The 57,272-nt window shown below is 73.9% G+C and carries 52 protein-coding genes; 37 read left to right on the top strand and 15 right to left on the bottom strand.

Annotated elements, in window-relative coordinates; all coding sequences use genetic code 11:
- The first annotated feature begins 189 nt into the window (after positions 1 to 189).
- On the top strand, positions 190 to 375 hold the full coding sequence (locus tag KME75_RS00935) for a hypothetical protein (protein ID WP_219412565.1): 186 nt from the start codon (positions 190 to 192) through the stop codon (positions 373 to 375).
- Positions 375 to 743: a MerR family transcriptional regulator gene (locus KME75_RS00930; RefSeq protein WP_219412634.1), complete on the top strand. Its 369-nt coding sequence runs from the start codon at positions 375 to 377 to the stop codon at positions 741 to 743. Before KME75_RS00935 ends, KME75_RS00930 begins: the two co-directional genes overlap by 1 nt.
- Here the strand turns inward: KME75_RS00930 and KME75_RS00925 are convergent.
- Complete coding sequence (locus KME75_RS00925) at positions 724 to 1,851, bottom strand: DegT/DnrJ/EryC1/StrS family aminotransferase (RefSeq protein WP_246631223.1); 1,128 nt, start codon at positions 1,849 to 1,851, stop codon at positions 724 to 726. The genes KME75_RS00930 and KME75_RS00925 overlap by 20 nt on opposite strands.
- 63 nt (positions 1,852 to 1,914) lie before the next feature.
- Here KME75_RS00925 and KME75_RS00920 point away from each other — a divergent pair, with 63 nt between their 5' ends.
- Positions 1,915 to 3,534: an FAD-dependent oxidoreductase gene (locus KME75_RS00920; protein ID WP_219412564.1), complete on the top strand. Its 1,620-nt coding sequence runs from the start codon at positions 1,915 to 1,917 to the stop codon at positions 3,532 to 3,534.
- A 24-nt stretch (positions 3,535 to 3,558) separates the two neighbouring features.
- Positions 3,559 to 5,142 carry a peptide chain release factor 3 gene (locus tag KME75_RS00915; RefSeq protein ID WP_219412563.1) on the top strand — a complete coding sequence of 528 codons (1,584 nt, stop codon included), beginning with the start codon at positions 3,559 to 3,561 and terminating at the stop codon, positions 5,140 to 5,142.
- Positions 5,143 to 5,289: 147 nt separating this feature from the next.
- On the opposite strand, the gene KME75_RS00910 is transcribed toward KME75_RS00915, so the two are convergent.
- Complete coding sequence (locus KME75_RS00910; protein ID WP_219412562.1) at positions 5,290 to 5,643, bottom strand: MarR family winged helix-turn-helix transcriptional regulator; 354 nt, start codon at positions 5,641 to 5,643, stop codon at positions 5,290 to 5,292.
- Between the two features lie 192 nt (positions 5,644 to 5,835).
- Here KME75_RS00910 and KME75_RS00905 point away from each other — a divergent pair, with 192 nt between their 5' ends.
- Complete coding sequence (locus tag KME75_RS00905; RefSeq protein WP_219412561.1) at positions 5,836 to 9,687, top strand: efflux RND transporter permease subunit; 3,852 nt, start codon at positions 5,836 to 5,838, stop codon at positions 9,685 to 9,687.
- Between the two features lie 647 nt (positions 9,688 to 10,334).
- Here the strand turns inward: KME75_RS00905 and KME75_RS00900 are convergent.
- Positions 10,335 to 11,609 carry an ROK family protein gene (locus KME75_RS00900; protein ID WP_219412560.1) on the bottom strand — a complete coding sequence of 425 codons (1,275 nt, stop codon included), beginning with the start codon at positions 11,607 to 11,609 and terminating at the stop codon, positions 10,335 to 10,337.
- 111 nt (positions 11,610 to 11,720) lie between these two features.
- Here KME75_RS00900 and KME75_RS00895 point away from each other — a divergent pair, with 111 nt between their 5' ends.
- The 11 genes from KME75_RS00895 (at position 11,721) to KME75_RS00845 (ending at position 22,955) form a co-directional block, all read left to right on the top strand.
- Positions 11,721 to 13,226: a sugar ABC transporter ATP-binding protein gene (locus KME75_RS00895; protein WP_219412559.1), complete on the top strand. Its 1,506-nt coding sequence runs from the start codon at positions 11,721 to 11,723 to the stop codon at positions 13,224 to 13,226.
- On the top strand, positions 13,223 to 14,260 hold the full coding sequence (locus KME75_RS00890; RefSeq protein ID WP_219412558.1) for an ABC transporter permease: 1,038 nt from the start codon (positions 13,223 to 13,225) through the stop codon (positions 14,258 to 14,260). The genes KME75_RS00895 and KME75_RS00890 overlap by 4 nt, the downstream gene beginning before the upstream one ends.
- Before the next feature lie 44 nt (positions 14,261 to 14,304).
- Positions 14,305 to 15,384 (top strand): substrate-binding domain-containing protein, encoded by a 1,080-nt coding sequence (locus KME75_RS00885; protein ID WP_219412557.1) that lies wholly within the window; start codon positions 14,305 to 14,307, stop codon positions 15,382 to 15,384.
- The gene (locus tag KME75_RS00880) at positions 15,381 to 16,589 is read left to right on the top strand and encodes a Gfo/Idh/MocA family protein (RefSeq protein ID WP_219412556.1); all 1,209 of its coding nucleotides are present in this window, start codon (positions 15,381 to 15,383) and stop codon (positions 16,587 to 16,589) included. The genes KME75_RS00885 and KME75_RS00880 overlap by 4 nt, the downstream gene beginning before the upstream one ends.
- Positions 16,589 to 17,593 carry a sugar phosphate isomerase/epimerase family protein gene (locus KME75_RS00875; RefSeq protein ID WP_219412555.1) on the top strand — a complete coding sequence of 335 codons (1,005 nt, stop codon included), beginning with the start codon at positions 16,589 to 16,591 and terminating at the stop codon, positions 17,591 to 17,593. Before KME75_RS00880 ends, KME75_RS00875 begins: the two co-directional genes overlap by 1 nt.
- Before the next feature lie 77 nt (positions 17,594 to 17,670).
- Positions 17,671 to 18,789 carry a sensor histidine kinase gene (locus KME75_RS00870; protein WP_372452543.1) on the top strand — a complete coding sequence of 373 codons (1,119 nt, stop codon included), beginning with the start codon at positions 17,671 to 17,673 and terminating at the stop codon, positions 18,787 to 18,789.
- The gene (locus tag KME75_RS00865; RefSeq protein WP_219412554.1) at positions 18,786 to 19,574 is read left to right on the top strand and encodes a LytR/AlgR family response regulator transcription factor; all 789 of its coding nucleotides are present in this window, start codon (positions 18,786 to 18,788) and stop codon (positions 19,572 to 19,574) included. Before KME75_RS00870 ends, KME75_RS00865 begins: the two co-directional genes overlap by 4 nt.
- Entirely contained in the window at positions 19,571 to 19,957 is a 387-nt protein-coding gene (locus KME75_RS00860; protein ID WP_219412553.1) for a hypothetical protein, read from the top strand. The genes KME75_RS00865 and KME75_RS00860 overlap by 4 nt, the downstream gene beginning before the upstream one ends.
- Positions 19,954 to 21,627 (top strand): sodium/solute symporter, encoded by a 1,674-nt coding sequence (locus tag KME75_RS00855; protein ID WP_308282477.1) that lies wholly within the window; start codon positions 19,954 to 19,956, stop codon positions 21,625 to 21,627. Before KME75_RS00860 ends, KME75_RS00855 begins: the two co-directional genes overlap by 4 nt.
- Positions 21,628 to 21,657: 30 nt before the next feature.
- Positions 21,658 to 22,650, top strand: a complete 993-nt coding sequence (locus tag KME75_RS00850; RefSeq protein WP_219412552.1) for a sigma-70 family RNA polymerase sigma factor — start codon at positions 21,658 to 21,660, stop codon at positions 22,648 to 22,650.
- Positions 22,650 to 22,955 carry a hypothetical protein gene (locus KME75_RS00845; RefSeq protein ID WP_219412551.1) on the top strand — a complete coding sequence of 102 codons (306 nt, stop codon included), beginning with the start codon at positions 22,650 to 22,652 and terminating at the stop codon, positions 22,953 to 22,955. Before KME75_RS00850 ends, KME75_RS00845 begins: the two co-directional genes overlap by 1 nt.
- 7 nt (positions 22,956 to 22,962) lie before the next feature.
- Here the strand turns inward: KME75_RS00845 and KME75_RS00840 are convergent, their stop codons facing one another.
- The 9 genes from KME75_RS00840 to KME75_RS00800 form a co-directional block, all read right to left on the bottom strand.
- Positions 22,963 to 24,672: a hypothetical protein gene (locus KME75_RS00840; RefSeq protein WP_219412550.1), complete on the bottom strand. Its 1,710-nt coding sequence runs from the start codon at positions 24,670 to 24,672 to the stop codon at positions 22,963 to 22,965.
- 101 nt (positions 24,673 to 24,773) lie between these two features.
- Entirely contained in the window at positions 24,774 to 26,219 is a 1,446-nt protein-coding gene (locus tag KME75_RS00835) for a glycoside hydrolase family 1 protein (protein ID WP_219412549.1), read from the bottom strand.
- A 39-nt stretch (positions 26,220 to 26,258) separates the two neighbouring features.
- Complete coding sequence (locus KME75_RS00830) at positions 26,259 to 27,155, bottom strand: carbohydrate ABC transporter permease (protein ID WP_219412548.1); 897 nt, start codon at positions 27,153 to 27,155, stop codon at positions 26,259 to 26,261.
- Positions 27,152 to 28,141 carry a carbohydrate ABC transporter permease gene (locus KME75_RS00825; protein WP_219412547.1) on the bottom strand — a complete coding sequence of 330 codons (990 nt, stop codon included), beginning with the start codon at positions 28,139 to 28,141 and terminating at the stop codon, positions 27,152 to 27,154. Before KME75_RS00825 ends, KME75_RS00830 begins: the two co-directional genes overlap by 4 nt.
- Positions 28,142 to 28,147: 6 nt before the next feature.
- Entirely contained in the window at positions 28,148 to 29,467 is a 1,320-nt protein-coding gene (locus tag KME75_RS00820) for an extracellular solute-binding protein (RefSeq protein ID WP_219412546.1), read from the bottom strand.
- Positions 29,468 to 29,606: 139 nt separating this feature from the next.
- Positions 29,607 to 30,626 carry a LacI family DNA-binding transcriptional regulator gene (locus tag KME75_RS00815; protein ID WP_219412545.1) on the bottom strand — a complete coding sequence of 340 codons (1,020 nt, stop codon included), beginning with the start codon at positions 30,624 to 30,626 and terminating at the stop codon, positions 29,607 to 29,609.
- Positions 30,627 to 30,839: 213 nt separating this feature from the next.
- On the bottom strand, positions 30,840 to 31,853 hold the full coding sequence (locus KME75_RS00810; RefSeq protein WP_219412544.1) for a LacI family DNA-binding transcriptional regulator: 1,014 nt from the start codon (positions 31,851 to 31,853) through the stop codon (positions 30,840 to 30,842).
- 117 nt (positions 31,854 to 31,970) lie between these two features.
- Complete coding sequence (locus KME75_RS46535) at positions 31,971 to 32,813, bottom strand: AAA family ATPase (protein ID WP_219412543.1); 843 nt, start codon at positions 32,811 to 32,813, stop codon at positions 31,971 to 31,973.
- A 53-nt stretch (positions 32,814 to 32,866) separates the two neighbouring features.
- Entirely contained in the window at positions 32,867 to 33,436 is a 570-nt protein-coding gene (locus KME75_RS00800; RefSeq protein WP_308282475.1) for an MOSC domain-containing protein, read from the bottom strand.
- A 30-nt stretch (positions 33,437 to 33,466) separates the two neighbouring features.
- Between KME75_RS00800 and KME75_RS00795 the strand changes: the two genes are divergently transcribed.
- A complete protein-coding gene (locus KME75_RS00795) occupies positions 33,467 to 34,048 on the top strand; it encodes a P-loop NTPase family protein (RefSeq protein ID WP_219412542.1) in 582 nt (193 codons plus the stop codon).
- Positions 34,049 to 34,123: 75 nt separating this feature from the next.
- Here KME75_RS00795 and KME75_RS00790 read toward each other — a convergent pair whose 3' ends face one another.
- Entirely contained in the window at positions 34,124 to 34,720 is a 597-nt protein-coding gene (locus tag KME75_RS00790; protein ID WP_219412541.1) for a class I SAM-dependent methyltransferase, read from the bottom strand.
- 69 nt (positions 34,721 to 34,789) lie between these two features.
- Between KME75_RS00790 and KME75_RS00785 the strand changes: the two genes are divergently transcribed.
- The 17 genes from KME75_RS00785 (at position 34,790) to KME75_RS00705 (ending at position 51,396) form a co-directional block, all read left to right on the top strand.
- A complete protein-coding gene (locus tag KME75_RS00785; RefSeq protein WP_308282474.1) occupies positions 34,790 to 35,263 on the top strand; it encodes a helix-turn-helix domain-containing protein in 474 nt (157 codons plus the stop codon).
- Between the two features lie 34 nt (positions 35,264 to 35,297).
- Positions 35,298 to 35,735 (top strand): VOC family protein, encoded by a 438-nt coding sequence (locus tag KME75_RS00780; RefSeq protein WP_219412540.1) that lies wholly within the window; start codon positions 35,298 to 35,300, stop codon positions 35,733 to 35,735.
- Entirely contained in the window at positions 35,732 to 36,097 is a 366-nt protein-coding gene (locus KME75_RS00775) for a VOC family protein (RefSeq protein WP_219412539.1), read from the top strand. Before KME75_RS00780 ends, KME75_RS00775 begins: the two co-directional genes overlap by 4 nt.
- A gap of 87 nt (positions 36,098 to 36,184) precedes the next feature.
- Positions 36,185 to 36,763 carry a crossover junction endodeoxyribonuclease RuvC gene (gene ruvC / locus KME75_RS00770; RefSeq protein WP_219412538.1) on the top strand — a complete coding sequence of 193 codons (579 nt, stop codon included), beginning with the start codon at positions 36,185 to 36,187 and terminating at the stop codon, positions 36,761 to 36,763.
- Positions 36,760 to 37,356: a Holliday junction branch migration protein RuvA gene (gene ruvA / locus KME75_RS00765; protein ID WP_219412537.1), complete on the top strand. Its 597-nt coding sequence runs from the start codon at positions 36,760 to 36,762 to the stop codon at positions 37,354 to 37,356. The genes ruvC and ruvA overlap by 4 nt, the downstream gene beginning before the upstream one ends.
- 76 nt (positions 37,357 to 37,432) lie before the next feature.
- Positions 37,433 to 38,461: a Holliday junction branch migration DNA helicase RuvB gene (gene ruvB, locus KME75_RS00760; RefSeq protein ID WP_219412536.1), complete on the top strand. Its 1,029-nt coding sequence runs from the start codon at positions 37,433 to 37,435 to the stop codon at positions 38,459 to 38,461.
- Positions 38,462 to 38,513: 52 nt separating this feature from the next.
- Complete coding sequence (yajC, locus tag KME75_RS00755; protein ID WP_219412535.1) at positions 38,514 to 38,939, top strand: preprotein translocase subunit YajC; 426 nt, start codon at positions 38,514 to 38,516, stop codon at positions 38,937 to 38,939.
- A gap of 51 nt (positions 38,940 to 38,990) precedes the next feature.
- A complete protein-coding gene (gene secD / locus KME75_RS00750; RefSeq protein WP_219412534.1) occupies positions 38,991 to 40,793 on the top strand; it encodes a protein translocase subunit SecD in 1,803 nt (600 codons plus the stop codon).
- A 1-nt stretch (position 40,794) separates the two neighbouring features.
- The gene (secF, locus tag KME75_RS00745) at positions 40,795 to 42,027 is read left to right on the top strand and encodes a protein translocase subunit SecF (protein WP_219412533.1); all 1,233 of its coding nucleotides are present in this window, start codon (positions 40,795 to 40,797) and stop codon (positions 42,025 to 42,027) included.
- The gene (locus tag KME75_RS00740; RefSeq protein ID WP_308282472.1) at positions 42,024 to 42,563 is read left to right on the top strand and encodes an adenine phosphoribosyltransferase; all 540 of its coding nucleotides are present in this window, start codon (positions 42,024 to 42,026) and stop codon (positions 42,561 to 42,563) included. Before secF ends, KME75_RS00740 begins: the two co-directional genes overlap by 4 nt.
- 93 nt (positions 42,564 to 42,656) lie before the next feature.
- Positions 42,657 to 44,978, top strand: coding sequence for a RelA/SpoT family protein (locus KME75_RS00735; protein ID WP_219412532.1), 2,322 nt, complete (start codon positions 42,657 to 42,659; stop codon positions 44,976 to 44,978).
- Positions 44,979 to 45,131: 153 nt separating this feature from the next.
- On the top strand, positions 45,132 to 45,428 hold the full coding sequence (locus KME75_RS00730; protein WP_219412531.1) for a hypothetical protein: 297 nt from the start codon (positions 45,132 to 45,134) through the stop codon (positions 45,426 to 45,428).
- Between the two features lie 428 nt (positions 45,429 to 45,856).
- Positions 45,857 to 46,564, top strand: a complete 708-nt coding sequence (locus tag KME75_RS00725; protein WP_219412530.1) for a hypothetical protein — start codon at positions 45,857 to 45,859, stop codon at positions 46,562 to 46,564.
- A 27-nt stretch (positions 46,565 to 46,591) separates the two neighbouring features.
- A complete protein-coding gene (locus tag KME75_RS00720; protein ID WP_246631233.1) occupies positions 46,592 to 48,220 on the top strand; it encodes a radical SAM protein in 1,629 nt (542 codons plus the stop codon).
- Positions 48,221 to 48,322: 102 nt separating this feature from the next.
- A complete protein-coding gene (locus tag KME75_RS00715) occupies positions 48,323 to 49,681 on the top strand; it encodes a DUF222 domain-containing protein (protein WP_219412528.1) in 1,359 nt (452 codons plus the stop codon).
- Between the two features lie 396 nt (positions 49,682 to 50,077).
- Positions 50,078 to 50,692: a TIGR04282 family arsenosugar biosynthesis glycosyltransferase gene (locus tag KME75_RS00710; RefSeq protein WP_219412527.1), complete on the top strand. Its 615-nt coding sequence runs from the start codon at positions 50,078 to 50,080 to the stop codon at positions 50,690 to 50,692.
- A 20-nt stretch (positions 50,693 to 50,712) separates the two neighbouring features.
- A complete protein-coding gene (locus KME75_RS00705; protein WP_219412526.1) occupies positions 50,713 to 51,396 on the top strand; it encodes a TIGR04283 family arsenosugar biosynthesis glycosyltransferase in 684 nt (227 codons plus the stop codon).
- A gap of 7 nt (positions 51,397 to 51,403) precedes the next feature.
- Here the strand turns inward: KME75_RS00705 and KME75_RS00700 are convergent, their stop codons facing one another.
- Positions 51,404 to 53,032: a carboxylesterase/lipase family protein gene (locus tag KME75_RS00700; RefSeq protein WP_219412525.1), complete on the bottom strand. Its 1,629-nt coding sequence runs from the start codon at positions 53,030 to 53,032 to the stop codon at positions 51,404 to 51,406.
- A gap of 248 nt (positions 53,033 to 53,280) precedes the next feature.
- A complete protein-coding gene (locus KME75_RS00695; RefSeq protein WP_219412524.1) occupies positions 53,281 to 54,114 on the bottom strand; it encodes a peptidylprolyl isomerase in 834 nt (277 codons plus the stop codon).
- 117 nt (positions 54,115 to 54,231) lie between these two features.
- Between KME75_RS00695 and KME75_RS00690 the strand changes: the two genes are divergently transcribed.
- From KME75_RS00690 to hisS, 3 genes are read left to right on the top strand one after another with little or no spacing between them, the layout of a single operon-like run.
- Entirely contained in the window at positions 54,232 to 55,071 is an 840-nt protein-coding gene (locus KME75_RS00690; protein WP_219412523.1) for an NAD(P)H-binding protein, read from the top strand.
- A gap of 31 nt (positions 55,072 to 55,102) precedes the next feature.
- On the top strand, positions 55,103 to 55,792 hold the full coding sequence (locus tag KME75_RS00685) for an MBL fold metallo-hydrolase (RefSeq protein ID WP_219412522.1): 690 nt from the start codon (positions 55,103 to 55,105) through the stop codon (positions 55,790 to 55,792).
- Between the two features lie 5 nt (positions 55,793 to 55,797).
- Positions 55,798 to 57,081, top strand: a complete 1,284-nt coding sequence (gene hisS, locus KME75_RS00680; RefSeq protein WP_219412627.1) for a histidine--tRNA ligase — start codon at positions 55,798 to 55,800, stop codon at positions 57,079 to 57,081.
- The last annotated feature ends 191 nt before the right edge of the window (positions 57,082 to 57,272 follow it).

Here is a 57,272-nt window from a genome sequence, read left to right as displayed (position 1 = left end):
GGCTCGCCGCGCTCGTGCTCCCCACCTTGATCATCTCGATGGACCTGGTCGTGCTGGTCCTGGCGACCCCGGCGCTGACGCCTCGGCGATCTCCGAGACCGGCAGCGAACTCGGCAACGCCCTCGGCATCGCGGTGCTTGGCAGCGTCGGGGTGGCCGTCTACCGCGGTGCGATGGCCGACGCGGCTCCGTGGCCCGGGACACGCTGAGCGGCGCGCTCGCCGCGGCGGCCGAGCTGCCCGCCGACCTCGCGGGGCCGCTGGTCGCGAGCGCCCGGTCGGCCTTCGTCGCGGGTATGCAGCTCACCGCATGGGCCGGGGCGGCCGCCGCCGCCGTCGTCGCCGCCGTGGTGGTCACGGTTAAGCTCAGGCGGTGATGCAGATCGGCGAGGTCGCCGCGCGGGTCGGCCTCTCGCTGCGCACCATCCGCCACTGGGACGAGGTCGGGCTCGTCGTGCCGTCCGAACGCTCGGCGGGCGGGTTCCGGCTCTACACCGAGGCCGACGTGCAGCGCCTCGAGCTGGTCAAGTCGCTCAAGCCGCTCGACTTCAGCCTCGAGCAGATCCGCGAGCTGCTGGCCACGATGGACGCGGCGGAGCGCGGCGACGACACGCCGGCCGTCGCCGCCCGGCTGGCCACGTTCCGGTCCGCCGCCCACGACCGCGTCGAGGTGCTGCGAGCCCAGGTGCAGGGCCTGGAGATGCTGACGCGGGAGCTGCGCCGCCTCACCGGCCCATCGGCCTGATCAGGTAGCGGAACGCGGGTGTCGGCACCTCGGGCGCGAGCTCGACCGCGCAGCTGCGAGCGAGGATCTCCAGCGTGACCGGGCAGCTGCCCGGGCCGTAGTCGACCTCCCGGGCCGCCCAGCCGTGCGGGTTCAGCACCGGGTGGTGGGCGCGCTTGGCCCGCACCGACTGCCAGTTCGTGTAGACGTGGCGGCCGCTGTCGATCAGCCGCCGGGCGCCGCGCAGCTCCCCGAACGCGCGGGCCTGCTCGGGGTCGTCGAACAGCAGGGCCAGCCCGACGGCGTCGGCCGGGTCGTGGTGCGGGCTGACCCGCACGCCGCGCGACCGCACCCGGTCGAGCACCAGCTGCCGGCGGTGGCGCCTGCGCGCGAGCTGGGCGTCGATGCGGGCGAGCTGGGGGCGCAGGATCGCGGCGGACAGCTCGGGCATCCGGTGGTTGACGCCGGGGAAGAGCTCCTCGTTCGCCGTCCAGCCGGGCCGCTCGTAGCTGCCCACGTCGTGGTGCATCCCCGCCCGGGCCGCGATGCGGCGGTCGTTGGTGAGGATCGCGCCGCCCTCGCCGCAGGTGATGTTCTTGTGCTGGTTGAAGCTGAACGCGGCCACGTGCCCGATCGAGCCGACCCGCCTGCCGTGGTGGCGCACGCCGATGGCCTGGCAGGCGTCCTCGATCACGACGAGGTCGTGCTCCGCGGCCACCTTCATGATCGCGTCCATGTCGCAGACCAGGTTGAGCATGTGCACCGGGATCACCGCCCGGGTCCGCGACGTGATCTTGCGGGCGAGGTCGGCGGGGTCCATCGTCAGGCTCTCGTCGATCTCCACGAGCACCGGGACGGCGCCGACCGCCAGCGGGGCGGCGGCCGTCGCGACCCAGGTGAACGCGGGCACGAGCACTTCGTCGCCCGGCCCGATCCCGGCGCCGACGAGCGCGCCGATCAACGCGCTCGTGCCGCTGTTCACCGCCAGGGCGTGCTCGACACCGATGCCGCGGCACAGCTCGGCCTCCAGCCGGGTGGTCTGGGACGTCCCCCGCGCGCCGTAGCGGGCGAGATCGCCCGTGGCCAGTACCTTCATCGCCGCCCTCATCTGCCGGATGCGCGCAGTCATACCGCGCAGTCTGGACGAACCAGGCCAAAGGGGCGGGACCGGCATGCTCTAACCTCGGCCGAAGTGGTGATCGATGCCCGCGGGATCGCGCCGGGTGGCCGGGTCTCGGCGGACGTGTGCGTGATCGGGACGGGACCGGCCGGGGCCACGGTCGCGGCCGAGCTGGCCCGCCGCGGCGTGGACGTCGTGGTGGTCGAGGGCGGCGGGCAGCGGTTCGGGCCCCGCCACGCCGACACCTACCGTGCGGCTGCCGGCGACGCGCACGACCCGCTCGAGGCCGTGCGGCAGAAGCGACTGGGCGGCACCAGCGAGGTGTGGGGCGGGCGGTGCGCCCCGCTCGACGAGCGGGACCTGCGCGGCTGGCCGGTCGGCGCCGACGAGCTCGCGCCCTACTACCGGCGCGCGCAGCGGCACCTGCAGGCGGGGGAGTACGAGTACTCCGCGGCGCGGGCCGGGCTGCCGGCCGGTGCCGTCCGGCCGTCGGAGGAGCTGGACGTCGACGCCACCTGGCGGTGGAGCCCGCCCACGGCGTTCAGCGGCCGCATGCGCGCGCTCGCCCGCGCCGCGAACGTGCGGCTGCTCGTCGAGGCCACCGTCGTACGGCTGGAGCGCGACCCGGTCGGCGGCGCCGTCACCGAGGCGGTCGTCGCGCCGCGACCGGGCGTCGAGATCACGATCGGGGCGAACACGTTCGTGCTCGCCGCGGGGGGTCTGGAGTCGGCGCGGATCCTGCTCGCCTCCGACGGGCAGACGCCCGCCGGGCTCGGCAACGAGCACGACCAGGTCGGGCGGCACTACATGACCCACCCGGTGGGAGAGGTCGGCACGGTCGTGCTGTCCGACGCCGGCCGGGAGCTCGCCCTGGGCTACCGGAAGACGCGCGACGGGGTGTACGCGCGGCGCATGCTCGCGCTCACCGCCGCCGCCCGGGAGCGCCACGGCGTCGGCAACCTCAAGGCCGCGCTGTGGTTCCCGGACCCGATGGACCCCGGGCACGAGGACGGCCTGCTCTCCACGTTCTCGCTCACCTACTACGCCCTCAACCGCGCCAGAATGGGCTTCAAGGCCGCGGGTACGCACGCGCGCTACGCCGACACCTCCGGGCTGCGCCGCCACGTCGGCAACGTGGTGCGCGACTGGCGGCGCGTCGGCCGGTTCGCCGTGTCCTGGGCGGCCCCGCGCGTCACCGGGCGGCGGATCCTGCCCTCGTTCATGCCGCTGGACGCCGCCACCTGCCGCCTGCGCTTCGACGCCGAGCAGTCGCCCGACGCGGCGAACCGCGTCACGCTCGCGCGCGAGCGCGACCACCTCGGCCAACGCCGCCTGCAGGTGCACTACGGGGTGTCGGCGGCCGACCGCGACCGCATCCGGCGCAGCATGGAGCTGATCGGCGCGGAGTTCGCCCGCCTCGGGTACGGCACGGTCGACATGGGCGACGCCGCGCGCATCGACGACATGGCGTTCACCGACGGCACCCACCAGATGGGGCTGCTGCGGATGGGCCACACCCCGCGCGACGGCGTGGTCGACGCCGACTGCCGGGTGCACGGCGCCGCGAACCTCTACGTGGCGGGCAGCGCGATGTTCCCCACCGCAGGGGCGGTCGGGCCGACGCTCACGATCGTCGCGCTGGCCTGCCGCATCGCCGACCGGGTCGCCGGGGAGCGCGCAGCCACCGCGTAGCGCCCGCGTAGACTCGGTGGCCTCATGGCGGACGTAGCAACCGAGGCGCTGCGGCGCCGCACCTTCGCGGTGATCAGCCACCCCGACGCGGGCAAGTCCACTCTCACCGAGGCGCTGGCGCTCTACGCCGAGGTGATCGACCAGGCCGGTGCGGTGCACGGCAAGTCCGGGCGCAAGGGCGTCACGTCGGACTGGATGGAGATGGAGCGCAAGCGCGGCATCTCCATCACCTCGGCGGTGCTGCAGTTCGCCTACCGCGACTGCGTGATCAACCTGCTCGACACCCCCGGCCACGGCGACTTCTCCGAGGACACCTACCGCGTGCTCGCCGCCGTCGACGCCGCGGTGATGCTGCTCGACGCGGCGAAGGGCCTCGAGCCGCAGACGCTCAAGCTGTTCGACGTCTGCCGCACGCGCGGCATCCCGGTGCTGACGTTCGTGAACAAGTGGGACCGGCCCGGCCGGGAGGCCCTGGAGCTGCTCGACGAGGTGGAGCAGACGATCGGGCTGCGGCCGATGCCGATCACCTGGCCGGTCGGGATCGCCGGGGAGCTGCGCGGGCTGATCGAGTGCGGCACGGGGGAGTTCACCCGCTTCTCCCGCACGGCGGGCGGCGCCACGCGCGTGGAGGCCGAGCACGTTGCCGAGGCGGAGATCGCCGCGGCGGAGCCGGAGTTCTGGCCCGCGGCGCAGGACGAGCTGGCGCTGCTGCGCGAGATCGGGGCCGAGTTCGACGAGAAGGACTTCCTCGCCGGCACGGCCACCCCGGTGCTGTTCGGCGCGGCGCTGGTCGGGGTCGGCGTGCGGCGGCTGCTGGACGCGCTGGTCGACCTCGCGCCCGCCCCGGAGCCGCGCAGCGACGACGCCGGTGTGCCGCGGGCGCTGGAGGCGCCGACCTCGGGGCTGGTGTTCAAGGTGCAGGCCGGGATGGACCGCGCCCATCGCGATCGCATGGCGTTCCTGCGCATCTGCTCGGGGCGCTTCGAGCGGGGCATGGTGCTCACCCACGCCGCCACCGGCCGCCCGTTCGCCACGAAGTACGCCCAGGCGGTGTTCGGCCAGCAGCGCACCACGGTGGAGGAGGCCTTTCCCGGCGACATCGTCGGCCTGGTCAACGCCGGCGCGCTGCGACCCGGTGACACGCTCTACGCCGAGGATCCGGTGGCGTTCCCGGCGATCCCCAGCTTCGCGCCCGAGCACTTCGCGGTGGTCCGCAGCGCCGACTCGGGCACGTTCAAGCAGTTCCGCCGCGGCATCGAGCAGCTCGACAGCGAGGGCGTCATCCAGGTGCTCACCTCGGACCTGCGCGGCGACCAGGCCCCGGTGCTCGCCGCGGTCGGGCCGCTGCAGTTCGAGGTCGTCACCGCGCGGCTCGAGTCGGAGTTCCGCGCGCCCGTCACGCTCGAGCCGCTCGGCTACTCCATCACCCGGCGCACCGACGCGGCCGGCGCGGAGCTGCTGGCCGGGCAGAGCGAGGTGGAGGTGCTCACCCGCCGGGCCGACGGCGCGCTGCTCGCGGTGTTCAGCAACAAGTGGCGGATGGAGACCGTCCGGCGCAAGTTCGACGACCTCGTGCTGGAGCCGCTGCCCGCGGGCAGCGAGCGTTAACGACCATGAGATAGGCCTTGACCACGGCCCTCACCAGGCGCATCCTGACCGGCGACGGGCAGGGTGAGCTCGTTGTTGCGCCTCCGAGCGCTGACCTGATACGCCGCATCGACGGCCATTGAGACGCCCTGCCCGTCACCCACGCCCTCACTCAACGCCTTCTTCAGCAGTCTCCTGGTCCTCCACCGCGGCGCGCAGCGCGGCGAGCCCCTGCTCCAGGCCGCGCAGGGCGTCGAGGTCGATGCGGGCGAGCAGCGAGCGGCGCTGCTCCTGGCCCGCGGCCTGGATGCGGTCGATGAGCGCGGTGCCCTCGGCCGACAGCGCGGCGCGGCGCACCCGCCGGTCCTGCGGGTCCTCGCGGCGCTCCACCAGGCCGCGCGCGACGAGCCGGTCGACCAGGCCCGTGACGGTCGCGAGCCCGACGCCGAGCGCCTGCGCCAGGTCGCCCTGGGCGAGTGGCCCGTCCGCCGCGAGGAGGACCAGCACCCGCAGCTGCTGCATGGTCAGCCCGCTCTCCAGCAGCGGGCTCGGCCCCGCCCGGGCGATCCGCCGCTGCAGCTGCGCCTCGTGGTCCTCGATGGCGGCGATCAGTGCCGCGCGCTCGGTGTCGATCGTCGGTCCTCCCCCGCGGCTTTAGCGAAGTCTCAGCTTCAGGCTAAAGGTTCGGGCGGGCCGTAGTATTGACTCGTCCGCATGACCTGGCTCGCCCGCCTCAGCGTGCACAACCGCGCGATCGTCGGACTGGTGACGGTGCTCGTCGTCGCCTTCGGACTGGTCAGCACGACCTCGCTGCGGCAGGAGCTGCTCCCACCGCTCGACCTGCCTGTCGTCAGCGTCGTCACCCCGTACGCCGGCGCGTCGCCCGAGGTGGTCGAGCAGCAGGTCACGATCCCGGTCGAGGACGCGGTCGGGAGCCTCTCGGGGGTCAGCGCCACGCGGTCGACCAGCACCGGCGGGAGCTCGGTGGTGACGCTCGAGGTCGAGTACGGCACCGACCTCGCCGAGTTCTCCACCCAGGCGGACCGGGCGCTGCAGGGCGCGCGGCTCCCCGAGGACGTCACCCCGACCGTCGTCAGCGGCGGGGTCGACGACCTGCCGGTCGTGCAGCTCGCCGTGTCGTCGAACCTCCCGCCCGACCAGCTCGCCGACGTGCTGCGCGACCAGGTGCAGCCGCTGCTCGCCGGGCTGGACGGGGTCGCGGACGTGACGCTGTCCGGCATCCGGGACCCGCGGGTCACCGTCGAGCTCGACGCGGCCGCCGCCGCGGAGCGCGGGGTGTCGCCTTCCGACGTCGCAACGGTGCTGCAGGACAACGGCGTGCGGACCCCGGCCGGGCAGCTCGCGTCGGACACCGACCCGCTGACCGTCGAGATCGGCGGCCCGATCACCTCGGCCGAGCAGCTCGCCGACCTGTACCTCACGCCCGCCCGCGGCGGCGACCCGGTGCGGCTGGGGGACATCGCCACGGTCCGCGCCGAACCCGCCCCCGCGACCGGCGACACCCGCACCGACGGCGCCCCGAGCATCGGGATCGGCATCACCAAGCAGGAGGACGCCAACACCGTCGCCGTCTCGCACGAGGTGGACGAGGCGCTCCCGGAGATCGTCGACCTGCTCGGCGGCGCTGCGCAGGACGCGCAGGCGACCGTGGTGTTCGACCAGGCCCCGTTCATCGAGCAGTCGGTGGAGGACCTCACCACCGAGGGCCTGCTCGGGCTCGTGTTCGCCGTGCTGGTGATCCTCGGGTTCCTGCTCTCGGTGCGCGCGACGCTCGTGACCGCGGTGTCGATCCCGCTGTCGGTGCTCATCGCGATGGGCGCGCTGTACGTCGGCGGCCACACGCTCAACATCCTCACGCTCGGCGCGCTCACCGTGGCGGTCGGGCGGGTCGTGGACGACTCGATCGTCGTCATCGAGAACATCAAGCGGCACATCGGCCTGGGCGGCCCACGGACGGCGGCGATCCTCACCGCGGTGCGCGAGGTGGCCGGGGCGATCACGGCGTCCACGATCACGACGGTGGCGGTGTTCGCGCCGATCGGGCTCGTCGGCGGCCAGGTCGGGGAGCTGTTCCGGCCGTTCGCGGTCACCGTCACCGCGGCGCTGCTGGCCTCGCTGCTGGTGTCGCTGACCGTGGTGCCGGTGCTCGCGTCGCTGGTGCTGCGCCGCCCCGCGCGCCCCGAGAAGGAGTCGGGCGCCGGCCGCATGCAGCGGGGCTATCTGCCCGTGCTGCGGGCGGCGATCGCGCGTCCGGTGCTGTCGCTCGGGGTGGCCGTGGCGATCCTCGCCGGGACGGTCGCGCTGGTGCCGCTGCTGCAGACGAACTTCCTCGGCGACGCCGGTGGCGGCACCCTCGCGGTGCGCCAGGAGCTCGCGCCCGGCACCGCGCTGCCGCAGGCGGACGCCGCGGCGCAGCGCGTGGAGGAGGTGCTCTCCGACACCGAGGGAGTGGCGAGCTACCAGGTGACCGTCGGGTCACCCGGCGGAGCGGCCGGCGGGTTCGGGCCGAGGGCCGGGACGGGCGACACGCGGTTCTCGGTGACGCTGGAGGAGTCGGCCGACGCCACCGCCGTCGCCGACGACCTGCGCGCCCGGCTCGCCGACCTGGGCCCGCCCGCCGAGGTCGGCACGCTCACCGTGCAGGGCGGCGCCGCCGGGTTCGGCAACGACGAGCTCGAGGTCGAGGTCACAGCGCAGGACCCGGACGTGCTCGCGCGGGCCGCCGACCAGGTCCAGCAGGCGGTCGCGGCCATCCCCGGCGCGACGGACGTGCGCAACGACCTCGCCGCGGCACAGGAGAGCGTGGACGTGGCGGTCGACCAGGAGGCGGCCGCCGCGGCCGGGCTGACCGAGGCCGGGATCGGGCGGTCGGTCGCCGCGGCGCTGCGCGGCACGCCGATCGGCACCGTCACCGTCGACGGGGTCGAGCAGGACGTGGTGCTGCGCACCGGCGCCGCCCCGGCCGACCTCGCCGCGCTGGAGGCGCTGCCGCTCGCGGGAGCCGGCGGCCCGACGACGCTGGGCCCGACGACACTGGGTGAGGTCGCGACCGTCACCAGGACGACCACCGCGCCGAGCATCGGCCACATCGACGGCGACCGCAGCGCGTCGATCACCGCCCGCCCGGACGCCGACGACCTCGGCGCGGTGGGTGCCGAGCTGCGCACCGCGCTCGACGAGCTGGACCTGCCCGCGGGCGCCACCGCGGAGATCGGCGGCATCAGCGAGGAGCAGGACGAGGCGTTCGCGCAGCTCGGGCTCGCGCTGCTGGTCGCCATCGCCGTGGTCTACCTGGTCATGGTGGTGACGTTCCGGAGCCTGCTGCAGCCGCTGCTGCTGCTCGTCTCGATCCCGTTCGCCGGCACCGGGGCACTCGGGCTGCTGCTGGTCACCGGCACCCCGCTGGGCGTCGCGGCCCTGATCGGCATGCTGATGCTCGTCGGGATCGTCGTGACGAACGCGATCGTGCTCATCGACCTGGTCAACCAGTACCGGCGGGCCGGGCGCAAGGTCGACGAGGCGGTGGTCGAGGGGGCGGCGCAGCGGCTGCGCCCGATCCTCATGACGGCCGTGGCGACGATCTTCGCGCTGCTGCCGATGGCGTTCGGGATCACCGGCGGGAGCGCGTTCATCTCCCAGCCGCTCGCGATCGTGGTGATCGGCGGGCTGGTCTCGTCGACGCTGCTGACGCTGGTGCTCGTTCCGGTGCTGTACGTGCTGGTGGAGCGGGTGCGCGGGCGGGGGCGCCCGGACGCGGGACCGGCCGTGCCGGCGAGCGCTCCCGAGGCGGTCCCGTCCGGGGCGGGAGTGGACGGCCGGGTCACCGACCGCGGCGGGGTGCCGCTCCCGGGTGCCGTGCTGCTGGTCGTCGACGCCACCGGGGCGCAGGTCGCCACCACCGCCGCCGGCGCCGACGGCCGGTTCCCGGTGGACCTGCCGGGGGCGGGGGAGTACCTGCTGGTGGGCCGGTACGAGGGGCTCGAGCCCACCGCGGAGTGGCTGGTGGCCACGGATGACGCGCGCGTCGGGCACGACATGGTGGTGGAGGGTCCGGCGAGCGTCGAGGGGCGGATCCGGCAGGCCGGCGGGGCCGGCGTCGCCGCGCTCGTGACCGCGGCCGACCGCGCCGGCGCGCCGGTGGCCGGCACCCGGGCCGACGGGGCCGGGCACTACCGGCTCGCCCACGTGCCGGCCGGCGAGCTGCACCTGACGATCGCCCCGCCCGGCGGCGCCGCGGTGACGCAGCGGGTGCAGGTACCGGCGACGGGCGTGCTCCGCCACGACGTCACGCTGCCCCCGACCGGGGTGCTCACCGGCGTCGTCCGCTCCGGGCACGGGGGTGGAGTGGGCGGCGCCGTCGCGACCGTGACCGACGCGGCGGGCACGGTCGTCGCGACCGGCCGGACCGCGGCCGACGGCTCGTTCCGGCTCGCCGGCCTCCCCGAGGGCGCCTACACGGTGACCGCGGTGGTGGGCGGCCCGGCGGCCAGCACCGTCGAGGTGCGCGACGGCGTGATCACGGCCGCGGAGCTGGAGCTGCGCTGAGCGCGTTCCGCGGAGCCGCGCGTGGGGCTGGAAGGTCGCCGTGAGATGACGGTTTCCGCACCCGGCACAGCAGAAATGGCGCTCTCGTGGCGGTCTCGGGTTCGGTGATCGCCGTGAGCGTGCACTTCTCGCGGTTCGGACGACGACAACCGCAACCTGATGGTGATCATGGCCGCCCCGCCGCCGGTCCCGGGGGGAGAACCGGGGCGGGCGCTGGGACGACCCGGAAGATCGCCGCGAGTGGACGGTTTCCGCACCCGGGACGGCAGAAGTGGCGCTCTCGTGGCGTTCTCGGGTTCGGTGATCGCCGCGAGCGTGCATCTTCCGCGGCCCGGACGACGACAACGGCAACCTCACGGCGATCATGCTGCCCGCACCGCCGTCGGGCCCGGGGAGATCCGGGGCGGGCGGCGGGACGACCTGGAAGGTCGCCGCGAGTGGACGGTTTCCGCACCCGGGACGGCAGAAGTGGCGCTCTCGTGGCGTTCTCGGGTTCGGTGATCGGCGCGAGCGTGCACCTTCCGCGGCCCGGACGACGACAACGGCAACCTCACGGCGATCATGCTGCCCGTGCCGCCGTCGGGCCCGGGGAGGTCCGGCCCCGACAGGGCGGGCGCCACACCCCGCACGACCGCGGCGCGGACAGGTCAGGGGCATGTCCCGAGCGCCCGGGCGCCGAGCGGGGCCCCGGGCGAGCGGTCGGCGCCGAGGACGGTGCCGATCTCCTCGGCCGACAACACCCGCTCGATCCCGAGCACGATCGCGCCCGCGAGGCCGGCGTACTCCCCGAGCGTGCTGGCGGCGAGCACGAGGTTGCGGGTGGCCAGCGGCAGCGCCCGCTGGTAGACGACGCTGCGCACGCCGGCGAGCAGGGCGTCGCTCGCGGCGGTGAGCGAGCCGCCGATCGTCACGCGCGCCGGGTTGTAGAAGTGCACGAGCGTGGCCACCAGCTCGCCGATCAGCCCGGCGGCCTCGCGGACCGCATTCTGGGCGCCCGCGTCGCCCCGGGCGACGAGCGTCTGGAGCTCGCTGATCGTACAGCCGAGCCTGCGGGAGATCGCGCCCGCCGACGCGACCGCCTCGATGCAGCCGACGTTGCCGCACACGCAGGCCTCGTCGGGGGCGCCGCGCACCCGGACGTGCCCGATGTCGCCTGCCGCGCCGTCGGCCCCGTGGTGCAGCACGCCCTCGCGGGTGACCAGGCCGCCGCCGATCCCGGTGCCCACCTTGACGAACAGCAGCGGCGCCTGGTCGGCGGGTACCGCCCTGGCTTCGCCGAGCGCGCGCAGGTTGACGTCGTTCTCGAGCACGACGGGGCAGCCGAAGGCCTCCCGCAGCCGCGCCGACACCGGATACGCGTGCCACCCGGGCATGATCGGCGGACGGACCGGCACGCCGAGGTGGCCGTCGACCGGGCCGGGAAGACCGATCACGACGGCGCGTGCGAGGACGTCGCCGGCGGTGCGCTCCTGCTTGGCCCGATGGTGCAGGGCGGCGAGCCGGGTCTCGATGGTCGCGAGCACCGCGTCCGGCCCGTCGGTGACGTCGAGGGGGGCGTGGGTGTGGGCGAGCACCCGCTGGCTCAGGTCGACCACCGCGAGGTGCGCGCCGCGGGCGCCGACGTCGGCGAGCAGCACGTGCCCGCCGCGGGGGGACAGCGCGAGGCGGTCGGCGGGGCGGCCGCGGCCGACGGTGGGGCGGGTCCCGTCCAGCCGCAGCAGGCCTCTGGCCAGCAGGTCGTCGACGGCGGTGCTCACCGTCGTGCGGGCCAGGCCGGCAGCCGGGACCAGATCGGCCTTGCTCACGGCGGTGCCGGATGCGACCAGTCGGGCCACCGTGCTCAGCGTGATGGCCGAGTCGAGGCGCCCGGAGACCGGGGGCGCGGCGAGCCGCAGCGGCGGCAGCGGCGAGGACGGCAACATCACGGCTCGATTTCGTCAGACAAACAACGCAAAGAGACATTATTCAGTGGTTGTACGGCACTGGTCAAGGCTCCTACGGTTCCCCCGCCGGTCAGCACAGCGAGGTGGGAGATGACAGGAGAAGCACTGCTGACGATGCGCGGCATCGTCAAGCAGTTCCCGGGGGTACGGGCCCTGGACGGGGTCGATCTCGACGTCGCCGCGGGCGAGGTGCATTGCCTGCTCGGCCAGAACGGCGCCGGGAAGTCGACCTTGATCAAGGTGCTGGCGGGAGCGCACCGCCCGGACGCCGGCGAGATCGTGTGGGCGGGCAGGCCCGTCGCATTCGGTTCGCCGCAGGCCGCCGACGCGGCCGGGATCGCCACCATCTACCAGGAGCTGGACCTCGTGCCCGGGCTCTCGGTGGCCGGGAACGTGGTGCTCGGCCACGAGCCGTCGCGGCTGGGCTTCAGCAGGCTGCGCGACGCCGAGGAGACCACCCGGAAGCTGCTGGCGCGCCTCGGGCACCCCGAGATCTCCCCACGCCGGGAGCTCGGCCGGCTGTCGGCGGCGGGTCAGCAGGTGGTGAGCATGGCGCGGGCGCTGGCCCGGGACGCCCGCCTGATCGTCATGGACGAGCCGTCGGCCGTGCTCGACCCGGAGGAGGTGCAGAACCTGTTCCGGGTGATCCGCGAGCTCACCGCCGACGGCGTGGCCGTCGTCTACATCTCCCACCGCCTCGAGGAGATCCGCGAGATCGGCGACCGCGTCACCGTGCTCAAGGACGGAGCCACGGTGGCCCGCAACCTCCCGGCCCGCACGACGCCGACGGCCGAGGTGATCCGCCTGATGACGGGCCGGTCCATCGAGTACGTCTTCCCGGAGCGGCCGCAGGCCCCGGCGGGCGACGTGGTGCTGGAGGTCGAAAGCCTGGCCCGCACGGGCGAGTTCGCCGACGTCTCGTTCACCGTGCGCGCCGGGGAGGTCGTCGGGCTGGCCGGGCTCGTTGGGTCGGGCCGCTCGGAGATCATCGAGACGGTCTACGGAGCCCGCAAGGCGAGCGCAGGGCGGGTCCGGGTGCGCGGCACGGCGCTGCGCGCCGGGTCGGTGCCCGCCGCGGTGCGCGCCGGCATGGGGCTGGCCCCCGAGGAGCGCAAGAGCCAGGGCCTGCTGATGGCCGAGCCGGTGTACCGCAACGTCTCGTTGCCCGCGCTCGCCCGGTTCGCCCGCGGCGGGTTCTTGGGCCGCGAGGCCGACCTGGCGGCGGCGGGTGGGGTCACCGCGCAGCTCGACGTGCGCCCGGCCGACCCGACCCGGCCGGTCCGCACGCTGTCGGGCGGCAACCAGCAGAAGGTGGTGCTGGCCCGCTGGCTGCTGCAGGGCTGCTCGGTGCTGCTGCTGGACGAACCCACCCGCGGCGTCGACGTCGGCGCGCGCAGCGAGATCTACGCGTTGATCCGCGAGCTGGCCGCCCAGGGCGTCGCCGTGGTGCTGGTGTCGAGCGAGGTGCCCGAGGTGCTGGGGCTCGCCGACCGGGTGCTGGTGGTCCGCGAGGGCCGGGTGGTGCACGAGGCGCCGAGCGCCGAACTGGACGAGAGCCGCGTGCTCGACCTGGTGATGGAAGGAAGTGCGGCATGAGTGACCAGGGGGCGACCGTCCCGGTCGACGAGCGGAAGGAGACGGCGCGGCCCGCCCGCCCGCCTACGGCCACCGGGTCGGCGTGGAGTCGGCTGCTCGACAGCGGCGCGGGGCGCAACCTCGGCCTCGTCGCGGTGCTCGTGCTGCTCGGCGTGGTGGGCGTCGCGACCGCGGACACGTTCCTCACCAGCGCGAACCTGCTGACGATCCTCACCTCGGCCTCGATCATCGGGGTGCTCACCGTCGGGGTCACGTTCGTGATCATCGGTGGCGGCATCGACCTGTCGGTCGGCAAGGTGATGGCGCTGGCCTCGGTGTGGGCCACCACCGTGGCCACCCAGTCCTATGGGCCGCTGGTGATGGTGTTCTGCGCGCTCGCCGTCGGCGCGGGCGCCGGGCTGATCAACGGGCTGCTGATCGCCTACGGCCGGATCGTCCCGTTCATCGTCACGCTCGCCATGCTGATCTCCGCGCAGGGCCTGGCCGAGCGCATCTCCGACCGGCGCAGCCAGATCGTCACCAACCCGACGATCGCCGCGATCGCGACGACCCGGCTGTTCGGCATCCCGCTGCTGGTCTACATCTTCGCGGCGGTGGTGGCGGTCGGCTGGGTGGTGCTCAACCGCACCACGTTCGGCCGCCGCACGTTCGCGATCGGCGGCAACCCCGAGGCGGCCAGGCTCGCAGGGCTCGACGTCAAGCGGCACACGATCCTGCTCTACGTCGTCTCCGGCCTGTGCGCCGGCATCGCCGCGATCATGATCGCCTCGCTGACCACCACCGGGTCGAGCACGCACGGCACGCTCTACGAGCTCGACGCGATCGCCGCGGTGATCATCGGCGGCACGCTGCTGTCCGGCGGCCGCGGCACGCTGATCGGCTCGATCCTCGGCGTGCTCGTCTTCACCACGATCACGAACCTGTTCATCCTCAACAACCTGGCAACCGAGGTCCAGAACATCGCCAAGGGCGTGATCATCGTCGTCGCCGTGCTGATCCAGGCCCGCGCCCAGCGCTCGTCGGCCACCGGCTGACCCCCTCTGCCCGTTCGACCTCCCGTTCGACAAAGGAGTCCACGATGTCCGACCACCCCCTCTCCCGCGGGCTGCGCCGCCGGGGATTCCTCACCGCCGCCCTCGGTGTCGGTGCCGGGGCCGCGCTCACCGGGTGCACCAGCAACGCGCCGGTCAACTCCGAGCAGGGGGGCGGCGGGGCGAACGCCGCCGCCGCGCCCGCGGGCGACAACGCCGAGCCCGGCACCCCGGTGACGATCGGCTTCTCGGCGCCGGCCGCCGACCACGGCTGGATCGCGGCGATCGCCAACAACGCCCAGGCGCAGGCCGAGCAGTATCCGGACGTGACGTTCGAGCCGGTCAACCCGACCAACGACATCACCCAGCAGATCGCCGCGGTGCAGACGCTGATCAACCGGCAGGTCGACGCGCTGGTGATCCTGCCCAACGACGGCTCCCAGCTCACCTCGGTGGGCCTGCAGGCGATGGACGCCGGCATCCCGGTGATCAACCTGGACCGGATCTTCGACTCGCCGCTGGCCTACCGCACGTGGATCGGCGGTGACAACTACGGCATGGGCGTGAGCGCGGGCCACTACGTCGGCCGGCGGCTGCAGGAGGCCGGGGTCGCGAACCCGGTCATCGGGGAGATCGCGGGCATCGACAACCTGCCGCTCACCCAACAGCGCAGCCAGGGCTTCACCGACGCGCTGGCCACCTACGGCTTTTCGGTGGGCCCGCGGCAGGCCGCGGACTTCACCGCTGCAGGCGGGCAGCGCGTCGCGGCGAACCTGCTGCAGGCCGCGCCGCAGCTGGACGCGCTGTGGAACCACGACGACGACCAGGGCATCGGCGTGCTCGCCGCGATCAACCAGGCCGGCCGCGACGAGTTCTTCATGGTCGGCGGGGCCGGGTCGGCCAACGCGATGCGCGAGATCCAGGCCGACACCTCGGTGCTCAAGGCGACCGTCACCTACAGCCCGTCGATGGCGTCGTCGGCGGTGTCGCTGGCCCGCCTCGTGGCGCAGGGCCGCGGGATGAGCGACCTGGCGGAGCGGGAGGTTCCGGCCTCGATCACGCTCGCCTCGGCCACGATCACGAAGGACAACGTGGAGAGCTACCTGCCGCTGGGGTTCGAGTCATGACGGCTGTACCCACGCTCGGCGTCGGGATGGTGGGCTACGCCTTCATGGGCGCGGCCCACTCGCAGGCCTGGCGCAGCGCCGCGAGGTTCTTTGACGTCCCGCTGGCCCCGGACATGGCCGTGCTGTGCGGGCGCGACGCCGCCGCGGTCACCGCGGCCGCGGACAAGCTGGGCTGGCGCTCGACCGAGACCGACTGGAAGGCGCTGCTGCGCCGCGACGACGTCGGGCTCGTCGACGTCTGCACGCCGGGCGACACGCATGCCGAGATCGCCATCGCCGCGCTCGAGGCCGGCAAGCACGTGCTGTGCGAGAAGCCGCTCGCGAACTCCGTGGACGAGGCGCGCGCGATGGTCGCCGCCGCGGAGCAGGCGCGGGCCAGGGGCGTGCGCAGCATGGTGGCGTTCAACTACCGGCGGGTGCCCGCGGTGGCGCTGGCGCGCCGGTTGGTGGAGCAGGGCCGGATCGGGCAGGTGCGCCACGTGCGGGCGAGCTACCTGCAGGACTGGATCGTCGACCCGGAGTTCCCGCTGGTCTGGCGACTGCAGAAGGAGAAGGCAGGCTCGGGGGCGCTCGGCGACATCGGCGCGCACATCGTGGACATGGCGCAGTTCGTGACCGGCGACCGGCTGACCAGGGTGTCGGCGCTGACGGAGACGTTCGTGACCGAACGCCCGCTCCCCGCCCGGAACAACGACACGGCGTCGAGCGGGCTGTCGGCGTCCGGGTCGGTCGAGCGCGGGCCGGTGACCGTGGACGACGCGGCGCTGTTCCTCGGCCGGTTCGCCGGCGGCGCCGTCGCGACGTTCGAAGCCACCCGGTTCGCCAACGGCCGCAAGAACGCGATCCGGCTGGAGATCAACGGCAGCACCGGCTCGCTCGCGTTCGACTTCGAGTCGATGAACGAGCTGTCGTTCTTCGACGGCACCGAGGACCCGTCGACGGCCGGCTTCCGGCGGATCCTGGTGACCGAGCCGACGCATCCGTACGTGGACGCGTGGTGGCCGCCGGGGCATCTGCTGGGCTACGAGCACTCGTTCACCCACGAGGTGGTGGACCTGTTGCGTGACCTCGCCGCGGGCACCGACCCAACGCCGTCGTTCGCCGATGGCCTGCAGGTGCAGCTCGTGCTCGACGCCGTGGTGCGCTCGGCGGAGGCCGGCAGCGGGTGGCAGCCGATCCCCTCCGAATCAGCGCAGGAGAAGTGATGGCGCGACCGATCACGCTGTTCACCGGGCAGTGGGCCGACCTCCCGTTCGAGGAGGTGGCCCGGCTGGCCGGCGAGTGGGGCTATGACGGGCTGGAGATCGCCTGCTGGGGCGACCACTTCGACCCGTGGGCGGCGGTGGAGGACGAGAGCTACGTGGCGGGCCGCCGCGAGATCCTCGCCGAGCACGGGCTCGAGGTGTACGCGATCTCCAACCACCTCACCGGTCAGGCCGTGTGCGACGACCCGATCGACGCACGACACGAGGCGATCCTGCCCGCACGCGTGTGGGGCGACGGGGAGCCGGAGGGCGTGCGGCAGCGGGCCGCCGAGGCAATGAAGGTGACGGCGCGAGCCGCGGCGAAGCTCGGCGTGGACACGGTCGTCGGGTTCACCGGGTCGAAGATCTGGAAGACGGTGGCGATGTTCCCGCCGACGCCGCAGTCCATGGTGGACGACGGCTACCGCGACTTCGCCGACCGCTGGAACCCGATCCTCGACGTCTTCGACGAAGTGGGCGTGCGGTTCGCCCACGAGGTGCACCCGAGCGAGATCGCCTACGACTACTGGACCACGGTGGCGGCGCTGGAGGCGGTGGGGCATCGGCCGGCGTTCGGGCTGAACTGGGACCCGAGCCACTTCGTGTGGCAGGACCTCGACCCGGTCGGGTTCCTGTGGGACTTCCGCGACCGGATCTACCACGTCGACTGCAAGGACGCGAAGCGCCAGGTCGGAAACGGGCGCAACGGGCGGATGGGGTCGCACCTGCCGTGGGCCGACCCGCGGCGCGGCTGGGACTTCGTCTCCACCGGCCACGGGGACGTCCCGTGGGAGGCGTGCTTCCGGATGCTCAACACGATCGGCTACGACGGCCCGATCTCGATCGAGTGGGAGGACGCCGGGATGGACCGGCTGGTCGGGGCGCCGGAGGCACTGCAGTTCGTGCAGCGGATGGCGTTCGACCCGCCGTCGGCGGCGTTCGACGCGGCCTTCAGCAGCAACTGATCCAATCGTTGTCGACACCCGCTGGCACCCACCCGCGGTAGTGACTTAACGTCGCCCTGTTCTCGACGGAGGCGGCCATGGTTGCAGTGGATGCGGTGCCCACGCCCGAGGGCGGCACGCCCGACGGCCCGGGGCGCGACGGCAGGGCCCGCCGTGGCTGGCGCCGGGGGCGGCAGGGTGCGGAGGCGATGGGCGCGGTCGCGCTCGCGCGGCGGGCCGCGGCCGACCTGCGCGACGGCATCGGCGGCGCGGGGGCCCCGGCGGCCGCGCGTAACCTGCGCAAGCTCCTCGGGGCGGACGCCGTGGCGTTGGCCGGGCTGCACGGCGAGCTGTCCTGGGCGGGCTACGTCCCGGAGGGGACCGCCGTGGAGGCGCTGATCGAGCGGGCGCTCGACACCGACGCGCGGGCGGCGGGCGACGGCGCGGTCGCCCTGCCCGTCCGGGCCCGCGACGGGCTGGCGGGCGTGCTCGTCGTCGTCGGCGCGGTGTCCGGCTCCGCGGTGCGTGAGGCCGCCGGGTGGGTGGAGGAGGCGCTGGAGCGGGCGCGGCTGGAGCAGTCCGCCGACGTCGCCGAGCAGGCCGAGCTGCGGGCGCTGCGGGCGGAGATCTCCCCGCACTTCGTCTACAACAGCCTCACGGCGATCGCCTCGTTCGTCAGCTCCGATCCGGAGCGCGCGCGCGACCTCATGCTCGACTTCGCCCAGTACACCCGCCACAGCCTCGCCCGGCACGGGGACTACACGACCGTCGCGGGGGAGTTCCAGGCGATCGAGGCCTACCTCGCACTCGCCCGTGCCGTCCTCGGGGAGCGGCTGCGCGTGCAGGTGCGGATCGCCCCGGAGGTCCTGCCCGTCGCCCTGCCGTACCTTGCGCTGCAGCCACTGGTCGAGAACGCCGTCCGGCACGGGGTGGAGCTGCCGGGTTCCAGCGGGCTGGTACAGGTCAGCGGCGAGGCCGACGGGACGGAGTGCGTGATCACGGTGGAGGACGACGGGCCCGGGATGGACCCCGAACACGCTGCCGCGGTGCTGGCCGGACGCGGACGCCCGGGCAGCATGGGGCTGGTGAACGTCGACCGCAGGCTCCGCACGGTGTTCGGCCCGGGCTACGGGCTCGTCATCGAGACCGCCGTCGGCGCGGGCACCCGGGTGCTGCTGCGGCTGCCGCGGTTCCAGCCCGGGGTCGTGGCGTCGTGACGCGCCCAGGGCTGCTCGTGCTGGCGGTGGACGACGTCGCGCCCGCGCTCGAGGAGCTGCGCAGGCTCCTGCTGGAGTCGCCCGACGTGGCCGACGTCGCGGTCGCGGGCGACCCGATCGCCGCGCTGCGGCTGATCCAGGCCAACCCGTTCGACGCGGTGTTCCTCGACATCTCGATGCCCGCGCTGGACGGGATGGAGCTGGCGGCGCTGCTGGCCCGCATGACCGACCCGCCGGTGATCGTGTTCGTCACCGCCTACGAGGAGCACGCGGCGTCGGCGTTCGGGATCGGGGCGGTCGACTACCTGCTCAAGCCGGTGGGGCCCGAACGGCTCGCCGCCGCGCTGGCCCGGGTGCGCCGTTTCGTGGCCTCCACCGCCGAGCCGGAGCGCGCACCGGCGCCCGTCGACGCGCTGGCCGCGGTCCCCGTGGAGCTGGCCGGGCGCACGCGCTTCGTACGGCGCGACGACGTCCGGTTCGTCGAGGCCCACGGCGACTACGTGCGGCTGCACACCCGCGACGGGGCACACCTCGTGCGGATCCCGATCTCGCGGCTGGAGGAGCACTGGCAGCCCGCGGGCTTCAGCCGGGTGCACCGCAGCTACCTGCTCGCCGTGCACGCGGTGCGGGAGCTGCGCAGCGACGTGTCCGGCGGGCTGCTCGCGCACACCGACGTCGGCGACGTCCCGGTGAGCCGCCGGCACGCGCGCGAGCTGCGCGAGCACCTGCTCGAGGCCGCCACCCGCGGGGCGTTCGAGCCGCCGGGGGGCGGGGCGCAGCGATGACCCGGCAGCGCCGCGTCGCCGTCACCAGCCCGCAGACCCGGCTCGCGCGCTCCGGTCGCCGGACCGGGGTCCCGGCTGCCGCGCCCCACCTGGCGCCCGCCGACGCCGAGCGGGCCCGCCGGATCCACCGGCGGCAGCTGCGCCTCGCGCTGGGCGTGCTCGGGCTGCTCGCCCTGCTGCTGCTCGGCCTGCCGCTGCTGCTGGCTGCACTTCCCGAGCTCGACGGCGTGCGGCTGGCCGGGATCCCGGTGTCCTGGCTGGCCGTGGCGGTGCTGCCCTACCCGGTGCTTGCCGGACTCGCCGCGTGGCAGCTGCGCCGTGCCGAGCGGATCGAACGGCCGGGGCGGACCGAACGGGCGGGGCGGCCGGGGGTGGCCGAGTGATCCTCGCGATCGTCCCCGTCCTGCTCGTGACCCTGCTCATCGGCGCGCGAGGCGTCGCCGCGATGCGGTCCACGTCGGACTTCCTCGTGGCGTCCCGGCGGATCTCCCCGACGGTCAACGCCGCCGCGGTGTCCGGGGAGTACCTGTCGGCGGCGTCGTTCCTGGGCATTGCGGGCCTCGTGGTCAAGGACGGTGTGGGCTCGCTCTGGTATGCGGTCGGGTTCACGGCCGGCTACATCGCGATGCTCGCGCTCGTCGCCGCGCCCATGCGGCGCACGGGCGCGCTGACCGTACCGGACTTCGCCGAGGCCCGGCTGGGATCGTCGGCGCTGCGCAAGCTCTCGGCGTGCGTGGTCCTGGTGATCGGCTGCCTGTACCTGGTGCCGCAGTTCACCGCCGCCGGCCAGGTGCTCGGGGTGGTGAGCGGCAGCCCGTACTGGGTGGGAGTGGTGGTCGCCGGCGCCGCGGTGAGCGTCACCCTCGCCCTGGGCGGGATGCGCGCGGCCACCTACGTGCAGGCGTTCCAGTTCGTGCTCAAGCTGGTGCTGTTCATCGTCCCGGCGATCTGGCTGGTGCTGCAGGTGGGGCCGGACACCCGCCGTGCCGCGCTCGAGCCCGTCGAGTTCGACCGGTTCGCCACGGCGACCCCGGTGCAGTTCCGGCTCGACACCGAGTTCAGCGTCGCCGAGCCCACGCCGGTCTCCGTCGGCGGCGGCCCCGAGCAGGTGCTCGCTCCCGGCCGCTACGCCGCCGAGGCCGGGAGCACCTGGCGGTTCGCGGCCGGCACCGCCGTGCCGCAGGTGGGCGGCGGGCACCCGGGCGGGCCGGACTGGGCGCGGCCACTGCTCGACCCGGGCGACTCGGGCTTCCCGGTGCTCGCGACGTGGTCGGTGCTCGTGGCGACGGTGCTGGGCACGATGGGGCTGCCGCACATCCTCATCCGGTTCCACACGAGCGCCGACGGCAGGGGCGCGCGGCGCACCGCGGCGATCACCGTCGGGCTGCTCGGGGTGTTCTACCTGTTCCCCGCGGTGTACGGGGTGCTCGGCGCGGTGCTGCTCCCCGAGCTGTACCTGTCGGGCGGCACCGACACGGTGGTCGTGGAGCTGCCGTCCCAGGTCGACCAGGGGCTCGCGGGGACGATGTTCACCGCGCTGCTCACGGCGGGCGCCTTCGCGGCTTTCCTCGCCACGTCGCTGGGCCTGCTGCTCGCGGTGTCCGGCGCGATCTCGCACGATCTCGTGCCCGGCACGCTGCGGCGGCTGCGGTTCACCCCGCTCGCGGCCGCGTCCGTCGTGGTGCTGCTGGCGCTGCCCGCGGCCCGCCTGGACGTCGGCGTGCTGGTGACCTCGGCCTTCGCGGTGGCCGCTTCCACGTTCTGCCCGCTGCTCGTGCTCGGCATCTGGTGGCGCCGGCTCACCGAGGCCGGGGCGATCACCGGCATGGTCGTCGGCCTGGTCTCCTCGGCGGGCGTGATCGGCATCGACCTGTTCCTCGGCGCACCGCCCGGGATCGCCGCGCTGCTGCTCGGGCAGCCCGCGCTGTGGTCGGTGCCGCTGGCGTTCGCCACGATGGTGGCGGTCTCGCTGCGAGGGAGACCGCCCGCATGGGCGGCGGCGGCGATGCTGCGGCTGCACCTCGACGAGGGGCAGGCCGGCGTGCGGCGATGAGTTTCCGCCCGCGCGGGTGTCTCAACCGGTATGAGCAGCGTGGGGACGGACACGGTCGCGGCGGCGGTGGCGGGCGACGAGTCGGCGTTCGGCCGGATCGTCGAGCGGCACCGGAACGAACTGCAGGTGCACTGCTACCGGATGCTCGGCTCGTTCGCCGAGGCCGAGGACCTGGTGCAGGAGACGTTCCTGCGGGCGTGGCGGCGGCGGGAGACGTACGCGGGGCGGTCCACGTTCCGCGCCTGGCTCTACAAGATCGCCACCAACGCCTGCCTCGACCACCTGGAACGCCATCCCCGGCAGCCGGTTCCGCGGCCCGGGGGGCTCCCGGCCGAGGTGACCTGGCTGCAGCCCTACCCGGACCGCCTGCTCGACCGGGCCGCGCCCGGCGCCGACGAGCCGGACGCGGTCGTCGTGGAACGCGAGACGATCGAGCTGGCCTTCCTCGTCGCCGTCCAGCACCTGCCGCCGCGGCAGCGGGCCGTGCTGATCCTGCGCGACGTACTCGGCTGGCCCGCCGCGGAGACCGCCGACCTACTCGAGGTCACCGTCGCATCGGTGAACAGCGGCCTGCAGCGGGCCCGGGCGACGCTGCGGGAGAAGCTGCCGCCCCGGCGCACCGAGTGGGCCCCGGCCGGTGCGCCGAGCGAGCGGGAGCGCGAGGTGCTGCGGCAGTTCATGGCCGCCTGCGAGCGCGCCGACGTGGCCGCGCTCGGCGCGCTGATGCGGGAGGACGCGCTGTTCACGATGCCGCCGGAGCCGGAGTGGATCCATGGCCGCGACGCGATCATCAGCAGCTGGGCCACGGCGATGGCCGGCCCGGACGCCTGGGGCGACTTCCGGTGCGTGCCCATCTGGACGAACCGGCAGCCCGCCGCCGCGAACTACCTCCGGCGCCGCGGCAACACCCAGTTTCGGGCCGTGACCATCGACGTCCTGCGGATCGAGGACGGCCTCGTCACCGAGGTCGTCACGTTCGGCAGCGAGCTGTTCCCGGCCTTCGGCCTGCCTGCGACACTCTGATGGACGGCGAGGGGCTGTCGTTCCTCGGCAGAAAGCTCGGCTCGTCGTTCGTCACCCGGGTCGTCACCATCGCGCCCGCCGACTCCCGCCCCTACGTCGAGTCCGAGTGGCGCGACGCGCTGGTGGTGGTCGAGTGCGGGGAGGTCGACCTGGAGTGCCGGGCGGGCGGGCACCGGCGGTTCGGGCGCGGAGCCGTGCTGAGCCTGACCGGGCTCGGACTGCGCGCACTGCACAACACCGGGCTGGAACCCGTGGTGCTGGTGGCGGTGTCGCGGCGGGCCGGGGGAGACGGCGAGATCGGCTGAGCGCCGGTCACTCCCCGCCGCGGAGCTTCTCCAGGCCCCTCGTGATGAGGTCGGTCAGCGGACTGATGGGCGAGCGGGGACGGCTCGGTGGGGTTGCGGCCCCGTCCACGTCGTTCTCGTCGGCCCCGGCCCCGGGTCCGGCCCCGGACCCCGCGCTGCCAGAGCTCTCACTGCCGGACTCCGCGGGGCTGGTGTCGTCGACGGAGGTGTCCTGCGCCGGCTCCGGAGCGTCGGAGGGCGGTTCCTGCTCACCGCTGTCGGCGGGTTCGGGCTGCGGCTCGGGTTCGGCCTGCGGCTCGGGTTCGGGCTGCGGCCGTGGGTCCGGCTGCGGCTGAGGGTCCGGCGCCGACTGCGGTTCGCCGCTCTCGGAGGGCGCGGGCTCGGACGGCGACTGCCCGCCGGTCGAGGGCTCCGGCTCGGGCTGCGGCTGCGGTTCGGGTTCGGGCTGCGGTTCGGGTTCGGGCTCCGGTTCGGGCTGCGGCTGCGGTTCGGGCTCGGGCTCGGGCTCGGGCTCGGGCTGTGGTTCGGGCTGCGGCTGCGGCTCGGGGTCGCTCTGCGGCTCGTCCCCGCTGCCGGAAGGGTCGGGTTCGGTCTGCGGGTCGCCGCCCGAGGACGGCTCGCCGTCCCCCGTGGGCTCGCCCTCGGGCTCGGGGCCCTCGCCCGCCGGCTCCGGCTCCGGCTCGCTGGCGGGTGCGGACGGGCCGTCCGGCTCGACGGCCGCCACACCCGGCTGCTGCTCGGGCTCGGACTCGGGAGCCTGTTCGGATCCGGGAGCCGGTTCGAGGGCCGCGGCGACGGGCGGCGGGAGGAACGCGTCGACCGTGGCGGTGGGCGGCGGCGGGAGGAGTGAGAGCGACTCCGGTCCGGCGGCCGGCGGGGGCGTGGCAGCGCGCGCGCGAGGCGCAGGCGGCGTGGCGAGGATGTTCTCGTCCTCGGCGAGCTCGTCGGGCCGGGCGGGCCCGCGCTGGGCGGGCTCGCGCTCCGAGGCGAGCGGGGCGGGGTCGCGGGGCTCGGGCGCGGGCGGGGTGACGGAGTCGAGCTCCGCGCGGAGGCGTTCCTGTTCGCGGGCGAGGTCGTCGTGGCCGTGGTCGGCCCGCACCACCGGCAGGCGGGCGCCCGCGCTCGCGATCGCGAGGGCGGCGTCGTCGCGGCGGCCCTCCCGTAGCGCCGAGCGCGCGGCGTCGAGCCCGGAGGAGACGTCGGCGGCGGCCTCGACCGACCGCGCGTACTCGGCGTAGAGGACCTTCGTGACCGGCCACAGTGCCGTGCCGGGCGTGGCCTCGGACGCCGCATCCATGGTGAGGCCCGTGCCGCCCAGCACCGCCACGACCGCGGCCGCTGCGGCGAGCCGCGCGGCGTAGGGCGTGGGTACGGCCCGGTGCCGCCCGGTGCGGGCGGGCGCCTCGGGCTCGACCGGGTCGGGCGCGGGCAGCGGGGTCGGCCGTGGGTTCGGCGCCGCAACCGGCGCGGGGACGTCCGGGTCGGACTCCACGGGAACAGCGGTTTCGGCGGGGCGGACCTCCGTGACCCACGCCGCCAGTAGGGCCACCAACTCGTCATCGACGGACTCGGCGGACCGCCCGCGGGGGGAACCGGCGGCCGCGAGGCCGGCCGCCAGTTCCTCCACCAGGTCGTCGTCCGCCCGGAGAGCTGCGAGGTCGACCGGATCGTCGGGCTCGAGCCCTTCGTCGAGATCGTCGTCGTCGCCGAGCCGCACCCGGATCCCCCGTTCGCTGACGCCGCTGCCGACCGGCCCGTCACTGACCGTAAGACTACCCGGCCGCCGAGCCCGCCGGGGTCGTCAGGGAAGGAGTCGGATCAGCGGGGGACGGCGTTTCCCTTGATGACGTCCGCGTAGAAGAATGCGCTGTCCTTGAGCGTCCGGACCTGCGTGTCGTAGTCCACGTGGACGATCCCGAAACGCTTTCCGTAGCCCCACGCCCACTCGAAGTTGTCGAGCAGGGACCAGACGTAGTACCCGGTGACGGGCGCGCCCGCCTCGATCGCCTGGTGCACCGCGGCGAGGTGGGTGCGCAGGTACTCGATGCGGCCGAGGTCGGCGACGCGGCCGTCCTCACCCATCACGTCCGGGTACGCCGCGCCGTTCTCGGTGACCATGAGCTCCAGGCCCGGCTTCTCCCGGGCGACGCGCACCAGAAGCTCGGTCATCCCGCGCGGGTCGATGCTCCAGCCCATGTCGGTCTTCGGGCCGTACTGGGTCGGGAACTCGACGTCGTCGCAGGCGATCCACGGGGTGGCGGCCTCGGCGTCACCGTGGCCGTCGGCCGTCTCCTTGGGCCGCTCGCGCGTCCAGTGCCGCACGATGGTGGGGGAGTAGTAGTTGATCCCCAGCGCGTCCAGCGGCGCGGAGATCACGTCGACGTCCCCGGGCCGGATGAACGACCAGTCGGTGACGTCCGCGGTGTCGGCGAGCACGTCGGCCGGGTAGCTGCCGTGCAGGATCGGGTCGAGGAACACCCGGTTCTGGAGCCCGTCCACGCGGCGGGCCGCGTCGGCGTCGGCCTCGGAGCCGGCCTCCGGCCGCACCCACGCCAGGTTGAGCGTGATCGCCACCTTCGACGACGGCGAGGCCTCGCGGATCGCGGCCGCGGCCAGGCCGTGGGCCAGGTTCAGGTGGTGCACCGCGGCGAGCGCGGCGGCGTCCTCCGTGCGGCCGGGGGCGTGCACGCCGCTCGCGTAGCCCAGGTAGGCGCTGCACCACGGCTCGTTGAGCGTGATGAACAGCGGCACGCGGTCGCCCAGTGCCTCGGCGACGACCCGGGCGTACTCGCCGCAGCGCTCGGCCGTGCGCCGGTCCGCCCAGCCGCCCTCGTCCTCGAGGGCCTGTGGGAGGTCCCAGTGGTACAGCGTGACCGACGGGGTGATGCCGTGGGCGAGCAGCTCGTCGACGAGGTCGGAGTAGAACTGCACGCCCTCGGGGTTCACCGGGCCGAGCGCGTCCGCGGTGACCTGCGGGGTGATCCGCGGCCACGACACCGAGAACCGGTACGAGGTGAGCCCGAGCCGCGCCATGAGGGCGACGTCCTCGCGGTAGCGGTGGTAGTGGTCGTCGGCCACGTCCCCGGTGTCCCCGTTGACGACGCGGCCGGGGGTGTGGGAGTAGGTGTCCCAGATGGACGGGGTGCGCCCGCCCTCGGCCGCCGCGCCCTCGATCTGGTAGGCCGCGGTGGCGGAGCCCCACAGGAACCCCGGTGGGAACGTCCACGCATCGGTCGACGGTGCGGCCTGGGTGGTGGTGGTCAAGGTCGTCCTTTCGTTTCCCGAGCGCTCATCTTAAGCGGTTCAGCCCTTGACGGCGCCCGCCATGATGCCGCCCACGATCTGCCGCCCGAGCAGCACGAACACGACCAGCACCGGCAGGGTGCCGATGAGCGTGCCCGCCATGATCACGGCGGTGTCCGGCACGTATCCGCTGCCGAGGTTGTTCAGCGCGACCTGCACGGTGGGGTTGGAGGAGTTCAGGGTGATGACGGGCCAGAAGAAGTCGTTCCACGCCGTCATGAAGGTGAGCATCGCGAGCACCGCCGCGCCGGGGCGCGCGATCGGCAGCACCACGCTCCAGAACGTCCGCAGCGAGGTGGCGCCGTCCATCCTCGCGGCCTCCAACAGCTCGTCCGGGAGCGCCTGGATGAGGAACTGCCGCATGAAGAACACGCCGAACGCGGTGACCAGCGACGGCAGGACGACCGAGCTGAGGTCGCCGGCCAGCCCGAGATCGGCCATGATCGAGTACAGCGGTACGACGGCGAGGCTCGGCGGGATCATCATCGTGCCCAGCGTGATCCCGAACAGCACGTTGCGGCCCCTGAAGCGCAGCTTGCCGAACGCGAATCCCGCGAGCGTGCAGAACAGCACGGTGGCGGCGGTGATGATGCTCGACACCACCAGCGAGTTCACCAGCGCAAGGCCGATGTTCTGCTGGTCGATCGCCGTGGCGATGTTGCGGAACAGGTCGGGGCCGGGCAGCAGCGGCGGCGGGAAGACGTTCATCTCCGCCATCGGCCTGCTCGCGGCCACCAGCATGTAGTAGAACGGCGCGATGAACAGCAGCGTCGTGCCCCACAGGATGGTGTAGGTCACCCAGCCCGCACGGTCCTGGCCGCCGCCGGAGTCGCGCTTGGCCTTGAGCACCGGCGGTGCGGCGGGCGCTGCAGCGGTGCGCTCGTCCACGGCGGTCATGAGAGGGCCTCCTCGCCCGCGGGCCTGCGCCTGCTCGCGAGCCACGTGTTGACCAGCACCAGGCCGACGATCAGCACGAACATCACCCACGCGACGGTGGCGGCGCGGCCGAGCTGCCCGTAGTGCCAGCCCTGTTCGTACATGAACAGCCCGATGGTCTGGTACTGGTTCACCGATCCGCCGTTGGGCGTGCCGCCGCCGAAGAGCAGCGGCTCGGCGAACAGCTGGCTGGCGCCGATCGTCGAGATGATGATCGTGAACAGGATCGTGGGGCGCAGGCCCGGGATCGTCACGTGCAGGAACTGGTGCCAGCGGTTCGCACCGTCGATCGCCGCGGCCTCGTAGAGGTCCTTGGAGATCGACTGCATGCCGGCGAGGTAGATGAGGGCGTTGTACCCGGTCCAGTGCCAGATCACGATCACCGAGATGGCGATCTGCGCGGTCCAGTCGCCGTTGCGCCAGTCGATCGGCTCGACGCCGACGAGCCCGAGCAGCCCGTTGATCACACCCTGGTCGCGGCCGAAGATCAGGGCGAAGACCAGCGTGGCGGCGGCCACCGAGGTGGCGTAGGGCATCAGCATCGCGACCCGCAGGAACGTGCGGCCGCGGAGCTTGTAGTTGAGCAGGTGGGCCAGCGCGAGGGCCAGCAGCAGCTGCGGGACGGTCGACAGGACGCCGATCGTGAACGTCTTCCACAGCGCGTTGTAGAAGGAGGGGTTGGTGAACAGCCAGACGAAGTTGTCGAGGCCGTTCCACCGCATCCGGCTGCCGAGCTTGTACTGGTGCAGGCTGATCCACGCCGTGTAGACCAGCGGGAACAGGCCGAAGGCGAAGAAGACCAGGAAGAACGGCGCCACGTAGACATACGGCGCCGACCGGCCCTCCCAGCGGTAGAGGTGGGAGCGCCAGGTCGACCGGGGTGGGGCCCCGGCCCCCGGGGGCGTCGTGCGCTCCCCGGGGGCCGGACGATCGACTTGCAGGGTCATCCGCCGTCAGCCGATCTGGTTCTGGATCTCGGTCACGGCGTTGTTCCAGGCCTCCTCGGGGCTGGTGCCCGCCGTCTCGACCGACAGCAGCGCCTGGACGATGGCCTCCTCCATGGCGCCGTCGTTCGGGCCCATCGTCTGCACCGGCGCGCTCTCGGCGGACTCGGAGAAGATCTGGCCGATCGGGGCGCCGGAGAAGTACTCGTCGGTGGTGGCGGAGACCGACTCGATGGCCTCGGTGCGCGACGGGAAGTTGCCGACCTCGGTGAAGACCTTCGCCTGCTGCTCGGGAGCGGTCAGCCACGCGATGAGCTCGCCGGCCTCCTCCTTGTGCTCGCTGACGGCCGGGATGCCCAGGTAGGAGCCGCCCCAGTTGCCGCCCTCACCGTTGGGCAGCGTGGTGACGTTCCAGAGCCCGGCGCCCGCGTCGCCCGCCTTGCCCTTGATGTAGCCCACCATCCAGGACGGGCAGGCGATCGTGGCGAACGAGCCCGAGGCGAAGCCCTGGTCCCACGCCGGGTCGAGGAACTGCTCGAGCTTCGCGGTGAGGCCGTTCTGCCCGGCCTGCGCGGCCTGGTCGAACGCCGCCCGGATCACCGGGTTGGTGTCGTAGACGGGCTCACCGGAGGCGTCGGAGTAGAGCGTCTCCTCCTGCGAGATGATCGCGTTGAACAGCCCGCCCGCGGAGTCGTGCCACGCCGCGCCCGCGGGCGCGTTGGCCTGGAACTCCCGACCGAGGGCGAGGAAGTCGTCCCAGGTCTGCATCCGGGCGGACAGCTCGGTGGGGTCGGTGGGCAGCCCGGCCGCCTGGAGCAGGTCGGTCCGGTAGCAGATCCCCATCGGGCCGATGTCGGTGCCGAGGCCGAGCACGGCGCCGTCCTCGGTGGTGGCGGCGGCGCTCTTCCACTCGACGTAGCCGTCGAGGGCGTCCGCGGCGGGGGTCTCCCGCAGGTCGGTCCAGAGGTCGGGCTGGTTGGTGGTGACGTCGGCGATGCGCGCCACCTCGATGCCCTGGACGTCGGCCACGCCGCTGCCGGACGCGAGGCGCGTCTGGAGCGCGGGCCAGTAGTTCGTCTCGCCCTGCGTGGACTCGTACCGGATGGTGACGCCGGGGTTCAGCCGCTCGTACTCCTCGAAGAGGCCCACCTCGTCGAAGCCGAACGTGCCGAACAGCGCCACGCTGAGCTCGACCGGGCCGCCCGCCGCCGCGCCGCCGCCTCCCGAGTCGCTGCTGCCCGAGTCGCTGCCGGAGCCGCATGCGGTGAGCAGCAGGCTGCTCGCGGCGACGGCCGCGATCGCGACCGACGTCCTCCGTGGGGTCTGCATTGATCCTCCAAACCGGGTGAGAGAGCGCTCTCACGACGGGAGGAGAGTCCCAGTCCGCCGAGGAAAAGTCCAGAGAGCGCTCTCTCGGCGTGACCGAACCGTGTTGTCATACACCGCTGACGAGGAGAGAACGGCCAGGTCAGGCCGTGTCGCGCAGGACGATCTCGGTGCCCATGACCACCGGTGGCTGCGGCTCACCGCGCTCGATGCCGGCGAGCAGCCGCGTGGCCAGCGCCTCGCCCATCTCGATGATCGGCTGGCGCACGGACGTGATCGAGGGCCGGGCGGACGCGCCCAGCGGGGAGTCGTCGAAGCCGATGACCGCCACGTCCTCGGGCACCCGCCGGCCCGCCTCGATCAGCACCTGCACGGCGCCGATCGCCATCAGGTCGTTGGCGGCGAACACGCCGTCGAGGTCGGGCGAGGCGGCGAGCAGCTCCCGCATCGCCCGCCGCCCGCTGCACACCGAGAAGTCGCCCTCGGCGACGCCGTGGCCGCGCAGGCCGCCGGCGGCGAGCTCGGTCTCGTAGCCCGCCAGCCGGTCGATCGACGGCGTCATGTCCATCGGTCCGCTGATCGTGGCGATCCGCCGGCACCCGCGGCCGATCAGCAGCGTCACCGCCGAGCGCGCGCCACCGACGTTGTCGGCCGAGACGTAGGGCAGGTCGGGAGACAGGAACGGCCGCCCGGCGAGGATCACCGGGATGCCGGCCTGCTGCAGCGACCGGGGGAGAGGGTCGTCCCCGTGCAGCGACACGAAGATCACCCCGTCGAGGTGGCCGCCCCGGGCGAAGCGCTCGAAGCGTTCCCGGTCCTCGGGGGTGGCGAGGATCGTGAACACCAGCTGCACGTCGTGCTCCGCCACCGCCATGTGCGCGCCGCGCAGCACGAGCGAGAAGTAGGGGTCGCCGAAGAAACGCTCCTCGGTCTCGGCCACCACGAAGGCGATCGAGTCGCTGCGCCGCGTCATGAGCGACCGGGCGGCGCGGTTGGTGACGTAGGACAGCTCGGCGGCCGCGCGCAGCACGGCCTCGCGGGCCTGCGCGCCCACGGTGGTGACCCCGGCGAGCACCCGCCCCGCCGTGGCCCGGGAGACCCCGGCCCGCGCCGCGACCTGCTCCAATGTGGGCGCCGCCCGCCCCACCGGTCGTGCTGTCATGTCCACAGCATGACACGCCGTGTCCGTGCCGGTGATCGCTCCGCGAGCTCCGCGCTCGTGTGGATGATCGCTCCGCGAGCTCGGCGCTCGTGTGGATGATCGCTCCGCGAGCTCGGCGCTCGTGTGGATGATCGCTCCGCGAGCTCGGCGCTCGTGTGGATGATCGCTCCGCGAGCTCGGCGCTCGTGTGGATGATCGCTCCGCAAGCTCCGCTCAGGCGCTCTCGCGCAGCACGATCTCCGTGGGCAGTACGACCGGGGGCTGCGGCTCGCCCTGCTTGATGCCCGCCATCAGCCTTCGCCCGAGCTCCTCGCCCATCGCGACGATCGGCTGGCGCACCGTGGTGATCGCCGGGTGGGCCGCGGCGGCGAGGGGGGAGTCGTCGAACCCGACCACGGCGACGTCCCCGGGCACGCTGCGGCCGGCGTCGGCGAGCTCGTGCAGTGCGCCGAGCGCCATGAGGTCGTTGGCGACGAAGACCGCGTCCAGGTCGGGGCTCCTGGCGAGCAGGGCGCGCATGGCCGCGCGGCCGCCCTCCAGGGAGAAGTCGCCGTCGACCGCCCCGCGCGGGCGCAGGCCGTGCTCGCGCACCTGCGCCTCGAATCCCGCGCTGCGGTCGATCGCGGCGGTCATGTCCAGCGGCCCGGTGATCGTCGCGAGCCGCGTGCGTCCCCGGCTCACCAGCAGGTCCACCGCCGAGCGTGCGCCCCCGAGGTTGTCGGTGTCGACGTAGCCGAGCCCGTCGATCGGGGTGAACGGGCGCCCGAGCAGCACCACCGGGACGCCGGCGGCGACCAGCCGCAGCGGCAGCGGGTCGTCGCCGTGCAGCGACAGCAGCATCACCCCGTCGAGGTGGCCGCCGCGGACGAACCGCTCGAAGCGGTCCCGGTCGGCGTCGCGGCCCAGGATGCTGAACACGAGCTGCACGTCGTGCCCCGCGATCCCGTTGTGCGCCCCCCGCAGGACCAGCGCGAAGTGGGGGTCGGAGAAGAACCGCTCCTCCGACTCGCCCACCACGAAGGCGATCGAGTCGCTGCGCCGCGTCATGAGTGAGCGAGCGGCCCGGTTGGTGACGTAGGACAGCTCCTCCGCGGCGCGCAGCACGGCCTCGCGGGCCTGCTCACCGACGGTCGTCGACCCGGCCAGCACCCGCCCCGCGGTGGCCCGCGACACCCCGGCCAGTGCCGCCACCGACTCGAGGGTCGGCGCCCGCCCTGCTCTCACCATGGCCCAAATATGACAGCCCGCACCGCCGCACCGCGCCAGGCCACCGTGCACACCGCGCGGTGACCGTGCACAACGCGCGCGATGTGCACGGCCGCGCCGGGGTGTGCACGGTCGGCGTCAGCGCGGGCCCGAGGGGACGTCCAGCGTCGGGTTGCGGTCGAAGAACCCGACCGGCCGCATCCGGAAGCCGCACGTCTCCACGGACATCACGGGCCAGTCCTCCGGGCGCGGCACGTGGGTCATCCCGAAGGTGTGCCACAGCACGATGTCCTCGCCGTCGATCGGCCGGTCGGCTACTTCTCCGATGTCGACGGACGCGGCGTCGCCGGTGATCCGGGCGGCGAGCTCGCCCGCCTCCGCCCGGGTGAGCCCGGCGAGCGCGACCAGCTCGAACGCCCCGTCCCCGGCGATCTCGCCGAGGAGGCCGGAGAGCGGATGCCGGGCGGGCACCTCGGTGTCGCGGTACGCGCCGAGGAGCAGCAGCGGGGCCCTGGCCAGCGCGGGGACGACGAACCGGAGCAGCGCGAGCGACGCCTCGTCGGCGCGGTGCAGGTCGTCGACGACGATGAGCAACGGCTGCTGCTCCGCCGCGTGCAGCAGCAGATCGGCGGCGGCGGCGAACAGCCGGAACCGGTCGCCGTGGAGGGCGCCTCCGGCCGCACCGTCCAGCAGCGGGGCGAGGACGGCGTCGGTCGGTCCGTCGGCGTGCAGCGCCCGCAGGACCTGCGTCCACGGCCAGTATGCGGGGGCGCCCTCGGTCTCCTGGCAGTGGCCGAGGACGACGCTCATCCCGCGCCTGCCGGCGCGGTCGGCCACCGCGGCGGCGAGCCGGCTCTTGCCGATCCCCGGCTCCCCGGACAGCAGTACCAGGCCGCCCCGGCCGCTCGCGGCGTCGTCCAGCCGGGCGGCCATGGCCGCCAGCTCGGTGGCCCTCCCGACCAGCTCCGACGTCGGCCGCATCGCGCGACGGTAGGCGAGCGGCGGGTCGCGCGACAGCACCGATCGGCCGCAGTTCACCCCGGCACGGCAGGTCCCGGTGCCGCCCGGGCGGGCTCGACCACCCGCAGCACGGCCGGGCCCACGCGCAGCCACCCGTCGTCGAGCGGCGCGCACCGCACCCCGCCCCGACCGCGCATGGCGCGGAACGCACCGGGCGCGAGCACCGCGTCCATCCAGCGGCACGGGTTCGCGGGGCGGTGGGCGCGCAAGCGCACCGGGCCGTCCCCCGAGTCGAGGGCGAAGACGGCGCCCTCGGTGTCGCGGCCGGCGGCGACGCGGTCGACGGGGAACCCGCGGAGCACGACGTTGCGGCGGGTGAGCAGCGGGTCGGGGAGCGCGGCGCGACCGAGCTCGCGGGCGACCTCGTCGAGTGACTCGGCGGCGAACACCGTGACGGCCGCGCGCCGGTGGGCGGGGTGGCCGTAGTAGCGGTCGCCGACCAGCCCGAGCCCGGCCCGGACCTCGACGCGATCCGGGCGCCTGCCGCCGGGATCGGGGGCCGGCCCGTCCTGCGGGCGCCCCGCGTAGACGTGCACCGGGGAGACCAGCAGCCCGACGATCTCGACGGGTACCTCCACATCCACACCGGTGACGCTACCGGCGAGAATGGGGCGGTGATCCCGCTCGGCCCGGCCGACCCGCTGCCGCACCGCCCCCGCCGCGTCCTCGTGGCGGGGTGCTCGGGCTCCGGAAAGACCACGGTCGCGGCGGCGCTGGCCGTGCGCCTGGGCCTGGCGCGCCACGAGCTGGACGCGCTGCACCACGGGCCGAACTGGACGCCGCGCCCGGAGTTCGCCGGCGACGTGGCCGCCTTCGCCGGCTCCGACGAGTGGGTGGCGGAGTGGCAGTACGGCGCGGTGCGGGCGCTGCTGCTGGCGCGGGCCGACCTCCTCGTCTGGCTGGACCTGCCCCGATGGCGGGTGGCGGAGCAACTCGTCCGGCGGACGGTGCGGCGACGGCTGCGCCGGATCGAGCTGTGGAACGGCAACATGGAGCCGCCGCTGTGGACGGTGTTCACCGACCGCGACCACATCCTGCGCTGGGCGTGGACGACCTACCCGCACACCGGGCAACGGGTACGGGCCGTGCTCGCCGCGGCGGACCGCCCGGTCGTGGTGCGGTTGCGCAGCCGCCGGGAGGTGCGTTCGTGGTTCTGTGGACCGGTGAGCGCGGCCGCCCGATCGGCGGCGCCCTGAACCGGCCACCGCTGTCGTCCGGTGCCTCCGGGTGCGCGGAGCCCGGCCGGCCGTCCGGCTCTCTCCGCGCCCTGCTCACCCGGCCGCGACGCCGGCGGGGCGACGGGCGACCAGGACGCGGGCGGGCGGCAGGTTCCGCCACACCGGCGGGCTCGGCGTCACCTGCCCGAAGGCGTCGCGCAGGTCGCGCTCCTGCCGCCGGGCGGGGCCCATCCAGCGCGTGGGCAGCAGCGAGGCCTGGGTGAACGTCCCCGTCGGTGCGAGGGCAGCCGCCACGATCGCCGGGATCGGCGCGGCCGCGTACGCCGCCCACGGGAGCAGGCTCGACACGGCGTCGGCCCGGTCGATCCCGTGCTCGCGCAGCACCTCGGGCAGCCGCGCGGCGTCGGCCCGCACGACGGTGACGCCCGGGTGGCGCGCGGCGAGGCGCTCGGCGAGCAGCGGGTTGAGCTCGATCGCGAGGTGCGCACCGCGGCCGCCGAGGACGCGCTGCAGCGCCTCGGTGACGCGGCCGGTCCCGGCGCCCAGCTCGACGACCACGCCGTCGGCGGGCAACGACGTGAGCAGCGGCGCGATCATGGCGGCGACCAGCGCGTCGGAGCTGGCGGTGACGGTGGCGACGCGGGTGGGCGCGCGCAGGAACTCGCGGAACAGGAGGCGGCCGTCGGACACGGCGTGGACGGTAGGCGTCCGGTGTGGACGGCACGTGAACGGCGGGCGGCGATGGGGGAGGATGCGGATGTGGCCCCGCCCGTCGTGCCCGCGGTGTTCCACCTGCGCCGCGCCCGTGACCTCATCGACCGGCACTTCGCCGAGCCGCTGGACCTTGACGCGATGGCGACGGCGGCCGGCTTCTCCCGCTACCACTTCGCGCGCGGCTTCAAGGAGGCCTACGGCGAGACGCCGGGCCAGTACCTCACCCGCAGGCGGGTGGAGCGCGCGCAGGACCTGCTCCGCTCGGCGAACCTCACCGTCACCGAGATCTGCCACCTTGTCGGGTTCTCGAGCCTCGGGTCGTTCAGCTCGACATTCGCGAGACTCGTCGGCGCCTCGCCCACGGAGTACCGCCGGGTGCACGTGGCGCGCGGGGCGGCGATGGTGCCGGGGTGCTTCGCGATGGCGTGGGGGAGACCCGGCGGCGGCACCGGATCGGGCGGCACCGGATCGGGCGGCACCGCAATCGGGGAGAAGCCGGACGGCGGCACCCCGGCCTAGCGTCGTGGCGCATCCACGAGGGAGGGAGACGATCGTGATCAACCGGATGTCCCATGCCTGCTTCTACGTGCTCGACCAGGAGCGGGCGAAGCAGTTCTACACCGGGAAGCTCGGCTTCGAGGTGCGCAGCGACGTGGCGATGGGCGGGGAGTTCGAGGGCGCGGGGGAGGGCTTCCGCTGGCTCACCGTCGGCCCGCCCGGCCAGCCCGACGTCGAGATCATCCTGGCCGACTGCGGCATGGGCAACGACCCGGAGACCGCGGCGCAGATCCACGCGCTCGTCGCCAAGGGCGCGATGGGCACCGGGGTGATGGCCACCGACGACTGCCAGAAGACCTACGAGGAGCTCAGCGCTCGTGGTGTGGTGTTCACGCAGGAGCCGGCCGCCCGGCCCTACGGCGTCGAGGCGATCTTCCGCGACGACTCCGGCAACTGGTTCAGCCTCACCCAGCACACCGGGTTCACGTCGTGATCAGCCGGATCGCGTCGGCGATCGTCGCGGTGGCCGACCAGGACGTGATGCGCGACTTCTTCGTCGAACGGCTCGGCTTCACGCTGCTCACCGACGCCGAGATGTGGCCGGGAGCGCGGTGGGTGGAGGTCGTCCCGTCCGGCGGCGGCACCGGCCTGGTGCTGTCGGCGGCGAAGGACTTCGGGCGCGATCCCGACCCGCAGTACCCCATGACGTTCGGATGCGCCGACCTCGTGGCCACCGCCGCCGAGCTGCGCGCGGCGGGTGTCGAGGTCACGGACCCGGTCACCGAGCCGTGGGGCAGCTACATCCGGGTGACCGACCCGGAGGGCCGCGCGCTGCTGGTCAACGACAAGGCCTGACGCGACCCGGCGCGCCCCCGCCCCGCCACCCCGGCGCGCCGGTAGCCTGCCCCTCGAACGATTGTTCGCGGACCGAGGGGAAACAGCGTGCGGGTGCTCGGCGTCGACCCGGGGCTCACCCGGTGCGGTCTCGGCGTGGTCGACGGCGGGGGCGGGCGTACGGTCCGGTGTGTGGCCGTCGATGTCGTCCGGACGCCGGCCGACGCGCCGATCGAGGAACGGCTCCTGGCCGTGGGCGCCGTCGTGGAGCGCTGGATCGAGCGGCACCGGCCCGACGTCGTGGCGATCGAGCGGGTGTTCAGCCAGCACAACGTGCGCACGGTGATGGGCACCGCGCAGGCCAGCGGCGTGGTCGCGCTGCTGGCCGCGCGGGCCGGGCTGCCGGTCGCGTTCCACACGCCCAGCGAGGTGAAGGCCGCGGTCACCGGGGAGGGCCGGGCGGCCAAGCAGCAGGTCACCACGATGGTCACGCGGCTGCTCGCGCTCGAGGAAGCGCCGCGGCCCGCCGACGCCGCCGACGCGCTCGCGCTCGCCATCTGCCACTGCTGGCGGGCGCCGATGCTCGACCGGATGGCGAAGGCGCAGGCCCGCTCCGCCGAGCTGGCCCGCGCGCACACGGCCCGGCTGGCCGCGGCGGCCGCGCGCCGGGCGGGGGAGGCGTCGTGATCAGCTCGGTGCGCGGCGAGGTGCTGGAGATCGGGCTCGACCACGCCGTCGTCGAGGTGGGCGGAGTGGGGCTCGCGGTGCAGGCCACCCCGGCCACCCTGGCGGGGCTGCGCCGCGGGGAGCAGGGCAGGCTCGCCACGGCGCTGGTCGTGCGAGAGGAATCGCTCACGCTGTTCGGGTTCGCCGACGCCGACGAGCGCGAGCTGTTCGGGCTGCTGCAGACCGTCAGCGGGATCGGGCCGCGGATCGCGCTGGCCACCCTCGCCGTGCTCGATCCGGACGCGCTGCGCCGTGCGCTCGTCGACGGCGACGTCACCGCGCTCACCCGGGTCCCCGGCATCGGGCGCAAGGGTGCCGAGCGGCTGGTGCTGGAGCTGCGCGACAAGGTCGTCGCGCCCGCGGCCGCCCCGGCCCTGCTGCCGGCCGCCGCGAACGGCAACCCGCGCCGGGACCAGGTGGTGGAAGCGCTGCTGGGCCTGGGCTTCACCGCGAAGCCCGCCGAACAGGCCGTCGACGCGGCGCTGGGCAGCGACGCGGACGCCGACGCGAGCACGCTCCTGCGCAGCGCGCTGTCCCGTCTGGGCCGCAAGTGACGGCACCGGTTCGGAGCCGAACTGCCGTGTGCACCTACCCTGCGGCAGCAGTACGGCTCCGAAGTGCGGAGGGCGCGTGAGTGAGGAACTGGCGGCTGCCGCCGACGTCGAGGACGTGGAGGTCGACGCGTCCCTGCGACCGCGGAACCTCGCCGAGTTCGTGGGGCAGGTCCGCGTACGGGAGCAGCTGTCGCTCGTGCTGGAGGGGGCGCGGCGGCGCGGCGACCCGCCCGACCACATCCTGCTGTCGGGCCCGCCCGGGCTGGGCAAGACGAGCCTCGCGCTCATCGTCGCGGCCGAGATGGGCGCCGCGATCCGGCTGACGTCCGGGCCGGCCCTGGAACGGGCGGGCGACCTGGCCGCGATGCTGTCGAACCTCGAGGCGGGCGACGTCCTGTTCATCGACGAGATCCACCGGATCGCCCGTCCGGCCGAGGAGATGCTCTACCTCGCGATGGAGGACTTCCGGGTCGACGTCGTGGTGGGCAAGGGCCCGGGCGCGACCTCGATCCCGCTCGACATCGTCCCGTTCACGCTGGTGGGGGCCACCACCCGGGCCGGGGCGCTCACCGGCCCGCTGCGCGACCGGTTCGGGTTCACCGCGCACATGGAGTTCTACGAGCCGGCCGAGCTGGAGCTGGTGCTGCGCCGCGCCGCCGTCATCCTCGACGTCGAACTGCGCGCCGACGGGGCCGCGGAGATCGCCGCGCGGTCGCGCGGCACGCCCCGCATCGCCAACCGGCTGCTGCGGCGCGTGCGCGACTTCGCCCAGGTCCGGGCTGACGGGGCCGTCTCCCGGCAGGTCGCCCGCGACGCGCTGGCCGTCTACGACGTCGACGAGCTCGGCCTCGACCGGCTCGACCGGGCGGTGCTCGGCGCGCTCGTACGCTCGTTCGGGGGCGGTCCGGTGGGCGTGTCCACGCTCGCCGTCGCGGTCGGCGAGGAACCGGGTACCGTCGAGGAGGTCTGCGAGCCCTACCTGGTGCGGGCCGGAATGCTGGCACGTACGCCACGGGGCCGGGTGGCCACCGCCGCCGCCTGGTCTCATCTGGGCATCGCTCCGCCGCCGGACGTCACCCCTGGCGGACCTCCCGCGTTGTTCTGACACGGGGGCTGGCAGACTCGGGTGGCTCTCGACGTGCGGAGATACGGAGACCATGGACATCTCGCTGCTGTTCCCACTGCTCATCCTGCTGCTGTTCATCCCGATCTTCCTGTCCGGGCGGCGCCAGCGCCGGCAGATGAAGGACATGCAGGCGATGCAGTCGTCGCTCGACGCCGGTGACGTCGTGATGACCACCTCCGGCCTGCGTGCCACCGTCGTGGACGCCTCGTACGAGGAGACCGTCGACCTCGAGATCGCCGACGGCGTCGTCACCACCTGGGTGCGGGCCGCGGTCCGCGAGAAGGTCAACCCGACCGCGGGCGACGCGGAGCCCACCACCACGGCCACCGCCGACGACGTGGCGACCGGCGCCAGCACCACCACCGGGAGCAGCACCACCACCGGCGCCACCACCGACGACGCCGACCGCCCGTCGCTCACCAAGGACGACTCCGCGAACGGCTCGTCCCGCAACTGACCCCGTCCCGCATCGGCGCGGCGCACGAGAAGAAGGAAGAGACCGACAGCTGTGGCCACCACCCCGGGGCGCATCCGTCCCTGGCGCTATCTCGCGGCGTTCGCCGCCGTCGTCGCGGTGCTGTACTCGCTCGTGTTCTTCACCGGCGACGGTGACCCCACGCCGAAGCTGGGCATCGACCTGCAGGGCGGCACCCGCGTCACGCTGCAGGCGCGCACGGAGACCGGCGCCGAACCTCCCCGCGAGCAGCTCGTGCAGGCGCAGCGGATCATCCAGGAGCGCGTCGACGGCCTGGGCGTCGGTGGCGCCGAGGTGGTGCTCGACGGCAGCAACCTGACGATCACCGTGCCCGGCCAGGAGGGCGACCAGGCCCGCTCGCTCGGGCAGACGGCCCAGCTGCGGTTCCGCGAGGTGATCGGGGGCCCGGTGGCCGCCGCGCCCGCCCCGGCGCCCGAGGGCTCCACCGCGGAGCCCGGTGCTGCGCCGGACCCGGCGGCGCCCGCCGAGCCCACCCAGGCGCCCCCGTCCGACCCGGCGGCCCCGCCCGCCGACCCGGCCGCGCCGCCCGCCGACCCGGCCCAGCCCCAGGGCGCGGGCGACCCGGTCGAGCGCGAGGTGGCGCCCGTGGCCCACACCGCGCCGCTGCAGGACCCGGTGCCACCGCCGACCCCCGAGCCGACCCCGACGCCCGCCCCGGCGTCACCCGCGCCCGGTGCGACCGCCCCGGCCGGACCCGCCGACCCCGAGCTCGCGGCCGCGATCGCGCAGGCGCGGGAGACCCGGCAGAGCAGCGACCCCGCCGTGCAGCAGCAGGCGCTCGCCGCGCTGGACTGCAGCGCTCCCGACCCGCTGCGCGGCTACGCCGACCCGACGCTGCCGCTGGTCACCTGCAACCAGGACGGCACCCTCAAGTACGTCCTCGGCCCCTCGTTCCTCGAGGGCACCGAGATCGACAACGCCATGGCGCAGCAGAACCCGCAGGGAGTGGGCTGGGTCATCAGCCTCGACTTCACCGCCGCGGGTGCCGCCACGTGGGGCGAGTACACCACCAACAACGTCGGCAAGAACGTCGCGTTCGTGCTCGACGGCGAGGTCGTCTCCGCGCCCACGATCAACGGGCCGATCTTCGGTACCACCGAGATCACCGGGCAGTTCAGCCAGGAGGAGGCGCAGGACCTGGCCGGGATCCTGCGGTACGGGTCGCTGCCGCTGTCGTTCGAGGCGTCGGAGGCCCAGACGGTGTCGGCGACGCTCGGGATCGCCTCCCTGCAGGCCGGCCTGATCGCGGGCGGCATCGGCCTGCTGGCCGTGTTCATCTACTGCCTGTTCTACTACCGCGTCCTCGGGGTGCTGACGATCCTGTCGCTGGTGCTTTCCGGCGTGGTCGTCTACGCCGTGCTGGTGCTGCTCGGGCGGTGGATCGGGTTCACCCTCGACCTCGCGGGCGTCGCCGGGTTCATCGTCGCCATCGGCATCACCGCCGACTCGTTCGTCATCTTCTTCGAACGGCTCAAGGACGAGGTCCGGGAGGGCCGCAGCTTCCGCTCCGCGGTGCCGCGGGGCTGGGTGCGGGCGCGGCGCACGATCCTGTCCGCCGACGCCGTGAGCTTCCTCGCCGCCGCCGTGCTGTACCTGCTGGCGGTCGGCCAGGTGAAGGGCTTCGCGTTCACGCTCGGCCTGTCCACGGTGCTCGACCTGGTCGTCGTGTTCCTCGTGACGCACCCGCTGGTGGCGCTCGCGTCGAACTCACGGGTGTTCGGCAGCCCGGCGTTCTCCGGCCTGGGATCGGTGGCACGGCTCGGCGCGGGGCGCAAGCGACCCGCCGCCACGGCCGGCGCAGGGAAGGGAGCCTGACATGGCGGCCACCACCTCCGAGCGGCCCTCCGAGCGCCGCGGCGTGCTCTCCCGGCTCTACACGGGCACGGGCGCGTTCGACATCGTCGGCCGCCGGCGCATGTGGTACCTGGTGTTCACGGCGCTGGTGCTCGTGTGCATCGGGTCGATCGTGTTCCGCGGCTTCAACCTGGGCATCGACTTCACCGGCGGCACGCAGATCCAGTTCCCGGCGGCCACCGCCGGCGCGCCCGCCGAGGTCGAAGCCGTCCGCGGCGTCTACGAGCGGGTCGTCGGCGACGAACCCGCCGCGGTGCAGACGGTCGGCGCGGGTGACGCCGCCTCGGTCCTCATCCGGACCGAGGCGCTGGACCCGGCCGTCCTGATCGAGCTCAAGCAGGCGCTGTTCGACACGTTCCAACCGCTCGGCGCCGAGGGCGTCCCGGCCGTCGACGCCATCAGCGACAGCGCGGTCAGCGGCAGCTGGGGCGGCCAGATCACGCAGCAGGCGCTCATCGCGCTGGCCGTGTTCCTGGTGCTGGTGACGATCTTCCTGGCGTTCTACTTCGAGCGGGCGATGGCCGTCGCCGCGCTCGTGGCGCTGCTGCACGACGTCGTCGTCACGGCCGGGGTGTACTCGATCGTCGGACTCGAGGTCACCCCCGGCACGGTCATCGGCCTGCTGACGATCCTCGGCTTCTCCCTCTACGACACGGTCGTGGTGTTCGACAAGGTCAAGGAGAACACCCGCGGGCTGCTCGGGCTGACCCGGCGCACCTACGCCGAGGCGGCGAACCTCGCGCTCAACCAGACGCTGATGCGCTCGATCAACACGTCCCTGATCGCGGTGCTGCCGGTGATCGGGCTGCTGGTGATCGGGGTGGGGCTGCTCGGCGTCGGCACGCTGGCCGACCTCGCGCTGGTGCAGATGGTCGGCATCATCGCGGGCGTCGTGTCGTCGCTGCTGCTGGCCACCCCGCTGCTGGTGGACCTGAAGCTGCGCGACCCCCGGTTCCGGGAGCAGGCGGCGAAGGTCGCGGCGCGGCGCAAGCGCGCCGCCGCGGCGGCGGCGGGGGAGCCCGAGGGCGACCCCGACCTGCTCGACGACGCGGTGCTCGCCGGCGAGCAGCGCAAGGAGCGGGCCATGGTCGCGGCGGCCGGGGTGCCGGCGCGCCAGGGCAAGGTCGCGGATCGACGGCAGGCGGCCCGCCCGAGCGGCAAGGCGGCCCGGCCGACGGGAAAGCGGCGCCGGTGAAGGTCGACATCAACGCCGAGCCCGAGCTGACGCGGGTCGTCGGGCTGATCCGGGACGTTCCGGACTACCCGTCACCGGGGGTGCTCTTCCGCGACGTCACGCCCGCGCTGGCCGACGCCGAGGCGCTCGCGACGATCAGCACCGAGCTGGCCTCGCTGCCCGGTGACGCCGACGTGGTGGTCGGGGTGGAGGCGCGCGGGTTCCTGCTGGCTGCGGCCGTCGCGATCGTCGCCGGCACCGGGGTGGTGCCGGTCCGCAAGGCCGGGAAGCTGCCGCGGGTGGCCGGCTCACGCACCTACGACCTCGAGTACGGCACGGCCACGCTGGAGCTTCCGGCCGACACGGTCGCGCCCGGGGCGCGCGTGTTCGTGGTGGACGACGTGCTGGCCACCGGGGGCACCGCGGCGGCGGCGTGCGCGCTGCTGGCCGATGCCGGGGCCGACGTCGTCGGCTTCGGGACGCTGCTGGAGCTCACCGGGCTCGGTGGTCGGGAGCGGCTCGGGGCGATCCCGGTGCATGCGCTGCTGACGGCATAGGCCACGGGCGACCCGCCGCGTGGCGCCGGTTGGCGGATCCCTGCGCTGCATCCCCGTCCGCGGGACTATCCTTCTGAAGATGGAGGGCAGGGTATGACCGATGTGCACCAGGCCGCGCCTCCGGTCCCCAGCCCGGAGGGTCCGGCGAAGCCGTCGGCCACCCGCCGGGTGCGCGCACGGATCGCCCGTCGCATGACACCGCAGCGCGTGGCGGTGGTCGCCCCGGTGCTCGAGCCGCTGGCGAGCGTGCACCGGGCACTGCATCCGAAGGCCGACCTCGCGCTGCTCCAGCGGGCCTACGACGTCGCGGAGGCCAAGCACGAGGGCCAGAAGCGCAAGTCGGGCGACCCCTACATCACCCATCCGCTGGCCGTCGCGACGATCCTCGCCGAGCTCGGCATGGACACCACCACGCTGGTGGCGGCGCTGCTGCACGACACCGTGGAGGACACCGACTACTCGCTCGACCGGCTGCGCGCCGACTTCGGCGAGGAGGTCGCGCACCTCGTCGACGGCGTCACGAAGCTCGACAAGGTCGAGCTGGGCAGCGCGGCGGAGGCCGAGACGATCCGCAAGATGGTCGTCGCCATGGCGCGCGACCCGCGGGTGCTCGTCATCAAGCTGTCGGACCGGTTGCACAACATGCGCACGATGCGCTTCCTGCCGCCGGAGAAGCAGGCCAAGAAGGCGCGCGAGACGCTCGAGGTGCTGGCGCCGCTGGCCCACCGGCTCGGCATGGCCACGGTGAAGTGGGAGCTGGAGGATCTCTCCTTTGCGATCCTGCACCCGAAGAAGTACTCCGAGATCGTGCGGCTGGTCGCCACCCGAGCGCCTTCCCGCGACACCTATCTGAAGCAGGTGATCGACGAGGTCACCCAGCAGCTCGACTCGGCGCGGATCGCCGCCACCGTCGAGGGCAGGCCCAAGCACTACTACTCGATCTACCGCAAGATGATCGTCAAGGGTCGCGACTTCGACGACATCCACGACCTGGTGGGTGTCCGCGTGCTCGTCGACGAGGTGCGCGACTGCTATGCGGCGATGGGCATGGTGCACGCACTGTGGCAGCCGATGCCCGGCCGGTTCAAGGACTACATCGCCCAGCCGCGGTTCGGGGTGTACCAGTCGCTGCACACCACGGTGATCGGGCCGGACGGCAAGCCGCTGGAGGTGCAGATCCGCACCCACGAGATGCACCGCACCGCCGAGTACGGCATCGCGGCGCACTGGCGCTACAAGGAGACGCGCGGGGCCAACGGCCCGTCGGCGGGCACCGTCGAGGTCGACGAGATGTCCTGGATGCGCCAGCTGCTCGACTGGCAGCGGGAGGCCGCCGACCCCGGCGACTTCCTGGAGTCGCTGCGGTTCGACCTGGCGTCGCAGGAGATCTTCGTGTTCACGCCCAAGGGCGACGTGGTCACGCTGCCCACCGGGTCCACGCCGGTCGACCTGGCGTACGCCGTGCACACCGAGGTGGGCAACCGCTGCATCGGCTCGCGGGTCAACGGCAGGCTGGTGGCGCTGGAGCGCAAGCTCGAGTCCGGCGACCAGGTGGAGATCTTCACCTCGAAGGCCGAGGGGCAGGGCCCGAGCCGCGACTGGCTCGCGTTCGTCGCATCCCCGCGCGCCAAGACGAAGATCAAGCAGTGGTTCGCGAAGGAGCGCCGCGAGGAGGCCATCGAGGCGGGCAAGGAGGCCATCGCCCGGGAGGCGCGGCGCACGTCGATGCCGCTGCAGCGGCTGGTGTCCACCGACGCGATGGCCGCCCTGTCGCGGGAGCTGCACTTCCCCGACCTGTCGGGCCTCTACGCGGCCGTCGGAGAGGGGCACGCGAGCGCCCGGCACGTCGTGCAACGCCTCGTCGCCCTGCTCGGTGGTGTGGAGCAGGCCGAGGAGGACCTCGCCGAGCGGGCCACCCCGTCCACCGTGCGGCTGCGTCGTACGACGGGCGACGCGGGCGTGGTGGTGCGCGGCGACGACGGCGACGTCGGCGACCTGTACATCAAGCTGGCCCGCTGCTGCACGCCCGTGCCCGGCGACGACATCCTCGGGTTCGTCACCCGCGGCGGCGGCATCAGCGTGCACCGCACCGACTGCACCAACGCCTCCGACCTGCAGGCGCGCGCCGAGCGGCTCGTCGACGTGGCGTGGTCGGTGTCGCCCGGGTCGGTGTTCCTGGTAGCGATCCAGGTGGAGGCGCTCGACCGGCACCGGCTGCTGTCCGACGTCACCAAGGTGCTGGCCGACGAGAAGGTCAACATCCTGTCGGCGTCGGTCACCACGTCGCGTGACCGGGTGGCCGTCTCCCGGTTCAGTTTCGAGATGGGCGACCCGAAGCACCTGGGCCACGTGCTGCGCGCGGTGCGCAACGTGGAGGGCGTCTACGACGTGTACCGGGTGACGTCGGCGAGCTGACGGCACGTTTCCCGGCCCGTGTGCGTGGCACTCGGGCCGTGTGCTGGAGACCGAGCTGACGGTGACCCAGAGCGTCGTCGGGGCGCTCGTCGTCGCGCGCTGGCGCTGGCCGCGCTGCACCTGGCCGCCCCGCGGATCCGGAAGCTACCGCTGGTGCCCGAGCGCGCGACCGGATCGTTCGCGGGCGGCCTCGCGGTGGCCTACGTGTTCCTGCACCTGCTGCCGGAGATCGCGGAGGGCAACGAGGCGATCGGCGAGGCGCTGTCGGACGTGCTGCGGCCGACGCCGCTGCTCGACCTGGGCATCTTCCTCGTCGCGCTGGCCGGCTTCACTGCGTTCTACGGGCTGGAGCGGCTCGCACAGCGCGGCAGCGCGGCCGGGGAACCGACCGCGGGCGTCTACTGGCTGCACCTGGGCTCGTTCATGATCTACAACGCTCTGATCACCTAACACGATGGCGCTGCGGCTGCGCACCGGCATCGCGTTCGCGGTGCTGTTCACCATCGCGATGGGGCTGCACTTCGTCCTCACCGACCGCGGCCTGCAGGAGCACTACCCGCGGCGGTTCGACGTGCGCGGGCGGCTCGCGCTGGCCGGTGCGCTGCTGCTCGGCTGGGTGGCGTCGGCGTTGTTCGCCCCGTCGAGCACGCTCCTGGTCGCGCTGCTCACGGCGCTGCTGGGCGGGTCGATCCTGCTCAACGGTTCAAGGAGGAGATCCCCTCGGGCGGGCGCTCCAGCTTCCCGTGGTTCCTCGGCGGTCTCGTGCTCTACGCGGGGCTGCTCGCGCTCGTCACGGCGCTGGGGGAGTAGTCGCCCGCCCGGGGTGTCGGGGCCGCCCCGTGGGGTAGTTCTTCGAGCAACAGGGACAGGAGATGACGATGAGCACAGGCCCCGATCCCCGGCCCACCGATCCCCGGCCCATGGACCCACCGCCCGCCGACCGGCGCTTCGACGAGACCCGGCCCCTGCAGCGGTCGGAGCCCGTCCCGGCCGAACCGCGGTCGGCCGTCGCCGTGCAGAAGGAACGCTACGGCGGGATCAAGTGGGGCGCCGCGTTCTTCGGCTGGCTGACCGCCACGGGGATGGCGCTGCTGCTCACCGGGATCGTCGCCGCGGCGGGCACCGCGATCGGACTGGCGAACACCACCGGCGGGACCGGGCAGGCGCTGGACCAGGCCGCCAGCGACCCCGCCACCGCCCGGACGGTGGGGATCACCGGCGCGATCGTGCTGCTGGTGATCCTCGTCGTGGCCTACTACTGCGGCGGCTACGTCGCGGGGCGGATGGCCCGGTTCAACGGGGCCAGGCAGGGCGTCGCCGTGTGGGTGTGGGCGATCGTCATCGCGGTCGTCGTCGCGGTGCTCGGGGCCATCGCGGGCGCGCAGTTCGACGTGCTCGCGAACCTCAACGGGCTGCCCCGGCTCCCTATCAACGAGGGGCAGCTGACCACGGGTGGGATCATCGCCGCCGTCGTCGCGCTGGTGGCGAGCCTGCTCGGCGCCGTCCTCGGCGGGCTGGCCGGCATGCGGTTCCACCGCAAGGTCGATCGCGCGGCCACCGCGGACGGCGATGCCGTGTATCCATGACGAGGATCGCGCTCGAACCCCTACGCGCTGCGGGCCTTCCTCTCCCACGCGCGGACCCGCGGTGCCGACCGCCTCGTGTGCCTCGGTGACTTCGGGGCGTACGGGGTCGAGCCCGAGGCCGTCCGGCCGCTCCTGACCGACAACGGCGTCGAGTGCATCGCCGGCAACTACGAGGTGGCGATCGGCAGCGGGCAGACCGACTGCGGGTGCGGCTACATCGACGACGCCGACAACGCGTTCGCCGCGATCGCCTACGACTACACGTTCCGCAACACCTCCGCGGAGTTCGCCGCGTGGATGCGGACGCTGCCGACCGAACGACGCGAGACGATCGACGGCGTCGACGTCCACCTCGTGCACGGCTCGACGCTCGCGGTGAACGACTTCTGGTGGGAGTCGCTCTCGGACGTGCAGCACGCGCTGCGGATCGCCGAGTCCGGCGCCGACGTCATCTGCTGCACGCACTCCGGGCTGCCGTGGATGCGCCGGTTCGGCGACACGCTCGTGGTCAACGTCGGGGTGCTGGGCCGGCCGGCCAACGACGGCGGGCAGCACGTCTGGTACGCGATGCTCGAGGTGACCGACGGGGCGGCGCGCGCGGAGCTGGTGCGCCTGGACTACGACTGGCGGGCACAGGCCGCGTCGATCCGCGCCGCCGGGTTGCCCGAGGCGTTCGCCGAGGCAGTGGAGACCGGGTGGTGGACCACCTGCCTGGAGGTCGTGCCGCCCGCCGAGCGCTCCCGGGGGCGCTACCAGCTCTACAAGTCGGCGCTGCCCGACTTCTCCGGGGCCGAGGTGTCCTGGGGCGACGTGCCCGATCGGCCCGACGACGGGCTGCCCGTGCTGCCCCTGTTCGGCTCGGTGCTGTTCCCCGCGCGGCTCTGGCTCTACACGAACTTCCACTGCAACCTGGCGTGCGACTACTGCTCGGTGGCGTCCTCCCCACAGGCCCGCCGCCGGGAGATCCGGGCGGACCGGTTCCGGGCCCTCGTCGACGAGGCCGTCGCCGAGGGGTTCACGCAGCTCTACGTCACCGGTGGAGAGCCGTTCCTGCGGCCCGGCATCGTCGACGACCTGCTCTACGCCACCGAACGGATCGACGTCGTCTGCCTGACCAACGGCATGCTGTACCAGGGCAGGCGCCGCGACCAGCTGCAGCGCCTCGCCGGGCGCCGGCGGCTGACCCTGCAGACCTCCCTCGACGGCGCCGACCCGCAGCTGCACGACCTGCACCGCGGCCGCGGCTCCTGGGCCAAGGCGATGGACGGGCTGACGACGGCGCTCGCGCTCGGGCTGCCGGTCCGGGTCGGCATGACCGAGACCGCGGAGAACGCCCACCAGGTCGAGCCGCTGCGCGAGCTGCTCGCGGCGAAGGGGGTGCGGGGGAGTGCGTTCGCGGTGCGGCCGCTGGTGAAGCGGGGGCACGCGAGCGACGGCGTCGTCATCGGCGAGGACAACACCGTGCCCGAGCTGACGGTCACGGCCGACGGCTGGCACTGGCACCCCGCGGGAGCCGACCTCGACACCTCCCCGGACTTCCTGCTGGGCGGCCCGGAACTCACCATGGGCGAGGCGAAGCGGCGGGCCGTGGAGCGGTTCCTGACGCTGCGCCAGGGCGACGGGTCGATGCCGCTGGTCTACAACTGCGCGGTGTGAGAGTTCCGCGCCCGTCCACCGTCCGACGCCCCGAGAACGCCGTTCACCGCCGAGGGAGCCGAGAGCAGCCGAACCGCCGCTCAGGACGGTAGAATCAAACGTATGTTCGAAGAGTCGGTCACGGGGTCCCTCGTGGACGACGGCTGTCTCGACGAGTTCGCTTTCCGGGAGCTGCTGGAGTCGTTGCCCGCGGATGTGCTGGATCTGCCCGCGCCGACCGAGGACGGCGGGGTGGAGTGGCAGCCCGGCATGGATGCCGAGCCGGTCGCCGATTTCACGCTGGCGCGGGCGCGGCCGTGTGGGTTGCTGGCGCTCGACGTGGATTCCTCGACCGCCGACCCGGCGGTCATGTCGGATGCGAGCCTGGTCGACGGGATCATCGGGTTCGATCGGTTGGTGGCGTGGGCGCAGGCCCGGCAGGCGCGGTTGCTGGCCGAGTTCGCCCGCCGCCGTCCCGGCGACGCCGGCGACCTCGCCATGGCGGACAAGGCCTCCGGGGTGAGCCGGTACGCCCCCGACGAGATCGGGCTGGCGTTGCATCTCTCCCGCGGCACCGCCAAAGCGCGGCTGTCCGAGGCGGTGCGGCTGGACGCCGAACTGGCCGGTGCGCGGCAGGTGTGGGAGGTCGGGCTGATCGACCAGCCGAAGGTCCGGGCGATCTGCGAGGCCACCCAGTACCTGACGCGGGAGCAGGCCGGCGCCGTGCAGGACCGGGTGCTCGCCCGCGCCCCGAAGCAGACCCTCGCGCAGCTGCGGGCGGCTTTGGCGCGGGCGGTGATCGCCGTCGACCCGCAAGGCGCCAACGACCGGCACCGGGAGGCCCGCAAGGACCGCCGCGTCGTGGTCGGGGACGAGAAGGACGGGATGGCCGCCCTGTGGGCGATGCTGTCCGCCCCGGACGCGCACTCGGCCCATCAGTGGCTGACCAGGCTCGCCCGCGGGATGGGTGCCGGTGACCCGCGGGGGATGGATGCGCGCCGCGCGGACCTGCTGGTTGCGTTGCTGACCGGGCAGATCACCTACGCCCGCCACAGCGTCGACGGCGCCGACCCCGACAGCGCCGACACCACTCAGCCCGAGCAGGCCGCCGGCACGGTGTGGTGCGGTCCGGCGCCTCAGCCCGTGAACCCGGGCAAGCCGCTGGTCCAGATCGTGATGCCGCACTCCACCCTGCTCGGGCGCGACGACCAGCCCTGCGAACTCGTCGGCTACGGCCCGATCGCCGCTGATCTGGCCCGCGAGATCGCTGCCGACAGCGTCTGGCACCGATTGGTCACCCGCTGTCCGGGGCGCTGCTCGACTACGGCCGCAAGGTCTACAAGCCACCCGCCGCGCTGGCCGACTTCGTCCGGGCCCGCGACGTGTATTGCCGGCACCCGAGCTGTCGCCGGAGAGCCCTGGACGCCGAACTCGACCACATCGTGCCGTTCCCGGAAGGCCCCACCGGGGAGAAGAACCTGATGGACGGCTGCCCGCACCACCACAGGACGAAGCACCGACCGGGCTGGCAGGTCCTCGCTCATCCCGACGGCGGCATCGAATGGATCACCCCGACCGGGCACAGCTACTTGAGCGAGCGGCACGACTACCGACCCGAGCCGCTACCGCCGCCTCCGCCGGCCGAACCGGCGCCGCGAAGCGAGGCCGACAGCGATCCGCCACCGTTCTGACCCGATCGGCGGGCAGCTCCAGGCACTGCGGCAGCGGGTCACCGGCGACCGCGCCCCAGTCCGGGGCGGCGGCCAGCATGGCCCACACCACCGTGGCCTCTTGATGATCGCGTTGCCCTAGGGTGCCGCCGTGGTGTTCGCCGCGCACCCGGGAACCGGATCGTCGCCGGGCCCTGGTCTCCTGATCATGGCGAAGGCACCGGTGCCCGGCCGGGCGAAGACGCGCCTGGAGCCGCTGCTGGGTCCGGCGGGCTGCGCACGGCTGCAGGCCGAGCTCATCCGGCACACGGCGGCGACGGCGGAGCGGGCCGCGCCGGGCGCGGTGTTCGTCGCCTGCGCCGGACCGGCCGAGCTCGTGGCCCCGCTGGTGGGGGCCGCGACGCTGTTCCCCCAGTGCGAGGGCGATCTCGGGGAACGGATGGCCGCGGCCGTCGCGCACGTGCACGCGCTGCGCGCCGCGCCGGTCGTGCTGGTCGGCACCGACTGCCCCGTGCTGGGCGAGGAGCACCTCGCGGCGGCCGCGGAAGGGCTCGCGGGAGGCGTCGACGTGGTCTTCGGCCCCGCCCGGGACGGGGGCTACTACCTGGTGGCGCTCGCGACGCCCCGGCCGGCCGCGTTCGCGATCCCGCCGTCCTGCTGGGGCGGCCCCGATATGCTCGCCCGCAGCCTCGACGCGGCCGCCGCGGCCGGGCTCACCGTCGCGCTGATCGGGCCGGAGCACGACCTCGACACCCCCGCCGACGCAGCCGCGCTCGCCGCCGACCCGCGCGTCCCGCGCGCCGTCACCGGGCTCCTGACGTGACTCGGACGACGGTTTCAATCGTGGTCCCGGTGCTCGACGAGGCCGCCGGGATCGAGGCGTGCCTGCTGCGCCTGCGCACGGACTTCCCGGAGTGTGAGCTGGTGGTGGTGGACGGCGGCAGCACCGACGGCACCGCAGCGCTCGCCGCCCGCCATGCCCGCACCGTCACCGCGCCCCGCGGCCGGGGCAGGCAGCTGAACGCCGGCGCCGCGGCGACCTCGGGCGACGTGCTCTGGTTCGTGCACGCCGACTGTGTCGTGCCGCCCGCGGCCCTCGGGGCGCTGCGGGCCGCGCTGGCCGACCCCCGGGTGGTCGGCGGTGGCCTGCGCCTGGCGTTCGACCGCCGCTCGCCGGGGCTGGACTGGCTGCGGGTGACGTCGAACCTGCGGGCGCGCCGGCTGCACCAGGTGTTCGGGGACCAGGCGATGTTCGTCCGGCGGACCGTGTTCGACGCGCTCGGCGGCTTCCCGGAGCTGCCGCTCATGGAGGACTTCGAGATGTCGCGGCGGCTGGCCCGGCGCGGGCGGCTTGCGGTGCTCGACGTCGCCGTCACCGCGTCCGCGCGGCGCATCGCCGCACACGGGCCGTGGCGGATGATCGTGCTGATGCAGTGGCTGAAGCTGCAGTACCTGCTCGGCGTCGACCCGGAGCGGATCCGCCGCCGCTACGAGCGCGGGACCCGGCGGGGGCGCCGGGCCCACTGAGCCGGGCTCAGCCCCAGATGGCGCAGTGGTGGTCGGCGGCGAAGTCGGCGGCGGGCCGCGGGAGCGTCCCCATCCCGGGGCCGGTGATCGTGAGGATCGTGCCGGCGCCGGTCCAGCGCGGCCAGGTGATCTCCACCGGCGCGTTCGCGTCGCCGCTGTTCGGGTCGCCGGTGGCAGCGAAGCGCGCCCACCGGGCCACCATTTCCGCGGCCAGTGCCTGCTGGTCCGGGGTGAGCTCGGGCTGGCCGGGGACGAGGTCGAACAGGTAGGGCATCTCCGCGCCGTGCGTGACGCCGTCGGCGAGGTCGGGCGGCAGCGCGACGAACGGTGACGGCGCGGTGGGATCGGCGAACTCGTAGGCGTACACCGGGGCCCGCTCGCTCAGCCCCGCATAGGTGGGCAGGGCGGGGCAGGCGTAGCCGTGGTCGGTGATCACGTCGGCCCAGGCGCGGCCGGGGGAGCGGTCGATGAGCCGGTAGGCGCGGCCCGCCGCCTCGGTCTGCGCCGGGGCGACGGCGGCGAGCAGCGCGCGGAAGCCGCTGTCGGTGAGCGGCGTGCCCGCCCGGTCGTAGAACGCGGCGGTGAACAGGGTGCCCTCGTCCCGGGTGGTGCCGGCGAGCACCGGGACCGGCCGCAGGTCGCGGTCCACGATCAGGTCCGACGGGCGGCGGGGCAGCGTCGGCGTGCCGGTGGCGGGGCTCCAGTACACCCCGGCCCCAGACACGAGCCGCTCGGCGGGCACCGCGCGCATGCAGGCGAGCTCGGTGGCCGGGTCGGTGCAGCCGAACGCCGCGGCGGCCGTGCGCCCGGCGGCCTGCACCAGCGGCAGCGGCTTCCAGGTGTCACCGCCCGGCCCGGTGCCGGGCCGGATCACGTCGATGATGTTCGCGGCGTTGCACCCACCGCTCTGCATGATCGCGCGGTGGAACAGCCCCACCGCCGTCGGTGACGCGAGCTGGGCGCAGACGCCATCGGCACCCGCCGACTCCCCCGCGATCGTGACACTGCCCGGGTCGCCGCCGAACGCGGCGATGTTGTGCTGTACCCAGGCCAGCGCCGCCTGCTGGTCCATCAGCCCGAACGTGCCCGAGTCGGGCAGCCCGGGCAGGCCGAGGAATCCGAAGATGCCCAGCCGGTAGTTGATCGTGACGACGACCAGTGGGCCGGCCTCGGCGAGCCGGCGCGGGTCGACGTCGCTCCCCGCGCCCGCGCTGAACCCGCCCCCGTGGATCCAGACGAGTACCGGCAGCCGCGAGCTCGGCGTGGTGCCGGCCGGCGCCGTGATGTTCAGCGTCAGGCAGTCCTCGCTGACGCTGCCCGCCGTGGCGTGCGGCGCGTCCGGCGGGGCGGCGAGCTGGGCGCAGCGGTCGCCCGGCTCGGTGGCGTCGCGGGTGCCCGACCAGCCCTGCGGCGGCTGCGGCGCCTGCCAGCGCAGGTCCCCGACGGGCGGCGCGGCATACGGGATGGCCTGGTAGCGCAGGACGTCGCCGTCGGCGACGCCGCGGAGCTCACCCTGCTCGACCGTGACGCGCTCGGCGAGCGGGGGCGCAGCGGGCGGTTCCTCGGGGGTGGAGCAGGAGGCGACCAGCACCGCGCCGACGAGGGCCGCCGCCGGGAGTTCGAGTCGGCGGCGCATGACCCGATGCTGCCATGCCCGAACGGCCGCCCCGGCGGCCCCCACCATGAAGTGAGCACGTGCTCACCCGGTCGAGCGGCATGCGCAACCGGTCGGGTGGAGCTCGTCGCGGACTCGAGCGGTGCGTCGCCGCGGTCGCCCACGTACTCACCCCATCGGGTGCGCTCACCGTCGCGGAGGCGCCGCTCACCCCCGCGCCCCGGAGCGACCGGGCGCCGGAGCACGCGCCCGGTGGGCGCCCAGTCGCGTCAGGCGGCCGTCGTCACGTCCTGGATCGTGACCGGGGTGAGCGGCGCGCCGTCGCCCGGCCCGTTGGCGTCGTCCGAACCGGCCTGCGCGATGGCGTCCAGCGTCGCGAGGCCCTCCTCGCCCACGGTGCCGAACACGGTGTAGTCCGGGGGCAGGCTCGAGTCGCCGTAGACGAGGAAGAACTGGCTGCCCCCCGAGTTCGGCAGGCTCGTCTTCGCCATCGCCACGGTGCCGCGCGGGTACACCACGGTTCCGCTGCCCGCGTCGGACGGGGCGAGGTGTGTCGGGCGCTCGTCGTTGATCGTGTAGCCGGGCCCGCCGGTGCCCTCGCCCGTCGGGTCGCCGCACTGCAGGACCTTCAGCAGGTCGCTGGTGGTGAGCCGGTGGCAGGGCGTGTTGTCGTAGTAGTCGGCGTTGACGAGGTTCAGGAAGCTCTCCACGGCGCACGGACCGGTCGCCCGGTCCAGCGTCAGCGGGATGGCGCCCTGATCCGTCTGGAGCGTCACCGGGACGGTGCCGGTCGTCGGTGCCGTCGTCAGCGACGGCACCGGGGCGGGCTTGGCCGCGGGCTCGTCCGGCGTGGGGGTGAACGTGCAGTCGCCCAGCGCGGCGGGGACGGCGCTGGGGTCGGCGGCCGGGTCCTGCGCCGCCTGGTCGTCGCCGCCGAGGCCGACCGTGCTCAGCAGCACGACACCGACGACGACCACCACGACCACCGCGGCGGAGGTGATGATGGCGGTGCGCTGCCGGCGCCGGGCCTGCTCGGCGCGCCGCTTCTGCTGGTTCTCCAGCTTCCGCTTCGCCGCCTCGCGCCGCATCTGGTTGGTCGCCACCGGTTCTCCCTCGTCCTCGCCGGAATCGGCCGCAGGATAACGAGCGTTCCTGAGAATCGGGCGAGTGGCTCGCTACGGTGCGTGCGACGGGGAACGGTTGTGACTGGGGGTGGGGACATGATCCTGGTGACGGGCGCGACCGGCAACGCCGGCGGGGCGGTGGTGCGGGAGCTGGCCGAACGGGGGGAGCCGGTGCGGGCGCTGTCGCGAAGACCGGGGTCGGTGGCGTGGCCGTCCACCGTCGAGCCGGTGGCGGGCGACCTCGACCGGCCCGAGACGATCTTGCCGCTGCTCGCGGGTGTCGACGGTGTCTTCCTCATGAGCGGCTACGCCGACATGCCCGGCCTGCTCGCGGAGATCAGGCGGGCCGGCGTGGCCCGGGTCGCGCTGCTGTCCAGCGCGGCGGTGCCGTCCGGGGACATGAGCAACGCCGTGGCCGCTTACCACATCCGCTCCGAGGAGGCCGTGCGCTCGTCCGGCGTCGCGTGGACGTTCCTGCGGCCGTCGATGTTCATGACCAACGCGCTGCAGTGGACGTCCCAGCTGGCGGCCGGTGACGTGGTCCGTGCCGCGTTCCCGGGCGTGGCCGCCGCGGTGATCGACCCCGCCGACATCGCCGCCGTCGCGGCCACGGTGCTGCTCGACGGCGGGTACGACGGCGAGGCGCTGCGCCTCACCGGCCCGCAGGCGCTGCTGCCCGCCGACCGGGTGCGCGTCCTCGGCGAGGTGCTCGGCCGGAACCTGCGGTTCGAGGGGATCCCCGACGCCGACGCCGTCGCGGAGATGGGTGCGTCGATGCCGCAGAAGTACGTCGACGCGTTCGTGAAGTTCTACGTCGACGGTGACCTCGACGAGTCGCCGGTGCTGCCGACGGTCCGGGAGGTCACGCGACGTGAGCCGCGCACGTTCACCCAGTGGGCCGCCGAGCACGCGGAGGCGTTCCGGCGGGCGTCGTAACCCGGGTGCGTCGCCCCTCTAGGCTGGTCACGTGCTCGTTGCAGGTTTCCCGGCCGGTTCGTTCCAGACCAACTGCTATGTGGTGGCAGGCGGTCCGGGGGAGGCGTGCGTGGTGGTCGACCCCGGCCAGGACGCCGTCGAACCCCTGGACGCGCTGCTCGCCGAGCACCGGCTCACCCCGGTGGCCGTGCTGCTCACCCACGGGCATTTCGACCACACGTTCTCGGTGTCGCCGGTGTGCGACGGTCACGACGTGCCGGCCTGGATCCACCCCGACGACCGGGAGATGCTCGCCGACCCGATGAAGGGACTGTCCGAGGAGTCGCGGGCGTTCTTCGGCGGGCGGATGGAGATGCGCGAGCCGCGCGAGGTGCGCGAGCTGTCCGACGGCGCGAGCCTGGAGCTGGCCGGGCTGACCCTGCGGGTCGACCACACCCCCGGGCACACCCGCGGGTCCGTGGTGTTCACGACCCCGACCGAGGAGGGCGTCGAGGTGATCCTGGCGGGCGACACGCTGTTCGCGGGCTCGATCGGGCGCACCGACCTGCCGGGCGGCAACCTCGCGCAGATGATGGCGAGCCTGCGCGACAAGCTCCTCACTCACGACGACTCAGCGGTCGTGCTGCCCGGGCACGGCCCCACCACCACCGTCGGCCGCGAGCGCGCGTCCAACCCGTTCCTGCGGGGGCTCGGCGTGCCGGTGAAGGAGCGGGGACTGTGACGACACTGGACGAGACCGCGCAGCAGAAGGTCACCGGCTTCGCGGCGCCCAAGGGCGTGCCGGAGTACTACCCGTCGGAGTCGGCGGGGTTCGAGCACGTGCGGAACACGCTGATCGCGGCGGCCGACCGGGCCGGGTACGGGCTGCTGGAGCTGCCCGTGTTCGAGGAGACCGGGCTCTACGCGCGCGGGGTCGGCGAGTCCACCGACGTCGTGAGCAAGGAGATGTACACCTTCTCCGACCGTGGCGAGCGCTCGGTGACGCTGCGCCCCGAGGGCACGGCCGGCGTCGTGCGGGCGGTCATCGAGCACGGGCTCGACCGCGGCGGGCTGCCCGTCAAGCTGCGCTACGCGGGCCCGTTCTTCCGGTACGAGCGGCCACAGGCCGGGCGCTACCGGCAGCTGCAGCAGGTGGGCGTCGAGGCGATCGGCGTCGACGACCCCGCGCTCGACGCCGAGGTCATCGCGATCGCCGACGAGGGCTTCCGGGCACTCGGCCTCACCGGCTACCGGCTGGAGATCACCTCGCTCGGCGACGCCGAGTGCCGGCCGGCGTACCGGGAGCGCCTGCAGGAGTTCCTCGCCGGCCTGCCGCTCGACGAGGCCACGCGGGGCCGCGCGCAGCTCAACCCGCTGCGGGTGCTCGACGACAAGCGCCCCGAGGTGCGGGCGCTGCTCGAAGGGGCACCGCTGCTGGTCGACCACCTGTCCACGGCGTCGTCCGAGCACCACGCCGCCGTGAAGCAGCACCTCGACGACCTCGGCGTCGCCTACGCGGAGAACCCGCGGATGGTGCGCGGCCTGGACTATTACACGAAGACGACGTTCGAGTTCGTGCACGACGGCCTCGGCTCCCAGTCCGGGATCGGCGGCGGCGGCCGCTACGACGGGCTGATGGAGACCCTCGGCGGGCAGGCGCTCTCCGGGGTCGGCTTCGGGCTGGGGGTGGACCGCACGCTGCTCGCCTGTCGCGCCGAGGGCCTGGCGCCGTGGTCGGAGGCGCGCTGCGAGGTCTTCGGGGTGCCGCTCGGCGACGCGGCGAAGCGGCGGCTGGTCGTGCTGGCCGCGCAGCTGCGCCGCGCCGGCGTCCGGGTCGACATCGCCTACGGGGGCCGGGGCCTCAAGGGCGCGATGAAGGCCGCCGACCGCTCCGGTGCGCAGTTCGCCCTCGTCCTGGGCGAGCGCGACCTCGAGGCCGGGACGATCGGGCTCAAGGACCTCGCCTCGGGCGAGCAGCAGGCCGTGGCGCTCGACGACGCGGTCGAGGCGGTGCTCGCGGCGCTGGCGTAGCGGCGTCCGGGCGGCCGCCGTATCGAACGGGTGGGGCCGCGCACGAGCCGCCGAGTTGCAGCAAAGTCCCCCATGGCCTTCGGCCGCCACGAGGTATGAGAATCGGGTCGGGTCCGGCTGAGCTCGGTTGGCATTGGTGCGTCTAGCCCGAAGCAAAGTCTGAGGCCTGGGGGCCTTCCCGGCACCACGAA

The sequence above is a fragment of the Pseudonocardia nigra genome, assembly GCF_019396355.1.
GTDB classification, from domain to species: domain Bacteria; phylum Actinomycetota; class Actinomycetes; order Mycobacteriales; family Pseudonocardiaceae; genus Pseudonocardia; species Pseudonocardia nigra.
This window is presented reverse-complemented; position numbering and strand designations above follow the sequence as displayed.

Excerpts from the sequence above, each read along its gene's own strand:
- KME75_RS00930 (WP_219412634.1), top strand. The coding sequence starts at position 375 with ATGCAGATCGGCGAGGTCGCCGCGCGGGTCGGCCTCTCGCTGCGCACC.
- KME75_RS00925 (WP_246631223.1), bottom strand. The coding sequence starts at position 1,851 with ATGACTGCGCGCATCCGGCAGATGAGGGCGGCGATGAAGGTACTGGCC.
- KME75_RS00915 (WP_219412563.1), top strand. The coding sequence starts at position 3,559 with ATGGCGGACGTAGCAACCGAGGCGCTGCGGCGCCGCACCTTCGCGGTG.
- KME75_RS00910 (WP_219412562.1), bottom strand. The coding sequence starts at position 5,643 with ATGCAGCAGCTGCGGGTGCTGGTCCTCCTCGCGGCGGACGGGCCACTC.
- KME75_RS00905 (WP_219412561.1), top strand. The coding sequence starts at position 5,836 with ATGACCTGGCTCGCCCGCCTCAGCGTGCACAACCGCGCGATCGTCGGA.
- KME75_RS00900 (WP_219412560.1), bottom strand. The coding sequence starts at position 11,609 with ATGTTGCCGTCCTCGCCGCTGCCGCCGCTGCGGCTCGCCGCGCCCCCG.
- KME75_RS00895 (WP_219412559.1), top strand. The coding sequence starts at position 11,721 with ATGACAGGAGAAGCACTGCTGACGATGCGCGGCATCGTCAAGCAGTTC.
- KME75_RS00890 (WP_219412558.1), top strand. The coding sequence starts at position 13,223 with ATGAGTGACCAGGGGGCGACCGTCCCGGTCGACGAGCGGAAGGAGACG.
- KME75_RS00885 (WP_219412557.1), top strand. The coding sequence starts at position 14,305 with ATGTCCGACCACCCCCTCTCCCGCGGGCTGCGCCGCCGGGGATTCCTC.
- KME75_RS00880 (WP_219412556.1), top strand. The coding sequence starts at position 15,381 with ATGACGGCTGTACCCACGCTCGGCGTCGGGATGGTGGGCTACGCCTTC.
- KME75_RS00875 (WP_219412555.1), top strand. The coding sequence starts at position 16,589 with ATGGCGCGACCGATCACGCTGTTCACCGGGCAGTGGGCCGACCTCCCG.
- KME75_RS00870 (WP_372452543.1), top strand. The coding sequence starts at position 17,671 with ATGGTTGCAGTGGATGCGGTGCCCACGCCCGAGGGCGGCACGCCCGAC.
- KME75_RS00860 (WP_219412553.1), top strand. The coding sequence starts at position 19,571 with ATGACCCGGCAGCGCCGCGTCGCCGTCACCAGCCCGCAGACCCGGCTC.
- KME75_RS00850 (WP_219412552.1), top strand. The coding sequence starts at position 21,658 with ATGAGCAGCGTGGGGACGGACACGGTCGCGGCGGCGGTGGCGGGCGAC.
- KME75_RS00845 (WP_219412551.1), top strand. The coding sequence starts at position 22,650 with ATGGACGGCGAGGGGCTGTCGTTCCTCGGCAGAAAGCTCGGCTCGTCG.
- KME75_RS00830 (WP_219412548.1), bottom strand. The coding sequence starts at position 27,155 with ATGACCGCCGTGGACGAGCGCACCGCTGCAGCGCCCGCCGCACCGCCG.
- KME75_RS00825 (WP_219412547.1), bottom strand. The coding sequence starts at position 28,141 with ATGACCCTGCAAGTCGATCGTCCGGCCCCCGGGGAGCGCACGACGCCC.
- KME75_RS00820 (WP_219412546.1), bottom strand. The coding sequence starts at position 29,467 with ATGCAGACCCCACGGAGGACGTCGGTCGCGATCGCGGCCGTCGCCGCG.
- KME75_RS00815 (WP_219412545.1), bottom strand. The coding sequence starts at position 30,626 with ATGACAGCACGACCGGTGGGGCGGGCGGCGCCCACATTGGAGCAGGTC.
- KME75_RS00810 (WP_219412544.1), bottom strand. The coding sequence starts at position 31,853 with ATGGTGAGAGCAGGGCGGGCGCCGACCCTCGAGTCGGTGGCGGCACTG.
- KME75_RS46535 (WP_219412543.1), bottom strand. The coding sequence starts at position 32,813 with ATGCGGCCGACGTCGGAGCTGGTCGGGAGGGCCACCGAGCTGGCGGCC.
- yajC (WP_219412535.1), top strand. The coding sequence starts at position 38,514 with ATGGACATCTCGCTGCTGTTCCCACTGCTCATCCTGCTGCTGTTCATC.
- secF (WP_219412533.1), top strand. The coding sequence starts at position 40,795 with ATGGCGGCCACCACCTCCGAGCGGCCCTCCGAGCGCCGCGGCGTGCTC.
- KME75_RS00735 (WP_219412532.1), top strand. The coding sequence starts at position 42,657 with ATGACCGATGTGCACCAGGCCGCGCCTCCGGTCCCCAGCCCGGAGGGT.
- KME75_RS00725 (WP_219412530.1), top strand. The coding sequence starts at position 45,857 with ATGAGCACAGGCCCCGATCCCCGGCCCACCGATCCCCGGCCCATGGAC.
- KME75_RS00715 (WP_219412528.1), top strand. The coding sequence starts at position 48,323 with ATGTTCGAAGAGTCGGTCACGGGGTCCCTCGTGGACGACGGCTGTCTC.
- KME75_RS00710 (WP_219412527.1), top strand. The coding sequence starts at position 50,078 with ATGGCGAAGGCACCGGTGCCCGGCCGGGCGAAGACGCGCCTGGAGCCG.
- KME75_RS00700 (WP_219412525.1), bottom strand. The coding sequence starts at position 53,032 with ATGCGCCGCCGACTCGAACTCCCGGCGGCGGCCCTCGTCGGCGCGGTG.
- KME75_RS00690 (WP_219412523.1), top strand. The coding sequence starts at position 54,232 with ATGATCCTGGTGACGGGCGCGACCGGCAACGCCGGCGGGGCGGTGGTG.